The 56,696-nt window shown below is 66.2% G+C and carries 50 protein-coding genes; 21 read left to right on the forward strand and 29 right to left on the reverse strand.

The window, feature by feature from the left end; all coding sequences use genetic code 11:
- Together E3T24_RS00460 and E3T24_RS00465 are read right to left on the reverse strand one after the other, a co-directional pair.
- Positions 1 to 849: glycosyltransferase family 2 protein (locus tag E3T24_RS00460; RefSeq protein WP_134434159.1), on the reverse strand; the 849-nt coding region annotated here is incomplete at its 3' end.
- The gene (locus tag E3T24_RS00465) at positions 849 to 2,018 is read right to left on the reverse strand and encodes a glycosyltransferase family 2 protein (RefSeq protein WP_241976241.1); all 1,170 of its coding nucleotides are present in this window, start codon (positions 2,016 to 2,018) and stop codon (positions 849 to 851) included. The genes E3T24_RS00465 and E3T24_RS00460, both read right to left, overlap by 1 nt.
- 58 nt (positions 2,019 to 2,076) lie before the next feature.
- Between E3T24_RS00465 and E3T24_RS00470 the strand changes: the two genes are divergently transcribed.
- From E3T24_RS00470 to E3T24_RS00480, 3 genes are read left to right on the forward strand one after another with little or no spacing between them, the layout of a single operon-like run.
- Entirely contained in the window at positions 2,077 to 2,952 is an 876-nt protein-coding gene (locus E3T24_RS00470; protein ID WP_134365243.1) for a hypothetical protein, read from the forward strand.
- Positions 2,949 to 4,106 carry a hypothetical protein gene (locus tag E3T24_RS00475; RefSeq protein ID WP_134365242.1) on the forward strand — a complete coding sequence of 386 codons (1,158 nt, stop codon included), beginning with the start codon at positions 2,949 to 2,951 and terminating at the stop codon, positions 4,104 to 4,106. The genes E3T24_RS00470 and E3T24_RS00475 overlap by 4 nt, the downstream gene beginning before the upstream one ends.
- Entirely contained in the window at positions 4,103 to 5,206 is a 1,104-nt protein-coding gene (locus E3T24_RS00480) for a glycosyltransferase family 1 protein (protein ID WP_134365241.1), read from the forward strand. Before E3T24_RS00475 ends, E3T24_RS00480 begins: the two co-directional genes overlap by 4 nt.
- Here the strand turns inward: E3T24_RS00480 and E3T24_RS00485 are convergent.
- From E3T24_RS00485 to E3T24_RS17125, 4 genes are read right to left on the reverse strand one after another with little or no spacing between them, the layout of a single operon-like run.
- Positions 5,182 to 6,345: a glycosyltransferase family 4 protein gene (locus E3T24_RS00485; RefSeq protein WP_166789142.1), complete on the reverse strand. Its 1,164-nt coding sequence runs from the start codon at positions 6,343 to 6,345 to the stop codon at positions 5,182 to 5,184. The genes E3T24_RS00480 and E3T24_RS00485 overlap by 25 nt on opposite strands.
- Positions 6,338 to 7,933, reverse strand: a complete 1,596-nt coding sequence (locus E3T24_RS00490) for a DUF2142 domain-containing protein (RefSeq protein ID WP_166789143.1) — start codon at positions 7,931 to 7,933, stop codon at positions 6,338 to 6,340. Before E3T24_RS00490 ends, E3T24_RS00485 begins: the two co-directional genes overlap by 8 nt.
- Before the next feature lie 35 nt (positions 7,934 to 7,968).
- The gene (locus E3T24_RS17120) at positions 7,969 to 8,976 is read right to left on the reverse strand and encodes a glycosyltransferase family 2 protein (RefSeq protein WP_160141088.1); all 1,008 of its coding nucleotides are present in this window, start codon (positions 8,974 to 8,976) and stop codon (positions 7,969 to 7,971) included.
- On the reverse strand, positions 8,973 to 10,289 hold the full coding sequence (locus E3T24_RS17125; protein WP_160141089.1) for a polysaccharide biosynthesis protein: 1,317 nt from the start codon (positions 10,287 to 10,289) through the stop codon (positions 8,973 to 8,975). Before E3T24_RS17125 ends, E3T24_RS17120 begins: the two co-directional genes overlap by 4 nt.
- Before the next feature lie 169 nt (positions 10,290 to 10,458).
- Here E3T24_RS17125 and E3T24_RS00500 point away from each other — a divergent pair, with 169 nt between their 5' ends.
- The 3 genes from E3T24_RS00500 to E3T24_RS00510 all read left to right on the forward strand — a co-directional run bounded on the left by E3T24_RS00500 (position 10,459) and on the right by E3T24_RS00510 (position 12,532).
- On the forward strand, positions 10,459 to 11,343 hold the full coding sequence (locus tag E3T24_RS00500; RefSeq protein WP_198417487.1) for a glycosyltransferase family 2 protein: 885 nt from the start codon (positions 10,459 to 10,461) through the stop codon (positions 11,341 to 11,343).
- A 74-nt stretch (positions 11,344 to 11,417) separates the two neighbouring features.
- Positions 11,418 to 12,155 carry a glycosyltransferase family 2 protein gene (locus E3T24_RS00505; RefSeq protein ID WP_134403348.1) on the forward strand — a complete coding sequence of 246 codons (738 nt, stop codon included), beginning with the start codon at positions 11,418 to 11,420 and terminating at the stop codon, positions 12,153 to 12,155.
- On the forward strand, positions 12,152 to 12,532 hold the full coding sequence (locus tag E3T24_RS00510) for a DUF2304 domain-containing protein (protein WP_134403337.1): 381 nt from the start codon (positions 12,152 to 12,154) through the stop codon (positions 12,530 to 12,532). The genes E3T24_RS00505 and E3T24_RS00510 overlap by 4 nt, the downstream gene beginning before the upstream one ends.
- A 33-nt stretch (positions 12,533 to 12,565) precedes the next feature.
- Here the strand turns inward: E3T24_RS00510 and E3T24_RS00515 are convergent, their stop codons facing one another.
- From E3T24_RS00515 to E3T24_RS00525, 3 genes are all read right to left on the reverse strand, one after another.
- Complete coding sequence (locus E3T24_RS00515) at positions 12,566 to 14,233, reverse strand: hypothetical protein (RefSeq protein ID WP_134403336.1); 1,668 nt, start codon at positions 14,231 to 14,233, stop codon at positions 12,566 to 12,568.
- A gap of 260 nt (positions 14,234 to 14,493) precedes the next feature.
- Positions 14,494 to 16,983 carry a glycosyltransferase gene (locus tag E3T24_RS00520; protein ID WP_134410048.1) on the reverse strand — a complete coding sequence of 830 codons (2,490 nt, stop codon included), beginning with the start codon at positions 16,981 to 16,983 and terminating at the stop codon, positions 14,494 to 14,496.
- A gap of 62 nt (positions 16,984 to 17,045) precedes the next feature.
- Positions 17,046 to 20,156, reverse strand: coding sequence for a hypothetical protein (locus E3T24_RS00525; protein WP_134403334.1), 3,111 nt, complete (start codon positions 20,154 to 20,156; stop codon positions 17,046 to 17,048).
- 720 nt (positions 20,157 to 20,876) lie between these two features.
- Between E3T24_RS00525 and E3T24_RS00530 the strand changes: the two genes are divergently transcribed.
- Genes E3T24_RS00530 through E3T24_RS00545 form a run of 4 tightly spaced genes read left to right on the forward strand, consistent with a single transcriptional unit; the run spans position 20,877 to position 23,511 of the window.
- The gene (locus E3T24_RS00530; protein ID WP_134403333.1) at positions 20,877 to 21,110 is read left to right on the forward strand and encodes an acyl carrier protein; all 234 of its coding nucleotides are present in this window, start codon (positions 20,877 to 20,879) and stop codon (positions 21,108 to 21,110) included.
- Positions 21,053 to 21,871, forward strand: a complete 819-nt coding sequence (locus E3T24_RS00535) for an SDR family oxidoreductase (protein ID WP_241976239.1) — start codon at positions 21,053 to 21,055, stop codon at positions 21,869 to 21,871. Before E3T24_RS00530 ends, E3T24_RS00535 begins: the two co-directional genes overlap by 58 nt.
- Positions 21,868 to 22,509: a NeuD/PglB/VioB family sugar acetyltransferase gene (locus E3T24_RS00540; RefSeq protein ID WP_134403332.1), complete on the forward strand. Its 642-nt coding sequence runs from the start codon at positions 21,868 to 21,870 to the stop codon at positions 22,507 to 22,509. Before E3T24_RS00535 ends, E3T24_RS00540 begins: the two co-directional genes overlap by 4 nt.
- Positions 22,510 to 23,511: a ketoacyl-ACP synthase III gene (locus E3T24_RS00545; protein ID WP_134434162.1), complete on the forward strand. Its 1,002-nt coding sequence runs from the start codon at positions 22,510 to 22,512 to the stop codon at positions 23,509 to 23,511. It begins immediately after the preceding gene.
- A gap of 14 nt (positions 23,512 to 23,525) precedes the next feature.
- Here E3T24_RS00545 and E3T24_RS00550 read toward each other — a convergent pair whose 3' ends face one another.
- The 8 genes from E3T24_RS00550 to E3T24_RS00590 all read right to left on the reverse strand — a co-directional run bounded on the left by E3T24_RS00550 (position 23,526) and on the right by E3T24_RS00590 (position 32,204).
- Positions 23,526 to 24,503 (reverse strand): glycosyltransferase family A protein, encoded by a 978-nt coding sequence (locus E3T24_RS00550; protein WP_134434163.1) that lies wholly within the window; start codon positions 24,501 to 24,503, stop codon positions 23,526 to 23,528.
- Positions 24,500 to 25,843 carry a DegT/DnrJ/EryC1/StrS aminotransferase family protein gene (locus tag E3T24_RS00555; protein WP_347232629.1) on the reverse strand — a complete coding sequence of 448 codons (1,344 nt, stop codon included), beginning with the start codon at positions 25,841 to 25,843 and terminating at the stop codon, positions 24,500 to 24,502. Before E3T24_RS00555 ends, E3T24_RS00550 begins: the two co-directional genes overlap by 4 nt.
- Positions 25,844 to 26,308: 465 nt before the next feature.
- Positions 26,309 to 27,400, reverse strand: a complete 1,092-nt coding sequence (locus E3T24_RS00565) for a glycosyltransferase (RefSeq protein WP_134403327.1) — start codon at positions 27,398 to 27,400, stop codon at positions 26,309 to 26,311.
- Complete coding sequence (locus E3T24_RS00570) at positions 27,381 to 28,277, reverse strand: glycosyltransferase family 2 protein (protein ID WP_134403326.1); 897 nt, start codon at positions 28,275 to 28,277, stop codon at positions 27,381 to 27,383. Before E3T24_RS00570 ends, E3T24_RS00565 begins: the two co-directional genes overlap by 20 nt.
- Positions 28,270 to 29,364, reverse strand: a complete 1,095-nt coding sequence (locus tag E3T24_RS00575; protein WP_134403325.1) for an NAD-dependent epimerase/dehydratase family protein — start codon at positions 29,362 to 29,364, stop codon at positions 28,270 to 28,272. The genes E3T24_RS00570 and E3T24_RS00575 overlap by 8 nt, the downstream gene beginning before the upstream one ends.
- A 1-nt stretch (position 29,365) precedes the next feature.
- Complete coding sequence (locus tag E3T24_RS00580) at positions 29,366 to 30,598, reverse strand: acyltransferase (protein ID WP_160141092.1); 1,233 nt, start codon at positions 30,596 to 30,598, stop codon at positions 29,366 to 29,368.
- A 26-nt stretch (positions 30,599 to 30,624) separates the two neighbouring features.
- Positions 30,625 to 31,371: an ABC transporter ATP-binding protein gene (locus E3T24_RS00585; RefSeq protein WP_241976237.1), complete on the reverse strand. Its 747-nt coding sequence runs from the start codon at positions 31,369 to 31,371 to the stop codon at positions 30,625 to 30,627.
- A complete protein-coding gene (locus tag E3T24_RS00590) occupies positions 31,368 to 32,204 on the reverse strand; it encodes an ABC transporter permease (RefSeq protein ID WP_134403323.1) in 837 nt (278 codons plus the stop codon). The genes E3T24_RS00585 and E3T24_RS00590 overlap by 4 nt, the downstream gene beginning before the upstream one ends.
- 69 nt (positions 32,205 to 32,273) lie before the next feature.
- Between E3T24_RS00590 and E3T24_RS00595 the strand changes: the two genes are divergently transcribed.
- Positions 32,274 to 33,161: a glycosyltransferase family 2 protein gene (locus E3T24_RS00595; protein ID WP_134403322.1), complete on the forward strand. Its 888-nt coding sequence runs from the start codon at positions 32,274 to 32,276 to the stop codon at positions 33,159 to 33,161.
- Here the strand turns inward: E3T24_RS00595 and rfbA are convergent.
- Complete coding sequence (rfbA, locus tag E3T24_RS00600; RefSeq protein ID WP_134434165.1) at positions 33,158 to 34,021, reverse strand: glucose-1-phosphate thymidylyltransferase RfbA; 864 nt, start codon at positions 34,019 to 34,021, stop codon at positions 33,158 to 33,160. The two genes, E3T24_RS00595 and rfbA, sit on opposite strands and share 4 nt — an antisense overlap.
- Before the next feature lie 2 nt (positions 34,022 to 34,023).
- Positions 34,024 to 34,632, reverse strand: coding sequence for a dTDP-4-dehydrorhamnose 3,5-epimerase (gene rfbC, locus E3T24_RS00605; protein ID WP_134434166.1), 609 nt, complete (start codon positions 34,630 to 34,632; stop codon positions 34,024 to 34,026).
- 72 nt (positions 34,633 to 34,704) lie between these two features.
- Here rfbC and rfbB point away from each other — a divergent pair, with 72 nt between their 5' ends.
- The 3 genes from rfbB to E3T24_RS00620 are packed head-to-tail and all read left to right on the forward strand — an operon-like array spanning position 34,705 to position 37,687.
- Positions 34,705 to 35,691 carry a dTDP-glucose 4,6-dehydratase gene (rfbB, locus tag E3T24_RS00610; RefSeq protein ID WP_134434167.1) on the forward strand — a complete coding sequence of 329 codons (987 nt, stop codon included), beginning with the start codon at positions 34,705 to 34,707 and terminating at the stop codon, positions 35,689 to 35,691.
- The gene (rfbD, locus tag E3T24_RS00615; RefSeq protein WP_134364840.1) at positions 35,691 to 36,545 is read left to right on the forward strand and encodes a dTDP-4-dehydrorhamnose reductase; all 855 of its coding nucleotides are present in this window, start codon (positions 35,691 to 35,693) and stop codon (positions 36,543 to 36,545) included. The genes rfbB and rfbD overlap by 1 nt, the downstream gene beginning before the upstream one ends.
- Positions 36,542 to 37,687, forward strand: coding sequence for a glycosyltransferase family 1 protein (locus E3T24_RS00620; RefSeq protein ID WP_134364839.1), 1,146 nt, complete (start codon positions 36,542 to 36,544; stop codon positions 37,685 to 37,687). Before rfbD ends, E3T24_RS00620 begins: the two co-directional genes overlap by 4 nt.
- Positions 37,688 to 37,699: 12 nt before the next feature.
- Here the strand turns inward: E3T24_RS00620 and E3T24_RS00625 are convergent, their stop codons facing one another.
- From E3T24_RS00625 to E3T24_RS00635, 3 genes are all read right to left on the reverse strand, one after another.
- Positions 37,700 to 39,061: an LCP family protein gene (locus E3T24_RS00625; RefSeq protein ID WP_134403317.1), complete on the reverse strand. Its 1,362-nt coding sequence runs from the start codon at positions 39,059 to 39,061 to the stop codon at positions 37,700 to 37,702.
- On the reverse strand, positions 39,058 to 39,525 hold the full coding sequence (gene purE / locus E3T24_RS00630) for a 5-(carboxyamino)imidazole ribonucleotide mutase (RefSeq protein ID WP_134364860.1): 468 nt from the start codon (positions 39,523 to 39,525) through the stop codon (positions 39,058 to 39,060). The genes E3T24_RS00625 and purE overlap by 4 nt, the downstream gene beginning before the upstream one ends.
- Before the next feature lie 86 nt (positions 39,526 to 39,611).
- Positions 39,612 to 40,748 (reverse strand): 5-(carboxyamino)imidazole ribonucleotide synthase, encoded by a 1,137-nt coding sequence (locus E3T24_RS00635; protein WP_134434168.1) that lies wholly within the window; start codon positions 40,746 to 40,748, stop codon positions 39,612 to 39,614.
- A gap of 123 nt (positions 40,749 to 40,871) precedes the next feature.
- On the opposite strand from E3T24_RS00635, the gene E3T24_RS00640 reads away from it, so the two are divergent.
- Positions 40,872 to 41,438, forward strand: coding sequence for a GtrA family protein (locus tag E3T24_RS00640; RefSeq protein WP_134434169.1), 567 nt, complete (start codon positions 40,872 to 40,874; stop codon positions 41,436 to 41,438).
- Here the strand turns inward: E3T24_RS00640 and E3T24_RS00645 are convergent.
- Both E3T24_RS00645 and E3T24_RS00650 read right to left on the reverse strand, forming a co-directional pair.
- On the reverse strand, positions 41,415 to 41,972 hold the full coding sequence (locus tag E3T24_RS00645; RefSeq protein WP_241976233.1) for a PH domain-containing protein: 558 nt from the start codon (positions 41,970 to 41,972) through the stop codon (positions 41,415 to 41,417). The genes E3T24_RS00640 and E3T24_RS00645 overlap by 24 nt on opposite strands.
- Positions 41,973 to 41,978: 6 nt before the next feature.
- Complete coding sequence (locus E3T24_RS00650; protein ID WP_134434170.1) at positions 41,979 to 42,821, reverse strand: biotin--[acetyl-CoA-carboxylase] ligase; 843 nt, start codon at positions 42,819 to 42,821, stop codon at positions 41,979 to 41,981.
- Positions 42,822 to 43,022: 201 nt separating this feature from the next.
- Between E3T24_RS00650 and E3T24_RS00655 the strand changes: the two genes are divergently transcribed.
- Positions 43,023 to 44,627, forward strand: coding sequence for an acyl-CoA carboxylase subunit beta (locus E3T24_RS00655; RefSeq protein ID WP_134364834.1), 1,605 nt, complete (start codon positions 43,023 to 43,025; stop codon positions 44,625 to 44,627).
- Positions 44,628 to 44,636: 9 nt separating this feature from the next.
- Positions 44,637 to 44,873, forward strand: coding sequence for an acyl-CoA carboxylase epsilon subunit (locus tag E3T24_RS00660; RefSeq protein WP_134364833.1), 237 nt, complete (start codon positions 44,637 to 44,639; stop codon positions 44,871 to 44,873).
- A gap of 266 nt (positions 44,874 to 45,139) precedes the next feature.
- Here E3T24_RS00660 and E3T24_RS00665 read toward each other — a convergent pair whose 3' ends face one another.
- Genes E3T24_RS00665 through E3T24_RS00680 form a run of 4 tightly spaced genes read right to left on the reverse strand, consistent with a single transcriptional unit; the run spans position 45,140 to position 49,523 of the window.
- Entirely contained in the window at positions 45,140 to 46,150 is a 1,011-nt protein-coding gene (locus E3T24_RS00665; RefSeq protein ID WP_134364832.1) for a hypothetical protein, read from the reverse strand.
- Complete coding sequence (locus E3T24_RS00670; protein WP_160141093.1) at positions 46,147 to 47,400, reverse strand: ATP-binding protein; 1,254 nt, start codon at positions 47,398 to 47,400, stop codon at positions 46,147 to 46,149. Before E3T24_RS00670 ends, E3T24_RS00665 begins: the two co-directional genes overlap by 4 nt.
- 28 nt (positions 47,401 to 47,428) lie before the next feature.
- Positions 47,429 to 48,154: a response regulator transcription factor gene (locus tag E3T24_RS00675; RefSeq protein WP_134364830.1), complete on the reverse strand. Its 726-nt coding sequence runs from the start codon at positions 48,152 to 48,154 to the stop codon at positions 47,429 to 47,431.
- 55 nt (positions 48,155 to 48,209) lie between these two features.
- A complete protein-coding gene (locus E3T24_RS00680) occupies positions 48,210 to 49,523 on the reverse strand; it encodes a TRAM domain-containing protein (RefSeq protein WP_134403314.1) in 1,314 nt (437 codons plus the stop codon).
- Positions 49,524 to 49,587: 64 nt separating this feature from the next.
- On the opposite strand from E3T24_RS00680, the gene E3T24_RS00685 reads away from it, so the two are divergent.
- On the forward strand, positions 49,588 to 50,241 hold the full coding sequence (locus E3T24_RS00685; RefSeq protein ID WP_134434171.1) for a Maf family protein: 654 nt from the start codon (positions 49,588 to 49,590) through the stop codon (positions 50,239 to 50,241).
- A 110-nt stretch (positions 50,242 to 50,351) separates the two neighbouring features.
- Entirely contained in the window at positions 50,352 to 52,121 is a 1,770-nt protein-coding gene (locus E3T24_RS00690) for a biotin carboxylase N-terminal domain-containing protein (RefSeq protein WP_134434172.1), read from the forward strand.
- Positions 52,122 to 52,233: 112 nt separating this feature from the next.
- On the opposite strand, the gene E3T24_RS00695 is transcribed toward E3T24_RS00690, so the two are convergent.
- On the reverse strand, positions 52,234 to 53,670 hold the full coding sequence (locus E3T24_RS00695) for an NAD(P)H-quinone dehydrogenase (protein ID WP_134403313.1): 1,437 nt from the start codon (positions 53,668 to 53,670) through the stop codon (positions 52,234 to 52,236).
- 188 nt (positions 53,671 to 53,858) lie between these two features.
- On the opposite strand from E3T24_RS00695, the gene E3T24_RS00700 reads away from it, so the two are divergent.
- Complete coding sequence (locus tag E3T24_RS00700; RefSeq protein ID WP_134364858.1) at positions 53,859 to 54,686, forward strand: purine-nucleoside phosphorylase; 828 nt, start codon at positions 53,859 to 53,861, stop codon at positions 54,684 to 54,686.
- 206 nt (positions 54,687 to 54,892) lie between these two features.
- Positions 54,893 to 56,644 carry a phospho-sugar mutase gene (locus E3T24_RS00705; protein ID WP_134364857.1) on the forward strand — a complete coding sequence of 584 codons (1,752 nt, stop codon included), beginning with the start codon at positions 54,893 to 54,895 and terminating at the stop codon, positions 56,642 to 56,644.
- Positions 56,645 to 56,696 lie beyond the last annotated feature (52 nt).

The following is a 56,696-nucleotide window of genomic DNA, read 5'->3' on the forward strand; positions in this document are numbered from 1 at the left end:
CGGCTGCAGCAGCGCGGCCCGCTCCTGCAGGGCCTGGGCGCGGGCCAGCAGGCGGGCGTTGCGGGCCGTGCGCGGCGCCCGCAGCCGGCCCAGCTTGCCGGCGGCGTCGAGGCTGGAGGCGCCGATCTGGTTGCCCGCGTGCTGGCGGTAGTCCAGCAAAGGGATTTCGAGCAGGTCGACCTCCCCGGTCGCGGCGGCCACGATCGCGAGCCACTCGTCGTGCACCCAGGCGGCCGGGAACGGGCGCGCCTGCTGCACGAGGCCGCGGCGCAGCATCGCCGTGGCGCCGGTGACGATGTTGCGGCACAGCAGCAGGTCGAGGGCGTGCCCCCGATGTTCCGCGGCCTGGTCGGCGGCGGACACCCCCAGGGTGGCGAGCAGGGTGCGGCCCGTCGGCCGGCCGGCCTCGTCGACGAGGCGGGCATCCGTGTGCAGCAGCTGCAGCGGCGGCCGGGACGCGAACTCGGCGGCCAGCAGGGCCAGCCGTTCCGGGGGCCACACGTCGTCCTGGTCGCTGAGGGCGATCAACTCGCCCGTGCACGCGGCGAGCGCCTGCTCGAAGTTCCAGGTGACGCCGAGCGGCGCCGGGTTGCGGATCATGCGCAGCGTCACGGCCTGCCCCGGATGCTCGCCCTGCCAGGCGGCGAAGACGCGCTCCACCTCGGCCGGGGTGTCGTCGGTGGAGCCGTCGTCGGACACGACGATCTCATCGGCGGGCGCGCTCTGGTCCAGGATGCTGCGCAGCTGTTCCTCGATGAATTCGGAGCCGTTGTAGGTGCAGAGCGCCACTGACACGCGGGGCACGGATGCCGCGGGCGCACGCGAGGCGGAACCGGTCGGGCGGGCCATCAGCGTCGCTTCAGACCGACCGAGAGCACCCCGAGGAACAGGCCGGCCATCACCGTCTGCGAGCCCAGCATCATCAGCAGGGCCGAGGGGATGGCCACCCGCACGGTGGCGCCGGCCTCCAGCGCGCCGTAGCCGCCGGCCGCCCAGCCGACCAGCTGGGTCAGGGCGATGCCCAGGCCGATCAGGAAGAGCACGACGCCGAGGATGGCGCCGCTCTCGAGGCTGATGCGTTTCTCGAGTCGCTCGAAGTTGCGGCTGCGCGGGATACGAAACCCCTCGTGCTGGGCGTAGATCTTGGTCAGCAGGGCGAACAGGAAGGCCTGGTAGCCGACCACCGCCAGCGCGGCCAGGTAGATCTGGCTGGCATAGGTGAAGCCCACCTCCCCCACCACGACGGGTCCGAAGCCGAGCAGGATGGTGCCGAGGAAGCCGATCAGGAACGCGACGCTGCCGGGGATCAGGAACAGCCAGCGCGGGCTGAAGATGAGCAGGAAGCGCAGGTGGCGCCAGCCGTCACGCCAGCTGCGCAGGTGGGGCGGCCGGCTGCGGCCGTCTTTCTTGAGGGTGGTGGGCACTTCGCTCACCCGGGACCCGCCCAGGGTGGATTTGACGACCATCTCGCTGGCGAACTCCATCCCCGACGTCTGCAATTTCAGGGCGAGCATGGACTGGCGGTTGAAGCCGCGCAGCCCGCAGTGGAAGTCCTTGATCGGCGAGCGGAACAGGGAGCGCCCGATCCAGGACAGCACCGGGTTGCCGAGGTACTTGTGCAGCGGCGGCATGGCACCGGCTGCGATGCCCCCGCGGAAGCGGTTGCCCATGACCAGTTCGTCGCCCGCGCGGAGCCGCTCGACGAAGCCGTCGAGCTCGCTGAAGTCGTAGCTGTCGTCGGCGTCGCCCATGATCACGTACGTGCCACGGGCGGCCTCGATTCCGCCGATCAGGGCGCTGCCGTAGCCCTTCTCCGCGACGTCCACGACCCGGGCCCCGTGGGCCTCGGAAATCTGCTGCGACCCGTCGGTGCTGCCGTTGTCGGCGATCAGGACCTCGCCGGCGATGCCGCTCCGCCGCAGGTACCCCTGGGCCTTGTCAATGCAGACCGCGAGCGTTTCTGCCTCGTTGAGGCACGGCATCAGGATCGAGAGTTCAATTGTTTCGGTGATTGTCATGCTCGGTGCGAGTCCTGTCATTGTTGGTCTGGCCCCCTCATCGTACAGAATGTGCTGTGTGGACTTAGGACTGGTGGTGTCGACGCTCGGCCGTGTCGAGAGCCTGAAGCGACTCTTTGATTCCCTGTCCGGGCAGCTTTCAGCGGGTGACGCCCTCGTCGTGGTCGCCCAGCGCAACCTGCCCGCGGTGGAGGCACTCGCATCCGCCTACCGCTCGGACAGCATGCGGATCACCGTCACGACGTCGCCGCCCGGGGCGGCCCGCGGCCGGAACGCGGGCGTCGCCGCTCTGCCGGCGGGCCGCGACCTGCTGCTCAATTTTCCCAATGACACCACCTGGTACCCACCCGGCACGCTGCAACGGATGCGGCTCCTCCCCGAGGACTTCCGAGCGGGCGCCCTCACCGTGGTCGACGAGAACGGGCCCAAGTTCGTGCTGCCCGAGCCCGGTGCGACCCTGACCCGGTGGACGGTGTGGAGCGTGATCGAGATGGGCATCCTGATCCGGCGCACCGTGTTCGACCGGCTCGGCGGCTTCGACCCGGAGATCGGCACAGGAGCCCCGACACCCTGGCAGGCCGGGGAGGCCACGGACCTGCTCCTGAAGCTGATCCGCACCGGGCAGCACTCCGGGTTCGCGTGGCAGCCGGCCGCGCTCACCGTGGGCGGGGTCAGCGACCCGAGCGGGCTCAGCAGCGCGGAACGACGGCACAAGCTGCGCGGCTACGGCCGGGGGCTGGGTCGCCTCGTCACCCGCTGGCGGTATCCGCTCTGGTGGCGGTTCGCGTTCCTCGGCGGCGGCCTGTTCTTCGGACTGCGCAATCGCGGGACGAACGCCCTCATCGACGGCTGGTGGGTGTTCCTCGGCCGGCTCGAGGGAATGCTCGGTCACACCCTCGGCGCCGCCGGCACGCTCACCGCGGTGACCCGGTGACGGCCGACCTGCCCTCGCCGCTCCGACTGCGGCGGGCCACCCTGAGCCTGATCACCCTGCTCGGCGGCGTATCCCTGGCCGTCATCCCCGCGGCGACGGTCGCGATCTCGTCCCGGCTGTTCAGCCGGCCGGAGCAGGGCGTGATTGCCGTGGCGGTAATGGTGGCCACCTTCGCCGGCCAGCTGACCTTCGCGGTCGTGCTCGAGTCCCGGCTCAGTTCGGCGGCCACCGAACGCCGGGTGGTGTTCCCGCTCTGGTTGGCCGGTCTGGCATTGGTCGCCGCCTCGGTGATCGCGCTTAACGCGACGAACCCGGTCGTGCTCTGCCTCGGCCTGCCGCTGCTGATCGCCGCCCTGGAAGTCGGGCGGGGCGTCTCGGTCGCCGAGCGTCTGGACCTGCGGGAGATCTGGGCATCCGTCGCGGTGGGGCTCGGCGCCCTCGGCGGCGTGGCAGCCGCGTTCACCGGCCAGGACTGGGCGCTGATCCCCCTGGTGGCCGGCATCGCGCTGGCGACGCTGGTGCGCTGCCTGCCGGTGACCCATCGGGCCAGCCGTCCGGAGCCGGACGTGATGGGCTGGGTGGTGGCCGACACGGCGATCACCGGCGTGATCTACCCGCTCCTGAACGCCATGATCCTGACGCTGATCGGGCCCGGCGACGCGGTGCTGTTCACCGCGATCGCGACGGTGTCCGGCCTGCTCGCGATCCCCCTGAACTTCATGCGGCTGCGCCTGCTCAAGGAGCACTCCCGCCTCGACATCGTCGTGTCCGCCGGCGCGGTGCTCGCAGCGGTCGTGGTGCTGGTGGCGCTGGAGCGCACCGGGGTGCTCGGCTTTATCTTCGGCGGCGTCTGGACCAGCTCTGCCGCCATCCTGTCGCTCGTGCTCGCGTGCGGTTGGCGGGCCGCGTCACTCGCCACGACCATTCCGTTCGCCGCGCTGCGCCGGATGGGCGAGGTGCGACTACTCACCGGGCTGCGCGCAGCCGTCTCCGTGATGGCGTTCGCCCTCGCCGGGATCGGCCTGGCGCTGCACAGCCTGTCCGCCGTGTTCCTGGGTCTCCTCATCGCCGAGCTGGCGTCGGCCGTGCTCTACGAGCTCGCACGGCGCCGACGGGTGCGCGCCGCCGCACTGGTCGTGGCGGCCGCAGTATGAGCCGCGTCCTCGTTGACCTGCTCTTCTTCACCGGCCGCAAGGGCGGCATGGAGTCGTACGTGCGGGAGGTGTACAGCCGGATCGAGCCCGGTGCCGACGGGATCGAATTCGTCGGCCTCGCGTCGAGCGAGTTGGCGGTCGCGGGTGCCCCCTGGTTTCCGGGCGAGATCGTCGACTCGGGCATCAGCGGCGAGAACCGGATCGCCTGGGCCCGCGGCGAGCTCTTCTCCGTCGGCCGCGCGGCCCGGCGGCAGCGCGCCGATCTGGTGCACTGTCCGGCCAACCTCGGTCCGGCCTGGTCGCGGGTGCCCGTGGTGCTGACCGTGCACGACCTGCTGCCGTTCCGGCATCCGGAATACGTGCCCGGCGCGTACTCGCGCATTCTCCGCACCATGATCCGGGTGGCGGCGCACGGCGCACGCCGCGTTCTCACCGTCAGCGTCGCCTCGGCGGATGACATCGTCCGCTACCTCCGGGTGCCGCCCGCCCGCATCGACGTGGTGCCGCTCGCGGGCCAGGACGCGGACGCGGATTCCGGCACGGCAGCGGCGCCACTCCCCCGGCTGCCGCGCCGGTTGCTGGCCGTGGGCAACCGCATGCCGCACAAAAACTTCCCCCTGCTGCTGGAGGCCCTCGCCCTGGTGCCCGCCGAATCGCGGCCGCACCTCGTCGTCACCGGCAGCCACGGCGACGACCCCCTGGCCCCCGTCGTGGCCCGGCTCGGCCTGGCCCCCTGGGTGACACTGCGGGGCTGGCTGAGCGCGGAGGAACTCGACCGGCTCTACGCCGAGTCGAGCCTGATCGTGTTCCCGACCCTGTTCGAGGGCTTCGGCCTGCCGGTGCTGGAGGCCATGTCCCGGGGCTGTCCGGTGGTCTGCTCCGACATCCCGGTGCTGCACGAAGTCGCCGGCGACGCGGCCGTCTACGTGGCGCCACAGGACGCCCCGGCCCTCGCCGCGACGCTGTCCGGCCTGCTCGACGACCCGGCCGAGCTGGCCCGCATGTCAGAACGAGGCCGGGACCGGGCCCGCACCTTTTCGTGGGGCCGGACCGCCCGGGACACCGTGGCGTCGCTTCAGCGGGTTCTCGCCGAGCGGTAGCGCGCCAGGATTTCGTCGACCGAGGCGCCCAGACCGTGGCTGACCCGCTCGCGCTGGAACCAGTCGAGGGTGGAGCGGCGCAGCGGCTCTCCGGCCTCGACCGCCCGCACGATGGCCGCGCCGAGTTCGACGGGGGCCACGGATGCGGCGACGTATCCGTTCACGCCGTCGACGACCAGTTCGGCGGCCGCGTTGTCGGGGCCGGCCACCACCACGCTGGGCGTGCCGAACGTGGCCGCCTCCACCACGACCAGGCCGAAGCCTTCGCGTCGGGATGGGTTGACCAGCACCCGGGCACCCTGCACGAGGCTTCTGAGGTCTTCGTCGCTGACCCGGCCTCGCACGTCGACCGCGGAGTCGAGGCCGAGTGCGCCGACCCGCGCGACCACCCGGGACGTTTCGGGTCCCGTGCCCACGATGACCGCGCGCAGGGCCGGAATCCGGCTGCGAGCCTCCCGCAGGGCCGGCACCAGGTCGATCAGACGTTTGTCGGCGATGTGGCGGCCCACGAAGAGCAGGTACGGGTCGGCCGGTCGTTCGGTCGTGGCCCCGGGCTCGTCGCCGACGAGATCGACCAGGCCCAGAGTGACCGGCTGCGCGCGCCGCCGGTAGCGGCGCAGGCGGGCTCCGGTGAACTCGCTGTTGACGGTGTGCAGGTCACCGAGACGGATGCCCACCGACTGCAGCAGGAAGGCGATCGCTCCGGACATCGCGCCGGCGTACTGCCGCCATTTGGGCCACGGCCAGACCTCGAGCCAGTCGGCGACCACGAACGCGTGCGTGCCGAGGAGGGCCAGCCGCACCGCGAACAGGTTCAGCACCGGCAGCGTGCTCACGACGACGACGTCGTAGCTTCCGCGCTGGCGGAGGAAGTGGCGAAACAGTGCCCAGGCGAACGCGACCGCGCTCCGCGGGGTGCGGGTGCCGCCGGCGTCGTAGATGTCGCCCCGCCACACCGGAACGAGGGAGAAGGACGCCGCCGGGGGCGCCTCCGCCGCCCACTGCCGGCGGGTGACATAGTCGACGGGGCATCCTCGCTCCACGAAGAGTTCCGCCAGGCGGCGGTACACGCGTTCGCCGCCGCCAGTGTTGACCGGGAACAGGCAGTCGAACGCGACCGCGACTCGCGGTTCAGCCACGGACGGTCTCGGTCTCCGGTTCGGGGACCGCGGCCTCGTTGGCCTCGTTGGCCTCGTAGGCCTCGTAGGCCTCGTAGGCCTCGGCTTCATCGTCGGCCCGGGCGGACCTCATGGCCAGCCGGCCCGACCACATCAGGAAGAGGAGTGAGACGAGGCCGTAGAGCACCACGAGCGTCGGCCAGCCGAGCGGCGGCTGCCAGGCAGGTTCCCTCCACATGGCGCTGACCGGCAGCTCCGTCCCAACGACGTAACGCTGCAGAACAATAAAGTAGGCCACCGTGCCATACAGCACGATGGAACCAAGCGCCACCCAGATGACCCGGGTCGACAGGAAGGCCAACCCGGCGCCCTCAGATCCGGAGAGAACCACGGCCGCGACGATGACCACCCCGAGATACAGGAAGAGTCCGTACCGGCCCTGCCAGATGATGCCGGTCTGGGAGACGCTGTACCCCTGCAGAAACGCCGGCACCAAGATAGAAGCGGCCGTAACCGAAGCCAAAGTGATCAGGTTCCTCCGCCGTGCCACCGCGAATGCCAGGACCACGAGAAGACTGATCGCGGAGACGAGCAGCCAATAGGCGTAGGCGGGAAGTGGCGCGTCGAACCAGCCGAAGTACCCCATTGCCTGCTTGACGAAATTCGGGGTGTTGCGCAGGACGTAGACGAACCCCTGCACGAACGACGCCCCCACGAGAGGGGCATCGGACTTGTCGGCTTGACTGGACAGACTTCCGCCGCCAAGGGTCCAAAGAATTGAGAACAGGGAACCCGCCGCAACCAGGGTGAGCCAAAGATAGCTGGACCCCGTCGTGAAGAGTCTTTTCACGGGCAGCCACCCACCCGCGAGGAAGCAGAGCCCGACGACGACGACCAGCCAGAGCGGTCCAAGGGCACGCGCCGTAGCAAGGACGATTGCGGAAATCGTCACGATGAACCACAGATATCCGCGACTCAAGGTGGATACCGTCCCCAGATTTCGCCCATCGAGCTGTTGAAGCAGCCTCAAAAGGGATACCCACAGGGCCAGCGTCGCAGCGATCTCGATCCCGTTTGGGTTTACGGCGCCAAAGAGATACACAACCATCGGCGCAGCGGCAAAGGCCAATCCGAGCGGCATCCACCGCGCGCGTCGGACCGACATGGCGGTCTGGAAGGCCCACGCGACGAACACAGAACAGAGCAGCCCGCTGACAATGCGCATCGCGTAGATTCCGGTTGAGCCGTCGAAGATCAGGCTGGGCCAGCCGACAGCGTAGTAATACAGCGGGTTGTAGGCACCCACCCAAGTGTTGAACCACAAGGCCCCACCCGGATCCCCGAGTTCCACCCCGCAATCCGCCGGCTGTGCAGACTGAAACACGAAGCACTGAATCTGCGGGTCGTACGAATACTCGGCCGGCAAATCCACGACTGTGTGTTTGATGCCCGGAACGTGATAGCCGATGACCTGCCCGCGAACCTGGGCGATTGCCTTCGTAGCATGAGCATTCTCGTCGGGAACAGAGAAAATTGGGCTGGCAAGCGCCCACAGGATCGAGAGGGCTGACATGATCACGAAGGCAAACCAGAAGACAGATCTGGGCATCAGGACACGGGGTGCGCCGGGAGCCATTGGACGCATCAGGCGGTCATTCCGAAGGCTCGTTTGACATGACGGCGGTAGGCCGCCGTGTACACGCTGGGCGCCGTCTTGAAGAGCAGCGCAGCAATTCCCAGTCGCGGTTCGGCCCGAAGGGTTGCCCACACGTCCGGAACTCGAACGGCACGTCGGCACTGTCGCACGGAATTGCGCGCCTCGGCAGAGGTGTGTCCCCTTGAGATGGCTGTCTGCGCGACCAGCAGCGAAATCAGCGTGCGCATCGAGCGCAAGGGATTCGCGTACATGCCGACGGTGAACTCGTGTCGAAGGTGGGTCGCCAGGTAGTCAAGTGCCACGGTTGTGTCGGCGAGGGTCGGCACTCTCCCCCAGGTGAGCGATTGACCGCTGATGAAATAGCGGTAGGTAGGTGTGGCAACCGCCTTGACCATTCGGGCGTGTGAATAGAGAACGATATTCGTGACCATATCCTCGAAGCGGGCGGCTCCTTCTGGAAAACGCACCGTGTCAAAGAGGCTGCGTCGAAACACCTTGTCCCACGGGAAGGGGGTGAGGCGGTCCAGCATGGCCTGGCGGACCGCTTCCCTGCCGGACCAGACTCCGATACCCCGGGACGCGGCATGGTCCACGGAACCGTCAGTCCTGACGATCTCGCGTCCACCGATAACGATGTCGATCTCCGGCGTAAGCTCCGCAGCAAAGATGGCGAGATGGTCATGCAAATACTCGTCATCGCTGTCGAGGAACGTGACATAGTCCCCCGTCGCGTGCGCGAGGCCCGCGTTGCGCGCCGCCGCCACCCCCCGGTTTTCCGTCTGAACGATGAGTCGGATTTGAGCCTCCGGTGAGGCGATCATCAGTTCACGCACCGCGTCGACCGTTCGATCCGTCGACGAGTCGTCGACGATCAGCAACTCCCAATCCATCTCGGTCTGTGCCAAGACGCTCCGAATCGCGCGGCCAATGGTCGCCACGGAGTTGAATGCGGGCATGACCACGCTGAATCGCACGGGGCGGGGTGCGTCGCTCACGTTACGTCCTCGATCCGAGGTGGTTGCCGCCTGCCGCCTGCGACGGGAATCCCAAGACCATGCACGAGAATCCCGATCAGAGGAGACACGCACAGGCTCAGGGTGACCCGAACATCCGACGAGGCCGGAATCATAAGAAGGACGAAGCTTGCGAACGTCGCCGCGATCCATCCGAGCGTGTAGACACGGTGGAGTCCTGAGGCCAGCGCGGCCGCTCCGGTCAGGGTAAGAACCGCCATGCCCCCGGCGCCGAGGGTCAACAGCGCGAGTACGGCACCTCCCACGACGTAGCCGGGACCAAAGATCAACATCAGCCACGGGCCAATCCACCACGCCAGAACCGCCCCTACGACGGAGATCCCGATGATGAGCCCAACCGGCCGCCCAAGGGCACGGAGGCCCCGGTCGCGCTGATTCACGAAGGACGCAATTGCCACCCCCTGAAAAGCTTGGAGGGGGATCATAATCGGAGCACGGGTGAGCTGAACGGCAAGCAGTAAACCGGCCGACGACGCGACGGCCGCTGGTGAGGACGTGAGGCTGAACATGATGGGAAATCCGACGATCAGCGCGGCTGTTGCCGCCGCGGAAACCAGCGCGTAGGAGTGCTGGCGAAGCAATGCGGGGAGCGCGACGTCCGATCTCGCTCGGATGGCCCCACGGGCTTCGCGGGAAATCACAAGGAAGACGATCCAGACGAGGGACGCCAAGGTGCAGGCCACTTCGACGCCCACGACAGTTGCGGTCGTGAGGGCCACAGCGACGACGCAGAGGAAGCGCACAAGCGACTCGCTGCCCATCAGCCAGGAGTAGAGGCGCCAATTCTGGCTTCCCGCCGCCGCGCCGGCCAGGGTGGCGTGGCCGGAGTACGCGAAGCCGGCCAGCGCCACCGCCATGATCACCCATGGGGATCCTGCGGGGAAGAGCTTCTCGGCCCACAGCGCGGATGAGGCGAGGAGTGCTGCGGACACCACCGCGCCGACGATGAGACCAGCGGGCAACACCCTCGTCGAGGTCCGGCCCCGTCCGACACGATCCGCGAGAACGGCACTGCGCACGGCACGCGTGGTCTCGCTCTGAATACCCGAAAGCGTGCCGAAGAGGCCGAAAAGGAGGCCCCAGAAGATCAGGAATTGCGCAGTGTCAGCTGGGGAAAGGGTGCGCGCGACGACCAGCGAGATGAGGAAACCGGCCGCAGCCGCAATCGCGGATGCCACACCGATCCCCGAGGCACCGCGGGCACCAATGGTTGTTTCGCTCGCTGGCATGGCCGTCTTCTCCTCGTCTGAGGTGCGCCATGGTTGCTTCATCATCCTGCTTTCACTGCGCTACCAAACCCGCCCGATTCTACTCTGGAGCGACCTGACCGGGATGACTCGAAGCCGCCCCGGGTCTTCTGGTCCCTGCCGGGGACCCCTTTCGTCCAGTGAACTGTGACACGATTGATGAACCACCGCCCGAGTCCAGCCGATAGAGACCCCCGTGAAATTCGACATCATGATGCCCTTCTATGGGCGCTTCGACCACTTCCAGCAAGCGGTCGAAAGCGTGCGCGCGCAGTCGGATCCGGACTGGAGGATGGTGATCGTGGACGACGTCTACCCGGACCTCGCCCCGGGCGAATGGGCCTGCGGTCTGGGCGACGATCGCATCACCTACATCCGCAATCAAGAGAACCTCGGGCCAAGCCGAAACTACCGCAAATGCGTATCGCTGATGCAGAGCGAATTCGCCGTCATCATGGGCTGCGACGACATCATGCTGCCGAACTTCGTCCGCCGCACCAAGGAGTTGATCGACGAATTCCCGGATTCGTCCATCATTCAGTGCGGTGTGTCCGTCATCGATACCGACGGCCGGCCGATCCTCCCGCTCGCGGACCGCGCCAAATCCTGGTATCAGTTCCGCGGCCGCGGCGCCCGCGAGTATTCGGGTCCAGCTTTGGCCACGAGCCTGATGCGTGGTAACTGGACTTATTTCCCCTCCTTGGTCTGGCGAGCCTCCGAGCTGCGGAAACATGGTTTCCGGGTTGATTTGGACGTCGTCCAGGACCTCGCCATGCTCGCCGAAATCGTAAAGGGAGGGGGCAGCCTGGTGCTCGACGACGAGGTCACCTTCAATTACCGGAGGCATTCGGCGAGCGTTTCGGCGATGACCGGCCCGGACGGGTCGAAATTCGCCCAGGAACGCACGCTCTTCACCGAATCGTCCCGCGATTTCAGCACGATGGGTTGGACCGGCGCTTCCCTCGCCGCGCGGATCCACTTCACTTCCCGGATGAACGCGCTCAGCGAGTTGCCGGCTGCGGTCCGCTCGGGGAACGCCCAGGGGCGCCAAGCACTCCTCCGTCACGTCTTCGGCAAGTAATCCGTGGCTCCGCCTCGAGCCGTTGACCACCGCGGGGACCGCCACCACCCGGCCTGTTGGATAGGATTTTGCTCATGACGACCCTTCTGAAGCACACGTTGATCGTGATGCCGGCCCTCAACGAAGAGGAGTCCGTGGCGGCCGTCGTCGACGAGGTCTATTCGAAACTCCCCGGCATCAGCGTTCTCGTCGTTGACGATGGCTCAACCGATCGAACAGCAGAGCGTGCCAGACTCGCCGGTGCCACGGTGATCAGTTTGCCCTTCAACCTTGGCGTGGGCGGCGCGATGCGGGTCGGCTTTAAGTACGCCTTGGCCCACGACTTCCAAAACGTCGTCCAGGTTGATTCGGACGGTCAGCACGACCCGTCCGGGGTAGCAATGCTCGTGGACGCTCTCGATTCCGCTGATGTGGTCGTCGGCGCGCGTTTCGCCGGTGAGGGCGACTATTCAGTCAAGGGTCCAAGAAGATGGGCGATGATCGTCCTGGCCACAATTATCAGTTCACTCGCGGCGACCAAACTCACCGACACAACGTCCGGTTTCCGCGCGACGGGTCCTCGGGCAGTGCGGCTTTTCGCCGAGCACTACCCGGCGGAGTATCTGGGCGACACCATCGAGTCGCTGGTGATCGCGGCCCGGGCGGGATGCACAATCCGCCAATTGCCCGTTTCGATGCGCCCTCGCGCCGGTGGCGTCCCCTCCCACAACCCGTTCAAGGCGGCGGCATACCTCGGTCGAGCCGGCATGGCCCTGATGATCGCTCTGATGCGACCGCGCGTCCCCCTAGCCACCGAGGTGACCAGTTCATGACCATTGCCAGTTACATCCTTGGAATCGCAGCTGCAATGCTCGCCCTCGGCGTGGTCACCGAGATGCTCCGCCGCCGTCGGTTGCGCGAGCGTCACGCTATCTGGTGGATCATCGCCGGTGTGCTTGCCCTCGTCATTGGGGTTTTTCCTCAGGTCCTCATTTGGACGGCAGCCGCTGTCGGGGTCGAGGTTCCGACAAACCTGGTCTTCTTCGTGAGTCTCTTCATTCTGTTCCTCGTGTGCATCCAGCAGAGTGCTGAGTTGACCGAGCTGGAGGGAAAGACCCGCGCGCTGGCCGAGTATTCCGCCCTATTAGCGAACCGGGTCACCCAACTGGAAACCGCCACCCATCGCGCCGATGCAGGTGACACGCCGTAACGACGGTTGCCGTCCGGGTGGCAGGCCAGGCATCTAATCCATTTTGACGACAACCTTCTTGGCATCCGCGGGGCAAGCCGCACCGAGATCCGCGGCGAGAGAGCTCTCTGCAGTGAGCACGACGGTGCCGGGCCCGGTCAGTTTGATGATCGAGCAGAGGGAGCCGATGTCCTTCTGATCGGCGGTGTAGGCCAGGTAACGCAAGGGGAATCCGTCTTCCGGCTGATCCTCGGACAGGATTTGAAGGAGCCAGAAATTAATCTGTCCCTCATTGTCGTCTCCCGAATGCCAGAGCACGGTCGGAGCAGGCTCGCCCGCGAGCTTGAGGAACCGCTCAGTAGCCGCGTCGCCCTGCCCGAATGAATCGCCCGTGAGGACTCGGGCGACAACGTTTTTGGCGTCGTAGCCCGAAACGAAGTTCGTGAGACTCAATGTGCTTGCAAATGCTCCGGCCAGGGCGGCAAATGCGATCCAACGCAAGGGTCCTGGACCCGTCGCGCGACCCATGAGATCTCCGGCGAATCCGGCCACCAGGATGAGCACCACCACGGCGAACAACCAGAGAAATTTCTGCGGGTAGTAGCCCCACAAAGTAGCCTGACTACGGTTCGAAAACAGGAGAACTCCCAAGCCTGCTCCCAGCCCGGCAATGAGGGCCATCGTCCCCCAGAATATATCTTGGCCGCCTCGAACTGCGGCTAGGCAGATGATCAGCAAGACGAGGGCCCCGAGGAGCGCCGGCGGGAAGGGGTAGATCCCGCCGACGGCAGCGAGGGATCCGCGTTCGCCAAGGAAAGTCGGCAAGGTCAGTGTGATGCCGTACACGGCCAACTGGAAAAAGGCCGCGACGAGGAGGACCAGCGCAATCCCACGCGTCGCGAGGATCGCCTTCCACTTCAGAATCACAACCATAAGCGCCAGTGCTGCCGGAACAACAACGAGGGGGCTCCACACCGCCAACACCAGCGTCCCTGCCACACACAGCAGCCCGAGAACCCAGTCAGGGTGTTCCCGGACATTGGAATAGGCAATCCACGCCGCTAGGACAACCGGCAGAAGGACGTTGACGTTGACGAAACCATACTCGAGGGAGATTCCGGAAATGAACCAGGACAAAGGAAGCAGTGAGGCTCCCGCGCCGACCAGGGCCACGATGACCGTACGTTGACGTTCAACGAGCGAAGCAGCGGCGATACCCGCCAGGAGACAGGACAGCGCGATCAGGAGCATCCACACCTGAGCGAAGGCCCCGACGTCGCTGCGAACCGTTGCCGCAAGAGAGACCCCATGACGGTTCGAAGCCATGACAAGCGCGAGGAGCCCAGCTGGCAGCGGCACGGGGTTCTCGGCAGCCCCCGTCGTGATGCCGTTATTCTCGACGATAAGGCGTGCGAATAGAAGATTGTTCGCGGAATCACCACGTGTGATCCAAGCGAGGGCTGAGGCCCCCGAAATTAGGTGACTCGCAATCAACGTCCCGAACCAGACTGCAGCACCGAGCCAGGGAGCCGCCCAGACCCCGAGGGTGGCACCTGATGGGAGCGTCAGCCGGCCACCCGTTCGGAGTATTCCACCAACTGCAAGGAAACCGCCTACCGCAAACACCGCTGCCAAAGTCAGGTCGAGCGGCAGCCCAAGAACGCGGGTAACCATCATCTCGTAAAGTGCGCAGAGGAGCGGCACCAGCACCAGGGTTGCCATCGTCAGAGCGCCCCCGACGCGGGCCCGCAGCACGATGGCCCATGGGAGAGCGCACGCAATCGCCTGGACCCAGATGGGGAGTCCGAATGCGATGGCCACGCTGGTGGCCAGGATGACCGCAGCCAGGACACCGGCAACGAGAACACCAGGAACTTGCCCAGATCTACGGCCGGACGTGAGGTCGGTTGGTGAGTGACCGTTCATACGAGATGTGGCTCCAGGTGCTTTGGGGTGATTCGTTTCGACTTCCGCCCTGTTTATCACGCGCGGCGCTTGAGTCGATTGACGATCTTTGTCGCGACCGCGCGTGGCCCGCTGTGCCTGAGGTGGTGAAGTGCCAGCTCCACATCGTGCCGGATACCGTAGGGCTTCCTCCGCATCGGAGCCCTTCCCGAAGCCCTCATCAGGCTCGTTTTCGGCACCTCCAACGCACGCCGGTCCGCTGCGTGACTGGGGTTACGAGCGAAGTCCACGAGAGGGGACAATGTCCGTTCCCAGAAGAACCGTTCCCGAACCCGTCGAATATTGGACACGGCCTCAGCGATGAATTCTTCATCGAAAAGGATGCGCTCCAGCGCGACAGAAAGGGCATCCGTGTCTGTCGCCGGAACCACAATTCCTAAGCCTTCTGCTGCGATCAGCTCAGCGAAGCTGTCCCCTTCAGTAACGACCATGGGCAGTTCCGCCCAGAGATAGTCCAGAATACGAGTCCGGAAAGAGAAGGTCGTCTCTACGTGGGAGAAATGAGTGCTCACTCCCGCGTCTGCTTCCAGGAGGAAATTCTGCCGAACCGAATATTCGACCCAGGACTCGTTGAAGAACACGGAGTGGTCGAGGGCACCCAAACTTCGGGCGAGCTCTCTGGACTGGCTCACGATTTCCATCTCGGGCACGCCCGGGTGAGGGTGCTTGGTCCCTTGGAAGAACAGTCGCACGTTCGGCCGGCGACCAGACAGGTCGGCGACAGCTTTGATCAGCGTCTTGGGATCGAACCAGTTGTAGAGTCCCCCGGCCCAGAGGAGCACCTTGTCATCGGCGCCGATGCCTGGCCTAACCCCCTTAAGCACCGAAACGACGTGTTCGGGAGGTGTGCTGCTCAGTCCGAACGGAGCGACGGCGATCAGGGACTCGAGATCGGGATCCGAGGCATAGGTGGCCGGGTTGATGCGACCCAGTGCGGCCAACTGCCCCAGGTAGAAGTGCCTCTGGCGCTCAGAGGCACAAAGGAAGAAATCCCCTTTGGTCATTTGCTCGTTCAGGACCGCCGTGGCGTCTGCAACCTGCTTCTGCCAGGTCGCGGGAGGCAGTTCTCTCCCCTGCTCGAGCTGCTCGAGATGCATCGGGTCATAGATGTCGACTACGACAATCTTGTCCGTGTGCTGGAGCGCGTCAAAGATCGCCATGGCGTGACCCTGGAAGACGATGATATCCGCCCAGCGTTCGAGCGTCTCGAAATTGCGGTTGTCACCGGGGCGCAGCTTCTTCAATGTGAAAGGTGCGTCCAGTTCCTCCAGTGTCGACAGGGTCACCAGTGTCACGTCGTGCTCCGAGGACAGCGCGAGCGCCATATTCCATGCACGGATCGCCGGGCCGGCCAGTTTCACACCCAGGGGATCGCCGGTCAAAATCAGGATGCGGGTCGCGCGGGGTGCGTCCAGCACTCCGAAAGCATGAATGAGACTCTCATAGCCCTCCAGGAAGCCGGGTCCACTGAAGCTCGGTGCATCGGTCTTGCGAAACAGTGGCAGCATGGATGCGTCAGATCGCACCCGGGAACCTTGAATCTCGTCTCGGGAGGCGGTCAGCGATGCGAGGTGTTCGACGAACTGGTCGAGCGCGAACAGACCCGCGAGGCTATCCTTTCCGATCGAAGCGGCACCTTCAGCGTCACCACCAGGGTTGCGGAAGTCGAACTCGCTCGATTCCAATCCTCCCCGGGACACCGCCCGGCGGGCCGCCAGCAACAACGCGGCCGGAAGCGCTTTGTCGAGCTGTTCCTGGCCCAGATTCTTGTACATCGCGAAGAGGGCATTGCGTTCGAGGAAGTAGGTTTCCTTGAACGAACCGAATTTACTGACGGACCCATGGTGCTTGTGAAAAGCAATGGAGGCCGGCGAGAAACGGTATCGCCATCCCCGCAGGTTCAAACGCCACCCCAGGTCCACGTCTTCGAAGAACATGAAGAAGCGTTCGTCGAACCCGCTGATTTCGTCAAATACGCTGCGGCGCACGAACATAGCCGACCCCGTGCCGAAGAGCACATCCTTGGCATCGGTTCCCTCGCCGTGCGCGGGCCAGCCGACCAATGGCTTATAGCCCATGCCGAACCAGGTGAGTCCCGCGTCAATGTAATCGACGAGGTCACCATCCCAATCGAGAACTTTGCTCGCCACGGCGCCGATCCGACTGTCTTCACCGAAAGTGTCGATGGCGGCGCGGATCCACTGGGAATCAGGTTTCGCATCACTATTGAGGAAGGCCACGAATTCACCCGAGGACGCGTTGACGCCAAAATTGCAGCCGCCGGCGAACCCCCGATTTTCGCTGGACTCCACCACGATGGCCCAGGGGGCCGCTTCGCGAATTCGCGCCGCGCTCCCGTCAGCGGAGCCGTTTTCCACGACAATGACTTCGAGACGTTCAGCGGGCCAGTCGACTTGTCGGAGGTGCTCAAGTGCCTCGATCGTGTCGTCTGCGCCTCGGAAGTTGACGAGAACGACGGAGACAACGCCCGTTCGGATGATCGGCATTTGGATCCTCTTTCATGTCACACGGTCCAGAGAAGCCTAACAACTGGCGCTACGAGTCTCGGCTACGAGGTGGCGATCGCCCGGCACCCGAGGGATGTCGCCGAACCCGCGCCAACGTTCTGCAGATAAACGCACACGGTGTGATTTCCAGCCTTTGCCGGAATGGTGCTGGCAAACCCATGGTTCGTACCAGATCCGGGTACCTGTGATTCTGCGGCGGGATTGGCCTGATCGGCCGTGAGCAGAACCCACTGGCTATCGATCTGAACATCCACCTTGACGGCCTGCGTCAGAATGTCGGGGTCAACGGCCCAGCCGGTCAGGCTGACACCACCTACGCCACCAGTCACCGATTGCAGGGCACCCTGCGGTGAACCTGCCATCCCTGCGGCAGCGGTCGTCGAGACCGACCGGCATCCGAGCGAAACCGCCGAACCCTGACCAACGTTCTGGAGGTAGACGCAAATCGTATGATTTCCGGCAGGGACAGGGATTGTGCCGCCGAACCCGTGGGCGGCTCCCGCGCCGGGAAACGCCGTGTCGGCTGTCGGGTAGTTCTGATCCGCGTTCCACATGAGCCATTGGCTGTCGACCTGGATATCGACCTTGACCGCCTGAGTCAGAACGTCCGGGTCAACCGCCCAGCCCGTGAGAGCAATCCCACCGGCACCACCCGAGGCTCCGAGAATCGCCCCCTTTGGCGGGCCACCCGCTACCGCAGCAGCCGTGCTTGCGACCGCCCGGCATCCAAGCGATATCGACGAGCCCTGGCCCACGTTCTGGACGTAGACGCAGACCGTGTGGTTGCCAGCCGGCACGGGAATGCTCCCCGTGAAACCGTGGTTAGGCCCCGCGCCCGGAACGGCAGCCTCGGCGGCCGCTGACGGCTGGTCGGCGGCCCACAGCAGCCACTGGCCGTCCAACTGCACATCGATCTTTGCCGGCTGCGTGAGAATATCGGGGTCGACCGCCCACCCGGTCAGCGTTACCGAACCTGGTCCGCCAGTGGCGGTAACGAGATCACCCTGGGGTGGTCCGCCAACAGTGCCTGGTGTTCCCGTCGTCGCAGTCTGCTTGCATCCGAGAGAGGCGGCGCTTCCCTGGCCGACGTTCTGCAGGTACACGCAGACGGTGTGAGTGCCGGCGGAGACGGGAATCGAACCGCTGAAGCCGTGGTTCAGGCCAACGCCCGCGAACTTGGACTGAGCCGTCGGATCGCTCTTATCGGCATTCCACAGGAGCCATTTACCATCCACCTGTATGTCGACTTTGACCGGCGCCGTTGGAGCGTCGCCGTCAATGGCCCAACCCGTGAGAGCCAGCGCGCCGGCTTCACCGGTGAGACTGGACACGGCTCCCTGCGGAGACCCCGGCCCGATGCTGAGCCCTCCGTCGACGGTCAACACCCGACAGCCCAGGGACGCATCCGGGCCTCCGCTGATCGCGTTCTTGACATAGACGCAGACGGTATTCGTTCCCGTGGCCGCCACGACGGTTCCGGCGAAGCCGTGGTTGGTCCCCGAGCCGGGGAACGCCGCCTCCGCGCCAGGGTTCGCTGACGATGCGGGCAACCGGTACCAGGCGGAGTTGACCTGCACGTCAACGTTCAGCGGCGCCGTGATGGCATCAGGATCGACGGCCCATCCCTTGAGGCTGATGCCTCCGGCCACCGCGGTGGCAGTTTCGAGCTTGCCCTGGGCAGCGGTGTCGGGCACATCGATCGTCCGGCATCCCAGCCCCGAGGACGAACCCAGGTTCAGATTGCGCATATAGATGCACACGGTGTGCGCACCGATGGTAGCCGGCACGCTCTGACTGAACCCGTGGCTGGTTCCAGCGCCCGGATAGGCGTCGGCACCTGCCTGTGAGCCTCGGTTGGCGGTCCAGGTGAACCATCGCGAGTCGACTTGCGCATCGAGGACAACGGGCTGGTCGAGCGCGTCGGGGTCCACGGCCCAACCGGATACGGTGAGCCCAGCGGCGATCGGGTCCAGGGACGTGATGGCTCCGGCCGGGGATTCATCCGGCACTACGATCGTGCGGCAGCCCAAACTAAGAGCCGACCCGAGTCCGACGTTCTGCACGTAGACGCACACCGTGTGCGCGCCCTTGGTCGCCACAATGCTTCCGCTAAAGCCGTGGTTTTGACCTGCTTGGGGAAACTGGACCGCCACGCTGGCAAGACTTTCATTAGCGGTGAGCCGGGTCCAGGATGAATCCACCTGAACGTCGACAACAAGCGCGGTTCCCCAAGCGTCCGGGTCAACGGCCCACCCTGAGAGCGTGATCCGCTTCGATACCGCGGACATTTTCGAGATTTGCCCAGCCGGAGTGCCCTGTGCGCTGGTTGGGTTCCCAAACCAGTCGTAGTACATTCGCCAGAAATTCCGATTGCCGTAGGCGCTGCAACCGTCCCCCGTGCCATACAGGTTCCCGAGGGCAGCGGCATTGGGGACATAAGGCGTGTAGAGGTACAAGTTCGCCGTGGCCTGGTTCAGGATGTTGACGTTCACGCCACCGCACGCCGAGTTCGGGTGGTACTGAATGTAGACGTTTCCGACGCGGTACTGCCTTGTGCCGCCCCCCGGGATACTCACGGGATAAAGGGTGTACTGACGAAATTGCCATGCGGACTTGTAGACCTGGTTGAACAACCCAAAGTAGTTTGCATCGCAGCTCGCACTGTAATTCGGGCCGCTGTCAGGGCAGCCCCAGCCCATAGCGCGCTCGTACCCGTAGGCACTGGGATTCGTCAGGAGCGACTGTTCCTTCTGCATAAGCACGATGAGAACGGCCGGGCTGATTCCGCAGGCCTGCGCCACCTTCCAAACGATTCGTGCTGCCGACTCCGCGGTCCCGCCGGTGTACTGCGCGCAGTGCCCCTGTTCAGGAGAGGCGATGGTTCGCGTCGTCGCGGAGTAGTCCTTGAGGCAGGGAACGCCGTCTCTGGGCGAGCAGCTCTTGGACGTGAAGAATGCCTGGACGTCTGCTTCGGACATGGAGCCAGCGTTATAGAAGTTCTGGTCGCTGATGATGTTCCCGGGCTGGAACTCTGAGCCGCTCATGGCGGCAGCACTATCAGTCGTCCGAACGACCGATAGTGCAGTCAGCAGGCTGCTGAGGAGGATGACGGCGGCAGCGCCGGTCAGGATACGAAACAGGCGTGTTTTCATCGACTGACCTCAAGGGAGTTGGACTCTCCTACGTATGCAGGAGAAGAGTAAGTTACGACCGCGGTCCACGATTCCCCGGAGAGTTCATCACCGGGAATTCTGAGCAGATCACAGTAGGTCAGCGTCGCATCCGGGTAGGCAGCAGCGACGGCCACGACCTTCTCGCCGGACGGTGACGTCAATGTCAGGGTGCATGTGCCGTCGTTATCGATCACATACGGGAGTAAAGCCCAGCCGTCGAACGATCCAGAATCCGGATTCCACGTCACTGAAGAGAGATCAACAGTGGTCGGCTGCGACGATCCCGGGGCCGTGTCCGCCGACGTCGGGAGGGGCAGCGGAGTTGGCGAGACCAACGGAACCCGGGTGACCGGGGGCATCGTGAACTCACTGGGCGGTGTCGAACCTTCGCCCCCTGAGGCGTTGATTGCGAGCGTCGTGATGCCGCCGATTGCGGCGATCCCCAAGGCTGTGCCACCCACCCAGAGAAGTACTTTGGTTCTTGTAGCCACACCTATCCCCGATTCGCCAGCCTACGCCCTCCAAAGTTACCGTACGGCGCAACAAGTCGCCGTGCATACCGGGCGTGTTGCTCGACATTCGGCCAGGCGGGGCCGCACACAGCCTAAGCAGACACCGAGTGCGGCCAAAGGGCGACTGGTAGTCTTACCTGATTGATACTCGACCGGCGCGCGAGCGCAGCATGAAGACGGAGCCCCCGTGGACCAGCCCAGTTTGATGCAGATCGTTGAAGACACCCTCGAGGTACCTGCCGGGACGGTCTCTCCCGAACAGAAGCTGTCTGAGCTCGATTGGGATTCCCTTGCCAACCTCAGTTTCATCGCGGCGGTCGATTCTCACTTCAACGTGCCCCTCGACGCCGAGGGGCTGGCTCGTTGCGAGACCGTACAGGACTTGCTAGCGCTGGTCGCCGACGCACAAACGGTGATGTAAACATCCGCTACCTTCTCGGAATCGAGGGCAAGCGCGTCCTGGTAACAGGCGCGAGCAGTGGCATCGGGCTCGCGACAGCGATCGAGATTGCCAATCATGGCGGCCGCGTGGTTGCTCTGGCCCGGGACTCCGCCCGTCTCGCGGACGCCATGGCCCGGCTTCGAGGGACAGGCCATTCGTCCGTGGAGTACGACCTTTCCGATCTGGAAGGAATCCCCGTCCTTGTGCAGGGAATCGCCCGGTCGATGGAAGGCCTCGACGCAATCGTGCACTGCGCCGGTCTCCACAGCGCACGGCCTTTGGCGTCAGTTGAACCCACGGATATTCGTCGAGTCATGGACGTCAATGTGAATGCCGCCATCATGTTGGCCAAGGGGTTCAGGCATCGGCAGGTTCAGAAGGTGGCCCCGAGCATCGTCCTACTCTCCTCAAGCCTCGGCCTTGTCGGTCAGGCCGGGACGAGCGTCTATTCGGCGTCCAAGGGCGCCTTGGTCTCATTGGCCAAATCCCTTGCTCTCGAACTGGCCCGGCAGGACATTCGCGTGAACGCGGTGTGCCCCGGAATCGTTGAGACCGAGATGACCGAGAACCTCGCGCGCACCATCGGGCCGCAGGCCTTTGAGAGCATCCGTCTGGCTCATCCCCTCGGTCTGGGTACGCCACAGGACGTTGCCGCCACGATTTTGTTCCTGCTTTCCGATGCCTCCCGGTGGATCACCGGATCGGTCATCGCTGTCGACGGAGGTTACACGGCGCAATGAGTACGCGATTGGTTATTGTCGGTGCCGGCGGCTTCGGCCGCGAGGTGCACACGTGGGTCGATTCGTCGCCCGCCTACCGCGAGCAGGAGGACATCGGCTCGATTGTCTTCCTAAACGACTACGAACCGGAGGTGCCGGTGCGCGCGCCCATCATCGCGACCTTCGACGGGTATGAGCCTGGCCAGGGCGACCTCGTCCTGTGCGCCATCGGAGATCCAGCGGCCCGCCGCGTCGTGGTTGAGCGGCTCGCTGCCCGGGGGGCACGATTCGCCACCTTCGTCCACGATCGGACCATCATTGGGGCTAACGTCACCGTGGGTCCGGGCTCAATCCTGTGCCCGGGGTCGATCTTTAGCAGTGACATCCGCCTGGGGTCCCACGTTCACGTGAACCTGAACTGCGTTGTCGGACACGATGTCACCATCGGCGATTTCGCAACGATCAGCCCGGCGTGCAACCTTCTCGGAGCCGCGACAGTCGAGAATTCGGCATTCCTGGGCACCGCGGTCACGATCCTCCCCGGAAAGCAGGTCGGTGCCGGCGCCGTCGTCGGCGCCGGATCACTGGTTCTCAAAAATGTTGCGACCGGATCGACGGTCTTCGGCAACCCCGCCCGGCCCATTGGGGAGCGCAGATAGATGCCAGCCAAAATTTCATGCGTCTCTTACTTCCTGCCGACGGGTACGCTGACCAATGAAGATCTGACCCGGGATTTCCCCGAGTGGAGCGTTGACAAGATCGCCAAGAAGACGGGAATCAACACCCGCCACATTGCCGCCGCAGACGAATTCGCCTCGGATCTCGCTGTCGGAGCAGGAGCAGCCCTCTTCGACGAACACGCCATCGACCGGGCAAGCGTTGACTATCTGATCGTCTGCACGCAAAGCCCTGACTATTTCCTGCCCACGACGGCCTGCGTCGTCCAGGATCGACTCGGTCTGGACACCAGAGTCGGCGCGATCGATGTCAATCTTGGCTGTTCGGGGTATATTTACTCGCTTGGGCTCGCGAAGGGACTGATCGAGTCCGGTCAGGCGGACCGGGTCATGATCATCACCGCCGACACGTACAGCAAGTTCATCAATGCGGACAATAAGTCCGTTCGGACCATTTTCGGGGACGGCGCCTCCGCCACCCTCGTAAGTAGCGACGGAGTGCCTGCGTCGCTCCAGGCGATTACCTACGGCACCGACGGTTCGGGAGCACGACACCTTATGGTTCCCCATGGAGGGCTCCGGACCGGCGCCGTGGGCCACGACGCTGCCCTCAGAGGTGACCAGACGAGCAACGGCTACGACCTGTTCATGGATGGCCCCGAAATCTTCAACTTCACTATCCGCGTCGTTCCGTCGTCCGTCGATCGGATCCTCGACAAGGCGGGTCTCGCGAAGGGCGATATCGACCTGTTCGTTTTCCATCAGGCGAATTCGTTCATGCTCGAACACCTGCGGAAGAAGCTCGAGATCGATGAAAACCGGTTCTTCGTGTCCATGGAAACGACGGGCAACACTGTGTCATCTTCGATCCCCATCGCCCTGGCCGAAGCCGTGCGGCAGGGCGCTCTCCGCGATGGCATGCGGGTCCTGCTGCTGGGCTTCGGCGTGGGATTGTCCTGGGGCGGCTTGATCCTGGAGTGGTAGGAGATTGCCGTCGCCTAGGTCTGGTCCGTCGGCTCCAAAGGCAGATCCTTGTGCGTGTACGGGATCATGTTCATTGTTGCCACGACGTCAGACGTCGCTGCCATCGAAACACCGGCCTGGGTCATCCGCCGGATGAGGTTCCAGTCCCCCGGCTCGTCCAGGAGCCAGGCATCAATGCTGTACTCAAAGACATCCGCTAGTTGGCGCAAGTAAAGCGCCCCCTGGAAACTGAACTGGCTGATCATCGGAGGCTCGCTCCAGATCCGCACCTCGTCACCGGTGACCAGGTTCTTCTGGACGAGGGCTCCGTACGCCAATTCGGCGTGCTGGGATCGCGCGAGAGACACCAGCTTCTCGATGTGGTCGGGAGTGAACTCGTCGTCGTCGTCCAACGGCGCAATCCACGACCCGGTCGACAATCGGGCCGCACGGTTAGCGGCAGGAGTCCCCGCCACCATCCAGCGACTGCGCGAATCTTCCGGGTACGAACCACGTTGCTCCAATTCGTGGAAGCTGATCCGGGAATCGCCGAGAGCCGCGATTGCACGGCGCGTGCGCTCGTTGGGGCCGTCATTGACCACGACGATCTCGAATCTCTCGTAGGTCTGCGCGAGGACTGAGGCCAACGCGACATCGATCAGTTCTTCGGTCTTGCTGTACGAAGCGATTCGGACGGAAACCAGGGGCTCCGGGTCCTGGAAAACCATTGCGTACTGCGGAGTCCGCCGAATTTGCGCCAGTTCGCTGCGAAGGCGCTCCAGGTCGTCCAGCTGCCGACGAAGAACCTCGGTCTGGGCAACCATGCGGCGCCGGAGATATTCGAATTCCTCGTGGGTTGCAGCCTTCATGTGCTCCAAGGGGGCACGCCATTCGCCGCGATGGAGTTCCTCGTACTCCAAATACTCGTGAAAAGCCGCCGTGGTCGTCCGCACGTTCACGCCGACCAGCTGGTTGACGATGGCGTCACGAATTTTGCCGATCCGCCGACTCATGACAGGCCTGCCAGAGCGCGAAGGGTCGAGATCACTAGGTCGACGTCAGCGGGATCCATGTCCTGGTGCACGGGCAGAGAAATACCCGTCGCCACAGCGTGCTCGGTGGCGGGCAGGGATCCGATGCGTGCTGAAGTCTTGAAGTAGTCCTGCCGGTGCACGGCCGGGGAATAGTAGCTCCTGGCCTCTACACCCGCGCTCTGGAGCAGGGCGAGCGCTCGCTTCTGGCTGGCAGTATCCGGCAGGCCAACCGTCGCGAAACACACCGACGAAAACTCGATCTGCTGGGGAAAGCGGAAAAAGGGCCGCGGCAACTCGTCACGGTATCGATTCACGACGGTTCGTCGCGTTGTCAGCGCGCGGTCGAGCGTGGACAATTGTCGCAGCCCGATCGCAGCGTTGATCTCCTGCAATTTGGCGTTCAGTCCAAGCGACGTCGCCCCACCCCCGGAAGCGTTGAAACCGAAGTTCTGGAACGAGCGTAGGCGGGACACCAGATCAACATCTGAAGAGACCACCGCGCCGCCCTCCCCCACTGCCAGGGGCTTCGTAGCGTGGAACGAGAACACCTCGCACACGCCCGCGCGCCCGACCTTCGAGCCGTCGGCATAGTCAGAACCGAATCCGGCCGCCGAATCGATGACCAGCGGAAGTCCAGTTTCCCGCGCCCAGCGGTCCCATTCGTCGACCCGGGAATTGCCGATCCCGAACGTGTTGCACAAGAGGATGCCCGCGACTTGATTCCCGAACTCGGCGTGCGCCGTCTGGGCAGCCACCAAGTCAGGCTGGAGCGTGTCCGCCTCGACGTCGATGAACAGTGGCTGGTAACCGCACCAGTCGATTGCCTGAGGACCTGCCGCGAAGGTGAAGGACGGCACGATGATGAACTTCGAGCCGTCGCCACGTCCGATGACCTCGGATAGGGCCGCCATAAGCCCCAATGTGGCATTGGCGAAGGTGGCCGCTTTGAATCCCGGGCCGACATAGGACGCGAGGGCCTCCGAGAATTCCCGTTCGTAGGGACCGAAGTTCGTGTACCAATTCGCCTCGACGATCCGGCCCATGTCGGCCGCGATGTCCTCTGCCCGAGGGAACGACGGCCGAATGAATGGAACCTTATATGACACGTAACCAGTCCTCACTGGCACGCACCCTGCGTGCCGGAATCCCCAGATAAACGGAATCGGGCTCGGCGTCTGTGAGCAATACCGCGCCCGCCCCGAGAATTGTCCCGGAGCCGACGGATACTCCGCTGGACACGACTGCCCCGATCCCCAGGAACACTCCATGCCCCAAGACACATCTCCCCGCAACGTGCACCCCCGGAGAGATGGTGACATAGTCACCGATGTCCGTACCGTGGCCGATCGTCGAGGCCGGATTGACAACGACGTGCCGGCCCAGCCGGACGAATGACGAGACAACAGAATGCGGCGCCACGATACAACCCCCCGCGAGCGAAGCGCTGGAAGCAACGTATGCGCTGGGGGCGATGATCGTGGTGTACTGGGTTCCCGCCCAAGCGTGGACCAGCTCCCGACGGAGGCCGGGGGCACCCACGGCCGCCGTCACCGGCAACACGTACAGGTCCGGACTCGATGCCTCGACGTCGACCTGCCATGGACGTGCGTCGTCGAGGTAGTGGCCAGTGACGGCCCGGTAGGCGGAGCTCACTGAGCCGCCGTATTCCAGAACCTCGGCCGCGAGTCCCCCATCACCGAGAAGTACCCGGGTCGGCCGGGCCGTGGCTTGAGCGTGACCACGTGGGACGTCAGCGCCCGGCCGTGTGGTGGGCGCGAGGCCGTCTACCACCTCACACGTCGCCGGGCCTTGCCGGCAAGGGCGCGTCCATATCGGACCGCACGTACGAAGCCCCGGAGGGGTCTCGCGAGCCTCCATGCCGGACTGTGGACCAATGCATTGAGCTCGTTGCGGGCTCCTCGACCCGCCAGAAGCCACCGCACATCCGTGACACTTCCAGACGGTAGCACCAGCGTCGACCCGTCGAGCTTCTCCCAGACCCGAGCCTCAGACCAGGCCCACGAGTCCTTCGAATGGTCGGTATAAGAGGACGCTCCGCCTTCCCAACGACGGTAAATGGCGGTGAGAGCATTGACGTCATCCACGCCGCACATGGTGGACCCTCGCAGAATCATGTCCCAGTCCTCACACACTGTGAGGTCCTCATCGAATTCCAGCCCGTAGGTGACGAAAAGGCTCCGGGGGAAGGCCCACGACATGAATGGGGAGTAGTTGACCTCAAAGTGAGCGAGCTGGTCAAACTCCCGCGGGTAGGCGGCCTTGGGCCAGGAGATGGTTCGAAAACCTTCCTGTGCCTGGGGCCATTTCTCAGGAGCGACGTTTTGGACGGCGACCACCCCACGCAGCAACCGGCCGCTGCTCGTCTCCGCAACACGCTCAAATTCGGCAACCCAATTCCCGAATAGGAGGTCGTCATCGTCAAAGACGGCGATGTAGCGTCCCGTCGCAGCGTGAATGCCCGCGTTGAGCGGCCGCGCGCGGTTCCCGCCTTTGACCTCCAGAATGCGGATCCGTCCGCCGAAGGACGCCGGCTGCGAGGCAATGATCTTCCGCACCGCTGCGGCGCCGACCGGGTCGGAGTCGTGGTCGATGACGATGACCTCGAAGTCCTGGCTCGTTTGCCCGGCAAGGCAGAGAAGGGCATCCTTGATGGGCTCCAGCCGGCGCCCCTGAGTTCTGAGCAGGACGCTCAGGAACGGCCCGTCGGCGACCGGCTCAGCGATCGCTTCCTGGACTGCGTGCAAGGCGCTCGCAAGGCGGGGGTCAATCGCAGGCTCGGAGAGCAGGTGATCTACCAGCCCGGAGATCGATGACGTGCGCACGGTGGCGACTGCCTCAGAAACGGTGGACGGCATAGTTGCCTCCGATAAATTGTGCAACTGTGTGGGAGGAATCCACCGGGAGCGGCAGTGTCCCCTCTGATCGTCTGCGTTCGAAGCTCTCGACCACTTTCCGAGCGACTTCGGTCCCCTCCGCGCGGAATTGGCGTACGAGCTTTGACACCAGATCTGGGCGCGAGTACTTGTGTGCCAGAAAGATAGCCGCCTCTGCCGAGAAGTAGACTTCCGCACTGCTGGCAGGCCAGTCGGCGGTCACTGTCAGGCGCTTGTCATGGAAGACCCGTGCCGCCGGTTCGTACACGACCCGATAGCCCGCGAGCCTCAGCTGCCACGAGTAGTCGACGTCGTCGCAATACAGGAAGAAGGTCTTCGAGTCGAAGCCGTGCACACGGTCGAACGCGAGCCGCGGCGTCAGAGCGCAGGCTGTCGAGGCCCAACTTGTGTTGCCTGTCGCCACCTCGTAATCCTTGGGGTGTTCCAGGGGGACCTGGCGAGCCTCGGCTATACCGACTGAGCCGACAACCACGCGCGCCAGAGCTTCAACGGCGTCGGGTGCGACCACAGCGTCCGGATTGAGGATAAGTATGAGATCTGAGACGGCCTTTGGCGCAAGCGCGTTGTGACCGGCGGCGGAACCCAGGTTCGCCCCAAAAACGTGGTACTCGAACGACCCACCCTGGTCGAGGACCAGAGACCGGATGTCCGCCTGGTGAGACGCGTCGAGAACTTCGACGTCACTGCAATCTCCGAGCAGCAGGGACCATTCGCCGATCAAACCCTCTGCCCGAGCCCACTTGACGGACGTTGCCACGGCCTCCGCCGCTCGCACGATTTCCCGAGGCGCGTTCCCGAAAAGAACGGACTGTACAACGAGACTGCGCACGTCAGGCACGAGCGATGCCCACCTTGGATTCCAGCTCTGACCCAATCCACGCCTGAAGTGCAGCGAGTCCGCGTTCCACGCTCCAACGTGGGGTCCACTCAAGTTCACGAAGCGTGTCATCGATGACGCAGGCAGCGAAACGCACGTCTCCATCTCGGTACGCGCCATTCACCACAGGAGCAGGGGCACCGTAGTAGTCCGCGATCGCCTGCGCCAGCTGCTCAATCGTCGTCGCAACTCCTGACCCGACATCGAGCACCGGCAGGGGGGCACCGGACTGGCGCTTGAGGACCGCGACGAAGGCATCAGCCACGTCCTCGATGTAGACCAGGTCGCGAACGATCTGACCGTCTTCGTACAGTGGGATCGTTTTGCCTTCCCGAGCCCACTGGGAGAACAGGGACACAATGCCCGTGTACGAGTTTATGAGGGACTGACCCGGTCCATATACGTTCTGGAGGCGAAGAATGGAGATGCGCACGTCGTGCGATCCGCCCCACGCAGAGAGGATGTTCTCCTGGGCGAGCTTCGTTGCTCCGTACACGCTCGTCGGAGCCGGAACGCTCTCTGCCGCAAGGCTCGCTAATCCCGTAGCGTCAGGGAAATCCCATTGTCCGGCCTCGAACTGGGCGTGAGAGCGCTGACCCGGACGGAAAACCGTTCCGTCGCTTTTCTCCCATCGGCCCTCCCCATAGACGGCGCGACTGCTGCTCAGAACGATGTGGGTCGGAAGGTGGTCCGTGCGACCCAGTGCGTCCAGCATCTCGGTCGTCCCGACCACGTTGACCAAGGCGTGTCGGCTGGCTTCATGCAGGGATTGAGCAGTCCCTGTTTCGGCGGCGAGGTGGATGATGATGTCCGGCTTCACGCCGGCCAGAGCCGAATCCCAGACCGCAGGGTCCGTCACGTCCCCCACGATCAGTTCGGCGGACTCATGGAGGTCGGCCGGCCGCGAACCGCTCGCGTGAACCTGAGGGTGCAGGGAATCGAGGACCACCCACCGGTCATATTGCTGTGCCAGTTTCTGAGACAAAGCGCTGCCGATAAAGCCCGCGCCGCCCGTCACCAATACTGTCGAGGAATTCTTTGCAGTCACTTTAATCTTCCTTCATTTGCGAAACAACGGGCACGGGGGCCACGGTAGACGTTACCGGTACTGGCTGTGCGGTACGGAGGGGCCGCAAGCTTCTCGCCTTGTCGAACCAGTGGCTCCAGCCTCTGCCGGGGCCCCAGTCTTTGAGAGCCATCGCGCGTTTCTCCACAAGATGCCAACTCAACCAGGCGCAGCCAAAGGTGAGTACCAGGGCGATCAGCGCATAGGGAAAGTATCCGAACTTGTACCATCCGAGATGGGCCGTGACTTGCTGTACCAAGAATCCGTAAATGTAGACCCCGTAGGAATAGTCGTTCTTCGATCCAACCCACTGCACCTGACGCGGGAGGCTGGCGGCGAGGTACAGCACGAAATACGTTCCCGCGATGACGCCGATCGTCATGAAACCGCCATAGCGAAGGCTCAGAAGCAGGACCAGGCCAGAAAGTATCCCGAGACCGTTTCCGTACACGATCTTTTTGGAGTAGACGGCGATGGAGGCGCCGAGCATGAATGTGAAGGTCAGCGTGATCCGCTGCGTGTCCGATAGGTAAGGCGCAATCGCCGCCAGACCGCTGGGGTTCGTCACGTTCACGATTTGGATCACGAAGAGAAGCATCGTCACGATCGGCACCAGGATCTTCGCTTTGTAGAAGACACCGAATGCCACTCCCGCGCCGATGAGCAGGTAGCACTGCCACTCGTAGATCAGCGTCCAGATTGAACCGTTGAAGACGCTCGCTCCCACCTCGCGTCCGTACGGAGTCGTCGTCGCAAAGATGTCATAGATGCCGTAGGTGCCAATGTTCAGCGTCCAGTTCGCCGTGAAATAGTTCAGCGGGTTGTTCGGGGCGAGGGTGAAGTAGTTCGAGATGGCGTGGCCCGTGGTGACCCAGACGATGGGTGCGATCACGAGGGCGGTCAGGAGGAGAACAGTCCAATACGCAGGAAAGATCCGGAGGACACGTCGCCACAGGAACTGAACGACGTCCGAGGACATCCCGCTCTTCGCGATCAGGTATCCGCTGATGGCAAAGAAGCCGGCGACCGCCAGGCTACCCAGCGACGCTTGGTCTCGGGTGAGCCGAAAAAAGGGGTCCGCGCCGTAGCCGCCGAGTGGGAAAGCATGGTCGAAGATCACCACCGACGCGAGGATCAGGCGGATCAGCCCCAGGGAGTTCCTGTGGCCGCCCAGAGCCTCGGAAATCGAGATCTGCACTTTTTCCTTCTCGCTCACTGGAGCCGCGGTGCCAGGAAGGGACGTCACAGGTTTCCTCCAAAGGAAAGCGAGTCGAGATAAGCGCTGATGGTGGGGGTGGCCTCGCCCGCCGTAACGAGTTCACCGTGATTGAGCCAAGCTGCGTGGTCACACATGTCCTGAACAGTCGACATGGAGTGACTGACGAGAATGACGGTCTTACCCGCCTCTTTGAAGTCGACGAACTTGAGCCTGCACTTCTCCTGGAATTCCGCGTCTCCGACGGCGAGAACCTCGTCCACGACCAAAACGTCCGGGTCGACGTTGATCGCGATCGCGAAGCCCAGGCGCACATACATCCCTGACGAGTAGTTCTTGACCGGCTGGTCAATGAACTGCTCGACCCCGGAGAAGTCGACGATCTCATCGAACTTACGGGTGATCTCCTTCTTGGACATGCCCAGAATCGAACCGTTAAGGAAAACATTGTCCCTTCCGGAAAGCTCGGGATGGAACCCGGAACCCACCTCCAGAAGTGCGGCGAGACGGCCTCTCGACGTGATCGTCCCCTTTTCCGGGTAGTAGATCTTCGCAAGGCACTTCAACAGCGTGGATTTGCCTGAACCGTTGCTTCCGATTAGTCCGAATGTCGAACCGGTGGGTACTTCAAATGAAATATCCTTCAGCGCCCAGAAATCCTCGTGGACGGAGCGTCGACCACGCATGATGGTCGACTTCAGGGACTGGTTTCGCTCGTGATACAGGCGGAAGCTCTTGCTCAGCCCATCCACCTTCACAGCTATGTCACTCACAGTGCCTCAGCCAAACCTTTCTCATTGCGCCGGAATACCCAGAGGCCGACAGCCAAGGCGGCAACCGCGGATACGGCACAGAACAAGACATCGTTCACCTCTGGCCAACGATTGTCATAGAGCAGGTTCCGGAAGACCGCCACGAACCGCTCCATGGGATTCAATCGGTAGATATCAAGAACCGTGACGTTTGTGCCCATAAGGGGCCCAATACGCGCGGACTGCGCCTCCACCAGCGAGATGGGATAGATGATGGGCGTCATGTAGATCCATATCTGCATGAGAATACCGACGAAATATTGAGTATCCCTGAAATACACATTCGCGATCACCAGGACGAGCACCAGGCCTGCAGCGAAAACCGCCAGGATCACCATCATCAGCAGGACGAACGGCAACCAGGGCAGAACCCATGCACCGCAAATCAGAAGAACGGCGACCAGGACACCCATTTCGAACAGCCAGTTGAATCCAATCGAACCAACAGTCGAAAGCGGTAGAACGATTCTCGAGAAATGGACCTTCTGCACCAGGCCTGCATTAGCAAGGATGGAACCCATACCGGTTTGTACCGAGGCCGAGAAGAACGTGAAAGGGAGGAGCCCACACAAGAGCCAGACGGGAAAGATATTGAGCCCGGACGGGTCACCGGGGGGCGGCGTAACCCTCAGGATGAATGCAAAGACAATCGTGTAGACGAGCATCGTCGCAAGCGGGTTGACGAGAGACCACAGCTGCCCGAAGACAGTGCGCTTGTACTGGCCTCTGATCTCACGAAGAGTCAAGTTGGCCAGAAGTTCTCGCGAAGCGAGAACTTCCTTCAGGTATCGCATGTAACCTCACTGGGCGGCCGGTCGGTATGGCCGCAGATCAATCTAGCCTAGAACTATGATTGAGTCCCTATGGCCACCGAACCCCACACTCCCCTAGATTCCTCCCGTGTCGCAGTCGTAACCGTGAGCTATGGGTCGGAAGAAGTTCTCGGCCCGTTCCTCGCGTCTCTGGAAGCGGCAGCCGATGTCCCTCTGCGCGTGATCGTGGCGGATAACAAACCGTCCCAGGGTTCGAATGCCATCGCAACGATGACCGCTCTCGCCGGCGCTGAGTACCTGCCGCTGGCTTCGAATCGAGGTTATGGCCAGGCGATCAACGAGGCCGTCAAGGGACTTCCTGCGGAGATCGAATGGGTCGTGGTCAGCAATCCCGACGTCACGGCTGAACCAGGATCGATCGACGTGCTCCTCGCCGCGGTAACCGGCGATTCATCAATCGGTGCAGTGGGCCCGCGCATCCTCTCCGCGGCCGGCGACGTCTACCCGTCGGCGCGCACGATTCCCTCACTGAGGTCCGGAGTCGGGCACGCCCTCTTCGCGAATCTGTGGCAGGGGAACCCGTGGACGCGTCGCTACCGACGGGAAACGGGTGCCGAGCTGGTTCGGAGGGACGCCGGGTGGCTGTCTGGCGCATTCCTACTGGTGCGGCGATCCGTTTTCGATCAGTTGAACGGATTCGATGAGAGTTACTTCATGTACTTCGAAGACGTCGATCTCGGCTATCGGATCGGGAAGCTCGGTTTTCACAATGTCTACGAGCCGTCCGCTGTTGTCGTCCATACCGGCGCACACTCCACTCAGGGCGAGTCCGCACGCATGATCCGGGCTCATCACGACAGCGCGAAGAGGTTCCTCTTCAAGAAGTACCCCGGACCCGTGCTTTTCCCCCTGCGATTGGTGCTTTCCACCGGGCTATCCATCCGCGCCCGGATCGAAGAGCGACGAGTGCTCCGTTAGTTGCCCAGCAAACCCAAGAGGTAGCGTCCGTAACCGCTCTTGACGAGCGGGGCGGCCAACTCAGCGAGTCGAGCCTTGTCAATCCAGCCTGCCCGAAAGGCGATCTCCTCGATGCAGCCGACCTTGAAGCCCTGACGGTCTTCGATCACGCGCACGTACTCCGACGCCTGCATCATCGATTCGAACGTGCCCGTGTCGAGCCATGCGGTTCCGCGGTCGAGAACCTGCACATGCAGGTTGCCCTGGGCGAGGTAGCGCTCGTTGACGGTGCTGATCTCGAGCTCGCCGCGCGCGCTGGGCTCGATGGTCTTCGCGATCTCGACGACCGAGTTGTCGTAGAAGTAGAGGCCGGGCACCGCGTAATTGCTCTTCGGCTTCGTCGGCTTCTCCTCGATCGACAGCGCGGTCATGCTCTCGTCGAACTCCACCACGCCATAGGCGCTGGGGTTGCTCACGTGGTACGCGAAGATCCGCGCGCCCACCAGGTCCGCGTTGCCTCGCAGGGCTGAACCCAGGCCTGCGCCGTGGAAGATGTTGTCGCCGAGCACGAGAGCGACGCTCTCGTCCCCGATGAACTCCTCGCCGATGATGAACGCCTGGGCGAGCCCGTCCGGTGACGGCTGCGAGGCGTATTCGATCCGCAGGCCGAGGTGGGATCCGTCGCCGAGCAGTGCCCGGAACTGGTCGTTGTACTCGGGCGTGGTGATGATGAGGATCTCATTGATGTCCGCCATCATCAGCGTCGACAAGGGGTAGTAGACCATCGGCTTGTCATAGATGGGCATCAGCTGCTTGGAGATGGCCTTGGTGATCGGCCACAGCCGGGTGCCGGAGCCGCCGGCGAGGATGATTCCGCGCATTGTCACTTTCCTTCGTTCAGGGAGTCGTAGAACGCACGCGCGTCGGCCCAGGTGGGCAGCAGGCCGCTGGCGGCCACTTCGGCCAGGCTCGGCGCATCCGTGTCTTTCGGGGACAGCAGCAGTTCGCCGGCTTCGGGCGGGAAGACGAGGCCGATGTCGGCGTCGAGCGGGTTGATGCCGTGCTCGCGGCCCGGGTTGAAGGGCGCGGTGACGAGGTAGCTGACCGTGGCGTTGTCGGTGAGCGCGACGAAGCAGTGACCGAGGCCCTCGGCGATGTAGATCGCGCGCCGGTCGGTGTCGTCGAGCAGCACGCTGTCCCACTGGCCGAAGGTCGGGGAGCCCACGCGAATGTCGATGACGAAGTCGAGGACGGCGCCGTGCGTGGCCGTGACGTACTTGGCCTGGCTCGGCGGGATGTCGGCGAAGTGAATGCCGCGCACGGACCCGCGCTTGGACACCGACGTGTTGGCCTGAGCGATGTCGAGGCGGTGCCCGATCGTCTCTTCGAGGCGGTCGAAGCGGTACCACTCGAGGAAAACCCCCCGGTCGTCGCCGAACTGCTTCGGAGTGATTTCGTAGGAATCGGGGATGGAGAGTTCGCGGATCTTCACCGGGGAAGTCTACCAAGCGCTGTCCGGTAGAATCGCGGGGGCACTTTCATCAAACGGAACGGTTACCTCCATATGAAGATCCTCGTCACCGGCGGAGCCGGTTTCATCGGCTCGAACTTCGTTCGGCGCACCCTCGAAGACGCCTACCCCGGTCTGGAAGGCGCGGAGGTCGTCGTGCTCGACGCCCTCACCTACTCGGGCAACCTGGAGAATCTGGCCCCGTTCGCCGCGTCCCCGCGGTACTCGTTCGTGCACGGGGACATCCGTGACGCAGCGCTGCTCGACGAACTCTTCCCCTCCCTCGACGCCGTCGTGCACTTCGCCGCGGAGTCGCACGTGGACCGCTCGGTGCGCGACGCGTCGATCTTCGTCGAGACGAACGTGCTCGGCACGCAGCAGCTACTCGACGCGGCCCTGCGCCACGACCTGGGGCGTTTCGTGCACGTTTCCACCGACGAGGTCTACGGCTCCATCGCCGAGGGCTCGTGGAACGAAGAGCGCGCGCTCGAGCCGAACTCCCCCTACTCGGCCTCCAAGGCCGGCAGCGACCTGCTCGCCCGCAGCTACCACCGCACGCACGGTCTGAACATCTCGATCACGCGCTGCTCGAACAACTACGGGCCGTACCACTTCCCGGAAAAGGTCATCCCGCTGTTCGTGACGAACCTGATCGACGACAAGCACGTTCCTCTCTACGGCGAGGGCAACAACATCCGTGACTGGCTGCACGTGGACGACCACACCCGCGCCATCGCCATGGTGCTCGTCGGCGGCCGCGCCGGTGAGATCTACAACATCGGCGGCGGCACAGAGCTCACCAACAAGGAGCTCACCGAGATGCTGCTCGAGTCGACCGGCAAGGACTGGTCCTACGTCGACCGGGTCGCCGACCGTCTCGGCCACGACCTGCGCTACTCCGTGGACATCTCGAAGATCCAGGCCGAACTCGGCTACGCGCCCCTCGTTCCGTTCGAGCAGGGCCTCGCGGATGTCGTGCAGTGGTACCGGGACAACCGCACCTGGTGGGAGCCGCTCAAGGCCCGTGCGGCATTGAGCTGATGACGCGGTACCTGATCACCGGCGCGGCCGGAATGCTCGGCCGCGACCTGCAGGCCGCCCTCGCGGGCCGCGACGTGACGGCCCTCGACCGCGCCGAGCTGGACATCACCGACCAGGACGCGGTCCTGGCTGCGGCCACCGGCTTCGACGTCATCATCAACGCCGCCGCGTACACCAAGGTGGACGATGCCGAGACCAACGAGGATGCCGCGTACGCCATCAACGCGACCGGCCCGCGCAACCTGGCGCTGGCCGCGGCCGCCACCGGGGCCAAGCTCGTGCAGGTGTCGACCGACTACGTGTTCGACGGCAGGGCCACCTCCCCATACCCGGAGGACACCTCGATCGACCCGATCTCCGCCTACGGCCGCACCAAGGCCGCCGGCGAAGCCTTCGTGCTGCAGGGACACCCGACGGGCAGCTACATCGTGCGCACCGCCTGGCTCTACGGCCAGCACGGCCCGAACTTCCCCAAGACCATGCTGAAGCTCGCCGCCGCGCGCGACACCCTCAGCGTCGTCGACGACCAGGTCGGCCAGCCCACCTGGACGGCCGACCTGGCCGCGCAGATCGTTGCCCTGCTCGACTCCGGCGCGCCCGCCGGCATCTACCACGGCACCAGCTCCGGCGTGACGAGCTGGTTCGGCTTCGCCCAGGCGGTCTTCGCCTCGGCCGGCCTCGACCCGGCGCGGGTCACCCCCACCGACAGCTCGCAGTTCGTGCGGCCGGCCCCCCGGCCGTCGTACTCGGTGCTCGGGCACGACGCCTGGGCCTCTGCCGGCCTGGCCCCCATCCGCGACTGGCGCGAGGCGCTCACCGCGGCGGCCCAGCAGGGGATCTTCGAAGACAAATGACCACCCTGCGTGTTGTCCTGGACCAGATGATCGCACCGGTCCCGGGCGGAATCGGACGCTACACCGAAGAACTGACCCGGGCCCTGATCGCCGCGGCCCCGGCCGAGTGCGACGTCGAGGGAATCGTGTCGTCCTCCCCGGCCGAGCACTACGCCCTGATCGAGGCTGCCCTGCCCGGCCTGGCCGGCCTGCACAAGACCACGCTTCCCCGCCGGGAGCTCGCCGCGGCCTGGCAGCTGGGCATCGCCAACACGTCCGGGTCCGGCATGATCCACGCCCCGTCGCTGCTGGCCCCATTGCGCCGCCACAGCATGGTCAAGGACGGCAGCCAGGTCGCGGTGACCATCCACGACGTGCTGGCGTGGACGCATCCGGAAGCCCTCACCCCCACCACCGTGGCCTGGACCAAGGCCATGGTGCGGCGCGCCCGCAAGCACGCGGATGCGGTCGTGGTGCCCAGCCACGCCGTGGCCCAGCAGCTGGCAGAGATCGCTGACTTCGGCGACCGGGTGCGCGTGATCGGCGGCGGGGTGGGAAGCGGCCTCCGGCTGCCGTCGAACTCCTCCGCGACCGAGATCATCGCGGAACGCCTGGGCCTGCCGGCCGAGTACATCGTCACCGTCGGCACGCTGGAACCGCGCAAGGCGATCACGGCCCTGATCGCCGGCCTCGGTTTGCCGGGATCCCCGGATCTTCCCCTGATCGTGCTCGGACCCGACACCTGGGGCGAACTCGACCTGGCCTCCGTCGCGGACGAGGCCGGCCTGCCCTGGGGCCGGGTGCGTGCGATGAACGGCCTGACCGACGAGGAACTCGCCGTGGTCATCTCCCGGGCCGCCGTGTTCGTCTACCCGAGCCTGGAGGAAGGCTTCGCCGGACCGATGATCCAGGCGTTCCACCTGGGCATCCCGGTCATCCACTCCGACGCGCCCGCCCTGCTCGAGGCCGCCGGCGACGCCGGACTGGCCGTGGAGCGTGAGGATGCCGCCGGTTACCCCGAGCGGCTCGCGGCGGCCCTGACCCGGGTGCTGACCGACACCGCGCTGGCCAACCGGCTGAGCATTTTCGGCAGCGACCGGGGCCGCGCGTTCAGCTGGCGCGACTCCGCCGAGCGGGTCTGGCTGCTGCACGCCGACCTGTAGGCCGGCGGCCCCTTACTGGGCCGGGGCGTCGGTCGCGGGCGGGGCCAGGGCTTCCTGGATCAGGCTGCGGATGACGTCGTAGTCGGGATTCTCCGGGTCGACGTTGTTGTCGGGAACCAGTTCGACCGACTTGATCGGCAGCTTCTTGGTCTTGGACGCGAGGTTCGTGAAGTAGCCGAGCATGCCCTGCGGGATGTCGGTCTTCACGACCTGGGACCCGGCCGATGCCACGGCCTGGAACTTCGACAGCACGTTGGCCGGGTTGGCCTGCGCGAGGATCGCCTCTTGCACCTGCCGCTGCCGCACCATCCGGTCATAGTCGCTCGTGTCGTGGCGTGAGCGGGCGTACCAGAGGGCGTGGTAGCCGTCCATGTGCTGCCTGCCGGGCTCGAACCAGAACGCGACCTCGGTGAAGGTTTCGTCGGTGTGCACCGGGACCCGGTGGTCGACGGTGATGTCGACCCCGCCGAGCGCGTCCACGAGGTCGGAGAAGCCCTGCATGTCGATCAGAACGTAGTACTGGATCGTCAGCCCGGTGACGCCCTGGGCGGCGTCGCGCATGCCTTCGATTCCGGGCTCGCTGCCCTGGTCGACCGCTTTGGGGTACATCTCCGGGCTCTTCAGCTCGACCTCGGTGAAAATGGAGTTCAGCATGCAGGCGTCGACCTCGCAGCCGTCGATGGCGCCGTACCCTTCCGGGTACAGGTCGGCCAGCGGCCCGGGCGAGAACGGGACGTCCTCGAGGTTGCGGGGCAAGCCGATCATGCTGGCCTGGCCGGTCTCGGCGTCGATGCTGACCACGGAGATGCTGTCGGGGCGCAGACCGTCGCGGTCGGGTCCGGCATCGCCGCCGAGCAGCAGGATGTTGTAACGGCCGTCGACGGGGGGTTCGGTCGGGCCGGCCATGAAGACCGACGACAGGAACCCGCTGGCCGTCGTCGCCAGGTAGGCGCCGTAGCCCGCCGTGCCGACCACGGCCACCATCAGCACGGTCGTGAGGGCCGCGATCACCGGGCGGGAACGGGGGACGGCCCGCACCAGCCGAACCAGCCGGAGGGTGTCGAGGGTGAGGACCAGCCAGACCACGGCGTAGACCGCGAGCAGCAACGCCGCCGCCCACAGGCCGATCGAGTTCGTGAAGACCGTGAGGACGACCGTCGGCCAGAGCACGTACACCACGCCGGCGATGACGGCGAGGGTGATCAGCGTGAACGTCATCCGCAGGCCGAACCGGCCCAGGCGGCGGCTGCCGGCCAACACCTGAACGGAGCCGGGCAGCACGAAATTGAGTACCACGAGCCACCAGGCCCGCTTGGTCATCACCTGGGGGGAACCGAGGTCCGGTCTCCGGATCGGGCTGCTGGCGCTCGTCATAGTCTCGCTTGGAGGGCCGCGTTCTTCTGCTCGACCTGGGCGGCGAGGGCCTCCGCGTAGTCGAGCAGTTTGACTCGGAGCGAGTCGTCTGCGGTGGCGAGCACCTTGACGGCGATCAGGCCCGCGTTGCGGGCGCCGCCGATGGAGACGGTGGCCACCGGAACGCCGGCCGGCATCTGAACGATGGACAGGAGCGAGTCGAGCCCGTCGAGGCGGCCGAGCGGCACGGGCACGCCGACGACCGGGAGGGTGGTCACGGCCGCGAGCATTCCGGGCAGGTGGGCGGCGCCGCCCGCGCCGGCGATGATCACCCGGAGACCGCGCGCGTGGGCGGTCTTGCCGTAGTCGATCATCTTCTCCGGGGTGCGGTGCGCCGAGACGACCTGCACCTCGAAGGGCACGCCGAAGTCGCGCAGCAGCTGCGCGGCGTCGCTCATCACGGGCCAATCGGAATCGGATCCCATGACCACGCCGACAAGGGGCGTCACGGATTCGTCCGACGAAGCGGTTTCGGGCACGGAAGTCTCAGGCACGGAGTCGATCTTATGGCTCAGTCCTGAAAGATCGCCGCAGTGGCACGCGTCTGGTAGACCACATCGTCCAGATCGGAGCCTCCCGCGGTGACGTGGCCGACCTTGCGGCCCGGGCGCGGGGCCTTGCCGTAAGTGTGCACTTTGACCGACGGATGCGCCGCGAACGCCGCCGGGAACCGCTCCGAGAGCGCCCCGACCCCCGGCCCGCCGATGATGTTGACCATGACCGTCCAGGGGTCGCGGGCATCCGTCGCCCCCAGCGGCAGGTCGAGCACGGCCCGGAGGTGCTGCTCGAACTGACTCGTCGTGGACCCCTCGATGGACCAGTGGCCGCTGTTGTGGGGGCGCATCGCCAGTTCGTTGACCAGGAGCCGTCCGTCCGAGGTCTCGAAGAGCTCGACGGCCAGCATCCCGGTCACGCCGACACCCTCGGCGACCCGCACGGCGATGTCGGCCGCGAGCTGCTCCAGCCGGCCCTCCGACCCCGGCGCGGGGGCGATGACCTCCGCGCAGACGCCGCCCTTCTGCACGGTCTCCACGACCGGCCAGACCGCGATCTGGCCCGAGGGCCGCCGGGCGACGAGCTGGGCCAGCTCGCGCCGGAAGTCGACGAGTTCCTCGACCAGGAGGGCGCCCGCGTTGCCGTCCTCGGCGAGCGCGGCGAACCAGTCATCGGCCTCGTGCTCGTGGCTGACCAGCCGCACGCCCTTGCCGTCGTAACCGCCGCGGGCCGTCTTGACCACCGCGCGGCCACCGTGGCCGGCCAAAAACTCGCCCAGCTCGGCGGCGGTCTCCACCCGGGCCCAGTCGGGCACCGGCAGGCCGAGTTCGGTCAGTCGCTGCCGCATCAGTAGCTTGTCCTGGGCGTAGAGGAGCGCGTCCGGCCCCGGGTGCACGGCCACCCCGCGGGAGACGAGTTCGCGCAGGATCTCCTGCGGGACATGCTCGTGGTCGAACGTGATCACGTCGACGGACTCGGCGAAGGCCAGCACGACGTCGCGGTCGCGGTAGTCGCCGACCTGCACGGCGGCCAGGCCGGCGCTCATCCCCTCGCCCTCGGCCAGCACCCGGAGCTCGATGCCGAGATTCACCGCGGCCGGAATCATCATCCGGGCCAACTGACCGCCGCCGATCACGCCAACAGTGGTATTCATCCGTGCCCCAATTCCTCCGCGACCGTTCACTGCCCGGTAAGTGTTTTCTCAGGCAACAGACTGGACCGCGCCGTAGACTGCGAGTTTCGCACCTCTATCTTTGCCCATCGACTGGACGGATGCATGCCCAGAGCAACGGGGACAAGATCGCGGCTGCTGGCCTTCGCCAGCCAGGTCGCCAAGTTCGGCGCGGTCGGGCTCGTCGGCTTCGTCGTGGACATCACGGTGTTCAATCTGCTCCGCGCGAGCATTTTCAGCCCCGACCTGGTGCACGCCGGGCCGCTCTACGCGAAGATCGTGTCGACCATGCTCGCCATCGTCGCGAACTGGATCGGCAACCGGTACTGGACCTTCGGCGCGTCGCGCCAGTCGAAGACCATGCGCGAGGGGGCCGAGTTCTTCGCCGTCAGCCTGGCCGGCATGGGGATCGGCCTGGCCTGCCTCTGGGTCAGTCACTACCTGCTCGGGTATACCAGCGTGCTCGCCGACAACATCTCCTCGAACGTGGTGGGGCTGTTCCTGGGCTCGGTGTTCCGCTTCGTGCTCTACCGCTACTGGGTCTTCTCCCCCGTCCGCCAGGCGGGCCGGGGCGCCGCGACGGCCCTGAACGACGGCTCACGAACCGACGGCTCACGAACCGGCACCGCCCGTACCGACACCGGGAGCCTAGCGACGGCCCCACAGAGGTGACGGGTCGGCGGTGATCGACTGGTCATGACCGACGGTGCCGACCCGGGCGCGGGACTGTTCCATCAGATCGTGCAGCACCTGCTGCACCAGCACGGGGTTAGGCACGTCCTTGAGCACGAGCGGATGCTCCGGGCCGGTTTTGATCACCACGTCGCCCGAGCGCACCAGCGACTGCAGCCAGGTCGTGCGCACGGTCACGTCATAGCCGCGGCTGTGCAGCAGCTCCTGGCGGGTGCGCACGAAGACCCCCCGGCGGAAGATGATGCGCCGGGTGGTGATCGTGTACCGATGGTTCAGCCAGGAGACGAGCGGGAGCAGCCAGAACAGCAGCACGACGGCCACCGCCCCGGCCAGCAGGGCAGTGTTCTGCCAGGGCTCAGGCAGCGAGCCGTAGTAGTAGCCGGTGGCACCGCAGGCGGCCAGCAGGAACAGGGTCGGCCAGAACAGCACGCGGGCGTGCGGACGCAACCGGGCCACGACCGATTCGGCCGGAGGCGTCACGCTGGCTGTGCCGGTCCCCGCTGACTTTGTCATAACCCATTAATACCGCAGGTGGGTGACATCTCCGGCGGCGACGGCCTGCAGCTCGCCATCCGCCTGGTCCTCGACGATCAGGCGGCCGCTGCGGTCGAGGGCGATCGCGGTGCCGACCAGGTCGGTGCCGCCCGGGAGCTGCACCCGCACGACGGAGCCGAGGGTGCCGCACAGCTCGGTGACCGCCTGCAGCAGCCCGCTTCGCACCGGGTCGCCATTCGCGGCGACGAACGCGGCCGTCAGGACCCGCAGTTCGGTCAGGTAGTGCGCAAGGACGGCGTCCGGGTCGGGCGGAGTGCCCGTGACCAGCTGCAACGAGGTGGAGGTGAGGGTGGGGAGGTCGTGTTCGTCGAGGGACACGTTCAGGCCGGTCCCGATCACCAGCCCGCGCGCATCCGGCAGGAGCTCGGAGAGGATGCCGGACACTTTGTACCCGTCGATCAATACGTCGTTGGGCCACTTCAGGGTGACCTCGTGCCGGGGGCTGTCCTCGTCCGGCGGCGCGGCCCGGGCGGCGAGCCCGGCTTCCACGGCCGCCCGCACGGCGCGCGTCATCGCCGCCCCCGCCAGCAGCGGGAACCAGCCGAAGTGGTCGACGGGCAGCGGGGCTCCCCCGACCCGGGGGCGGAGCAGCACGGAGACGGCCAGGGATTTGCCGGTGGGGGCCAGCCAGGTGCGACCCAATCGGCCGCGACCGCGAGTCTGGTTGTCGGTGACGACCGTCGACAGGTCGGGCCAGGCGGCGGCATCCGTGCCCGCCGCGTGGCCGACGAGCACGTCGTTCGTCGACCCGGTCTCGGCCAGGTACTCGAAACGCGGTACGACCTCGCGGCTGAGCGGAAACTCCATGCGGCCCTCTTCTCGTGGCTAACTCAGGCTATTCTCCCGAATCCGGGCCTAATCATCCTCTTTTGGCCGCCCAGTGGGCGTTTCTCCTGAGTTGGCCGCGGGGAGAACACGGGGAGAAGGGCAAGCGACCAGCAAACCGACCGGTTTTTGTAGACAATCGTCAACGATCGGGGGCAGGGGCTGGCCGGTAGAGTGAACGGCGTGACTGAGAACTCGCCCGCTGCGGGCCCCGACCTGTACACCACGGCTGGAAAGCTCGCCGACCTCAAGCTGCGCTACCACGAAGCCGTGACGGCCAGCGGTGAGGCCGCGATCGAGAAACAGCATGCCAAGGGCAAGATGACCGCCCGGGAGCGCATCGCCATGCTGCTCGACCAGGGTTCCTTCGTCGAGCTGGACGAGTTCGTGCGCCACCGCACGCACGCGTTCGGGATGGAGAAGAAGCGACCGTACGGCGACGCCGTCGTCACCGGCACCGGAACCATCCACGGCCGCCAGGTGGCCGTGTACTCGCAGGACTTCACCATCTTCGGCGGATCGCTCGGCGAGGTCGCCGGCGAGAAGATCATCAAGGTGATGGACCTCGCCCTCAAGACCGGGGTGCCCATCATCGGCATCCTCGACTCCGGCGGAGCGCGCATCCAGGAGGGCGTCGTCGCCCTGGGCAAGTACGGCGAGATCTTCCGCCGCAACACGGCCGCGTCCGGCGTCATCCCCCAGATCTCCATCATCTGCGGCCCCGCGGCCGGCGGCGCCGTGTACTCCCCCGCCCTGACCGACTTCGTGATCATGGTCGACAAGACCAGCCAGATGTTCGTCACCGGCCCCGACGTGATCAAGACCGTCACCGGTGAAGACGTCGGCATGGAAGAACTCGGCGGCGCGCTCACCCACAACACGGTCTCCGGGGTGGCGCACTACCTGGCAAGCGACGAACCCGACGCCCTCGATTACGCCCGCACCCTGCTCAGCTTCCTGCCGGACAACAACCTGGCCGACCTGCCCGTGTACGACAGCGACATCGAGCTGGAGACGACGGATGCCGACCTCAAGCTGAACACGATCATCCCCGACTCCCCGAATCAGCCCTACGACGTGAAGACCGTGATCGAGCACATCGTCGACCACGGCGACTTCCTCGAGACGCAGCCGCTGTTCGCCCCGAACATCGTGGTCGGCTTCGCCCGGGTCGAGGGACGCTCGATCGGCATCGTCGCCAACCAGCCCAGCGCCATGGCCGGCACGCTCAACATCCCGGCCGGCGAGAAGGCCGCCCGGTTCGTGCGGTTCTGCGACGCGTTCTCGATCCCGATCCTCACCCTGGTCGACGTGCCCGGCTTCCTGCCCGGCACCGACCAGGAGTGGACCGGGATCATCCGCCGCGGCGCCAAGCTGCTCTACGCCTACGCGGAGGCGACCGTGCCGCTGGTCACGGTCATCCTGCGCAAGGCCTACGGCGGCGCGTACATCGTGATGGGTTCCAAGCAGCTCGGCGCGGACATCAACCTGGCCTGGCCGACCGCGGAGATCGCCGTCATGGGCGGCCAAGGTGCGGTGAACATCCTCTACCGGGCCGAGATCAAGAAGGCCGAGGCAGCCGATGAGGACGTCGCCGCCGTGCGCACCCGCCTGGCCAACGAGTACACCTACAACGTGGCGAGCCCGTTCCTGGCCGCCGAACGCGGCGAGCTGGACGGCATCATCGAGCCGGCCACAACCCGCGTCGCGATCACCAAGGCTTTGCGCGCCCTGCGGACCAAGCGCGCGAGCCTGCCGCCCAAGAAGCACGGGAACATTCCGCTGTAGGCGGGCACCATGACCGATCCAGCGAATTCCCCCGACCCGGCCGCCGAGATGCGCTTCCTGACCCGCGGCGTCACCCCGCACGAGGCCGCGGCCCTGTCGGCGGTGCTGCACGGCCTGATGCGGGAAGAGAACGACAGCCTGCGCCAGGCGCCGGCACGAGGCCAGAGCGCCTGGCAGCGCAGCCAGCGCGGCATCCGCACGCCGATGGTGCCCGGCGACGGCCGGTGGCGCGGCTTCTCCGCCTGAGAACGGATGCCGGCCCAGCCGGTCCCCCTAAATGCCGACTTTTTTCGTGGTTCCGGTTCAAGCATGATTGAACTTGCCGGTGAGGTTCTCAGAACTTCACAGCCAGATCTCGCCGACTAGGGTAAGCAGGCGAGTTGTGGGGGCGAGTCAGGGTGACATTCGGGTTGTCGCCCTGACACGGAATGTCGAAAGGGGATCAACCTCACGGTTGGTCCCCTTTCGCTTTGACCGGCCCTGCTTGAACCGGGCCCGCGGGCCGCTCGCTGTCAGCGCGGGATCTCCAGCCACAGGTCGACCTCGGGTTCGGGCGATTCCTGTCCGAGCGCGCTGAGTCGGGCATCCGCGCTGCTGAGTCCGACGACGGTGACCGCGGTGGCGGATCCGTCACCGGCGGTGCGCGCGATGATCGAGTCGGCCGTGGTGCCGCCGATCGCGGCCGCCAGCGTGTTGAGGACGGTTTCGAGCTCGGGGCCGCGGATGTCGTCGATGTTGCCCTCGTCGAGCAGGGTGACGATCGCACCCCGGCGGCGGGCGGCCATGACCTGGTCGCGCACGGCGTCGTTGAGCAGCTTGCGACCGCGGATCTCGTCGCGCACGGCGGCCTCGAGGTAGCGGCATTCCTGGCGCTGCTCGGCGGTCAGGTCGCCGCCCCGGTCGATGATGCGGCGCAGCATCGGCGCGGCCAGGCGGATGGTCTGGGCCAGGCGCACCTGGCGCTCGTAGAGGTGGGCCTCCTGGGCGGCCTGCCACTCGGTCGCCTCCCGTTCGGCCAGGGCGTACTGCCGGGCGTCCCGGCCCGCTTTGGCCAGCGCGCGGGCGAGAATGACGGCGACCGCGACCCAGACGACGCTTCCGATCACGCCCATCGACCCCAGGGCCGCCGGACCGGCCCAGACGACCGTGTGCACCACCAACGCCCCGGCGCCGACCCAGGCGAGCGCCGGCTGCCGCCGGGTGGCCGTGATGGTCATCAGGGTTCCGACCGCCGCGACGTACCAGGTGGCGTAACCGTTGTCCACGGACCCGTCCAGCTGGCTGACCACGAGCAGCGGGATCATGGCGCAGACCGCGACGTTGAAGAAGGCCAGCCACAGCGGCATCCGCATGGGGCTCGTGGGCCACAGGCTCAGCACGGTCGCGACGAAGTAGACGACGATCGCCAGGACTGCCGGCCCCGGCGTGCGCGGCTGGTTCAGAGAATAGATGCCGAGCAGGACATGGTAGGTGGAGAAGAGGGCGGCCAGGGAGAGCACGAGGCCGCGCGGCACGGTGATCATGACGCGTGCCTCGCGGGCGCGGGCGGCCATTCGATGGTGATGGTGGTGCCCCGGCCGATCTCGGAGCACACCGCAACCGACCCGCCGGCGCTGGCGACACGGTCCTGGATCGAGATGCGCAGGCCCAGCCGTTCGGCCGGCACCGCGGCCGGGTCGAAGCCCACGCCGGAATCCGCGATTGTGACGGTGCAGCCGCCCTGGGCGTTCGCGCTCAGGGTCAGCGTGCGATCGGGTGTGAACTCGGCCGTCCCCGCGTGCTGCACGCTGTTCACCATGGCCTGCACGCTCGCTGCGAGGATCGCTTCGCTCGCGTGCACCGGGAGGCGGAGCGACTCGATCTGGCACTCGGTGACGGCAAACGGGACAGGGAAACGCTCGGCCGCCGCACGGATCTGCGCTGCCAGCTCGCCGAACGGCACCAGACTGTCGTCACCGGCCGGCACCAGGGCCGCTTCATTGAGCCGGTTCAGGGCATCCGCCGCCATCCCGGAGGCCAGTTCCGACGCCTTCGGGCCGCCCGCCGCCGCGGCGGCGAGGAACGTGGCGAGCACGCTGTCGTGCACGATCGAGTCCACCTGCACGCGTTCGACTTCGGTGGCGTGCTGCCGCACAGCGTTCGCGTACTGGTGCAATGCGTTCGTCTGCGCCGCGTCCACGGCGCCCGCCGTCTGCCTGAGCATGAAGATGATGATCAGGATGACCTCGCCAAGGAGGATCGCGTACACGGCGTCGAGGGAGGACAGGAGCACGTCGGCGCCGCCGCCGGACGGCTGGGACCGGATGACTCCGTAGACGACCGGCACCGCGAGGGTGTACACGGCGGCCCAGGCCAGTGGGAACGCGACCGCCGCACAGGCGGTCGCGATGGTGCACATGTACCAGAGCCACGGCTTGCCGTCGAGCACCTGGTTCGGGTTGATCATGAGCAGGGGCCACGCGATGAGCGCGCCCAGGTAGAACACCGCGACGGTGCCGGTGGCCGCCCGGACCGCCGTCTTCGTGACGGCCGCCACGACGACGGCGGCGAGGGACAGGCCGAGCAGCACCGGCGCGAGGAAGCCCATGATCGGCAGCCGTTCGGGGGCCTGCGCGAACATGATGGGCATCGCCTGAAGCGCGAAAACCACCCCCACGCCGGCGAGGGCGCGGGAGACGACCACCTCGATCCGGGTGCGACTGATCGGGTTGCGCGGCTGACGGGGGCCGGCGATCAGGTCGGAGCCGTGGGGGTCGAGTTCTGTGGGAGGCACGGGAGCGTGCCCGAGCCCGCCCGCAGTGTCAGCCGCGAGCATCCCCGCCGTCCGGGTCGAGGCCCGGCAGGATTCCGTCTTCGACGGCTCGGCGGAGCAGGTCCACCTTCGTGGGCGCCGGCCGGCCGACCTCGATGTACTTCACGCGGATGCGGTCGAGGTATTCGCGGGCGGTCGAGTGCGCGATGCCGAGTTGCATCGCGACCATCTTCAGCGGCAGGCCGGAGGCGTAGAGGTGCAGCACGTCGCGCTCCCGTCGACCCAACTGCGCCTTCGCGAAGTCACGGTCTGCGTCGATGGCCGTGGCCCATTCGAGGTTGTTGAGCACGTCGCCGCGGGCGACGGATGCCACCGCCGCCATCACGGTCGTCGTGGGCGAGGATTTGGGGATCACCCCGGCCGCTCCGGCCGCGAGCGCCTCCCTGACCAGTGCGACCCGGTCCGCGATGCTGTGCACCAGCACGGATGCCCCGGTGCTCTGGGCCCGATGCACATTGTCGGTGACGCGCGAGCCGTCGCCCAGCGACAGGTCGAGCACGATGACGTCGACCGGGCGGCCGTTGATCCCGTCGATGAGTTCCTGCACGGTGGGAGCGGTGAAGATGACCTCGAAGCCGACGTTCTCGCAGGCGGCCTTGATGCCCAGGCGCACCGACTCGTGGTCGTCGGCGATCCCGACCCGCACGGGGTGGTCGAGGACGATGCCGCCCTCGGGCAGGGTGGCCGCGGTCACGGGTGTGGTCGGGTCGGTCATGGGTCCTACATCCTCACGTTGTCGTACAGGTCAACGTCATACAGGTCAACGATAGCTATCTGGACAGCAGCGCGATGCTCTCAACATGGTGGGTGTTGGGAAACAGGTCGAAGGCGCGCAGGGTGCGCAGGGTGTATCCGTGCCCGGCGAGGAGCGCGATGTCTCGGGCCAGCGCGACCGGGTCGCAGGCCACGTAGACGATCTGACGCGGGCCGAGCGCCCCGAGCTGGTCGATGATCTCCTTGCCCGCACCGGCGCGCGGCGGGTCGAGGATGACCGTGGCCGCGTTCTGCCTGGCCCGTTCGGCGGCGCTGGAATCGCGCACCAGGCCGCTGAGGAACCGGTCGACCCGGGAGGTCTGCACACTGGCGCCGACCCATTCGGCCAGGTTCTCGGCGGCGAAGTCGGTGGCCTGGGCGTCGCTCTCGACCGAGGTGATGCGCAAGTCGTGGCCGAACCGGTCGCCGACCGCGGCGGCGAGCAGGCCGACCCCGCCGTAGAGGTCGAGGTTCGCGGCCCGCGGGTCGAACTCGTCGGGGTCGATGGTGTCCTGCACCGCCCGGTAGAGGGTCTCGGCCGCGCTGGTGTGCACCTGCCAGAAGCCGGCGGCGTCGAGTCGGAACTCGCGCTCCCCGACGACCTCGCGAATGAGCGTGCGTGGGGTGGGGCGGCGCTTGCCCGCCGCGTCCTGCTCGGCCACGAGCACCTGCACGGAACCCAGGCTGGGCGCGACGACATCGACGGATGCGGCGCCCTTGAAACGCTGGTCGAGCGGCGCGGCCGCCTCCAGCAGCCGGTCGGCGAGCGGCAGGTCCCCGACCGGGATCACCCGGTGGGAGCGGGCGGCGTAGGGGCCGACGAAGCCGTCCTCGTCGACGTGCAGGCGCACGCGCGTGCGCCAGCCCGTGCCGTCGGCGGCGTCGCCGGGGGACGCGTTGCGGCCCACCTGGACGGGCTCGACCGTGACCTCGGACTCGATGCCGGCCATCCGTTTGAGGGCGTCGGCCAGCACCTGGCGCTTGAGCTCGCGCTGGTGGCCGAGCTCGATGTGGCCGAACTCCGCGCCGCCGGCACGGTCGTCCGGGTCGCGCTCGAGCGCGGCGGACGCCCAGATGTGCGGCTGGCGCTCGGGCGCCTCGGTCAGGACCTCGACCGTTTCGGCCCGCCAAAAGCTCTTGTGGCTGGCCGAGGTCAGCCGGGCGCGCACACGCTCCCCCGGCATGGTGTCGCTGACGAAGACCACGCGACCCTCATGCCGGGCGATGAAGATGCCGCCGTGAGCTACGTTTGTGACGTCGAGTTCGAGTTCCGCGCCCACTTCTGCGGAGTGCCCGCTCTGGTCTGCCTGGTTGTCGTTGCTGGTGCCCATTCATCGATGATCCCACACCGCTTATCCCCTGCACGAGCCTCACCCCCACGCACGAAGGGAAACCATGCGCCTCTACCTGGCGTCCACGTCTCCGGCACGGCTCATGCTGCTGCGCTCGGCGGGCGTCGAACCCGTAACCCTGGCCCCCGACGTGGACGAGGCTGCCGTGGCGGCCGAAGCCGCCCGGCACAGCGGCGCGCCCCTCACCCCGCACAGGGTGGTGGAGCTGCTGTCCCGGGCGAAGGCGGAGGCCGTGTCCCTCGCGCTGACCCGGGCGGGCGACATCGGGGACGGCCTCGTGCTCGGCGGCGATTCGGTTTTCGTGATCGACGACGTCATCTACGGCAAGCCGCACACGAGCGAGAAGGCCCGTGAACGCTGGCAGCTGCAGCGCGGCCGCACCGGGCAGCTGTTTTCCGGCCACTGGCTGATCGACCACACGAACGGCGTGGCCGGGCAGGCCGTCGGGGCCGTCGCGGTCGCCGACGTCACCTTCGCCGACGATATCGGGGATGCCGAGCTCGACGCCTACATCGCGACCGGCGAGCCCCTGTTCGTGGCCGGCGCGTTCACGATCGACAGCCTCGGCGCGCCCTTCATCACCCACATCGACGGGGACCCCTCCACCGTCGTGGGGCTTTCCCTCCCGACGCTGCGGCGGCTCGTGAACCGGCTCGGTCACTCCTGGCCGAGCCTGTGGAACCGCCCCTCGAACTGACCTGCGGCACCCGTTTGGCACCCGATTGTAGGCATCCGCACTTTTATCGCCCCTCTTTTTGTGGGAGAGAACCAAAACCGAGGGGGCCGAGCGCCATAAGCTAGGGCACTGTGCCCCCAATAACGAAGGTCCTCATCGCAAACCGGGGCGAAATCGCCGTCCGGGTGATCCGCGCCGCCAAGGACAGCGGGATCCTCTCGGTCGCCGTCTATGCCGACCAGGATCGCGACTCGATGCATTCGCACCTCGCCGACGAGGCCTACGGGCTCGACGGCACCACGAGCGCGGAAACGTACCTCGTGATCGAGAAGCTCCTCTCGGTGGCCAGGCGGTCCGGCGCCGACGCCGTGCACCCCGGCTACGGGTTCCTCGCCGAGAACGCCGACTTCGCCCGCGCCGTCATCGGCGCCGGCCTGATCTGGATCGGCCCCTCCCCCGAGGCGATCGAGAAGCTCGGCGACAAGGTGTCCGCCCGGCGCGTCGCCGAGAGGGTGCACGCACCGATGGCGCCCGGCACCCTCAACCCGGTCGTGGATGCCTCCGAGGTCCTCGACTTCGTTGACCTGCACGGCCTGCCGGTCGCGATCAAGGCCGCCTTCGGCGGCGGCGGCCGCGGCCTGAAGGTCGCCCGCACCCGGGAAGAGGTTCCCGAACTCTTCGACTCCGCCACCCGCGAGGCCGTCGCCGCGTTCGGCCGCGGCGAATGCTTCGTCGAGAAATACCTGGACAAGCCCCGCCACGTCGAGACCCAGTGCCTCGCCGACGCCCACGGCACCGTCGTGGTGGTCTCCACCCGCGACTGCTCACTGCAGCGCCGCCACCAGAAGCTGGTCGAGGAGGCGCCCGCGCCGTTCCTCACCGACGCGCAACGCGACGAGATGTACCGCGCCTCCAAGGCGATCCTCGCCGAGGTCGGCTACGTCGGCGCCGGCACCTGCGAATTCCTGATCGGCCAGGACGGGACGGTGTCCTTCCTCGAGGTCAACACCCGGCTGCAGGTCGAGCACCCCGTGTCGGAGGAAGTGACCGGCATCGACCTGGTGCGCGAGCAGTTCCGTCTCGCCGAGGGCGGGCACCTCACCTACGGCGACCCGGAACCGATCGGGCACTCCTTCGAATTCCGGATCAACGGCGAGGATGCCGGCCGCGGCTTCATGCCCGCCCCCGGCCCCGTGCACGTGTTCAAGCCATCCGGCGGCCCCGGCGTGCGCGTCGACAGCGGCGTGCAGGCCGGAGACGTCATCTCCGGGTCGTTCGACTCCCTGCTGGCGAAGCTGATCGTGACCGGAGCCACCCGGGAAGAGGCCCTCGAGCGCTCCCGCCGGGCCCTGGACGAGTTCGAAGTGGCCGGCCTGCCGACCGTGCTGCCCTTCCATCGCCGCATCGTGCGCGACCCCGCCTTCGCACCGGCCGACGGAGCGCCGTTCTCGATCTACACCCGCTGGATCGAAACCGAGTTCCAGAACGACATTGAGCCGTGGAACGGGTCCCCGGAAGAACTCACCGGTCCCCAGAAACGCCACAACGTGGTCGTGGAGGTGGAGGGCCGCCGGATCGAGGTCAGCCTACCCGTGCGGCTGCTCCCCGGCACGGGCTCCGAGAACACGGCCGGCCCCGCGCCCCGGCGCCGTGGAGGCTCCCACTCGATCCAGACGGCGACGGGCGATGCGGTGCACGCCCCGATGCAGGCGACCATCGTGAAGCTGGCCGTCGCCGAGGGTGACAGCGTCGTCAAGGGCGACCTGCTGCTCGTACTCGAGGCCATGAAGATGGAGCAGCCGCTGACCGCCCACAAGGACGGCGTGGTCGGCACCGTCGGCGCCGTCATCGGCGCCACCGTGGCATCCGGTTTCCTGCTGATGGCCGTGCTCGACGCCTGACGCCCGGCCTCAGGTCTCGGCTCCATTCCGCTCAGTCGCACCAAAAAAACCCTCGTTCCGGGAACGAGGGTTTTTTGGTGTGACTGAGCGAAGATCTCGCCGCGGCCCGGGGCTACTGCACGATGTGCATGGCGCGGGCGGCATCCGAAATCGAGTGCGTCAGCGACGGGTAGACCGGGAACGCCATCGCGACCTCGTCGACGGTGAGCCGGTGCTCCACGGCCAGCGCCAGCGGGAAGATCAGCTCGCTCGCCTTGGGCGCCACGATCACGCCGCCGATAACGGTGCCGGTGGTCGTGGTCGCGAACAGCTTGACGAAGCCGTCCTTGATGCCCATCATCTTGGCCCGCGGGTTGGACGAGAGCGGCAGCTTGTGGATGATGCCGCGGGTGAGGCCGTCCTCGATCTGCTTCTGGGTCCAGCCCACGGTGGCGATCTCCGGCTGGGTGAAGATGTTGGCCGAGACGTTGCGAATCTCGATCGGCTTGACCGCGTCGCCCATGGCGTGGAACACGGCGGTGCGCCCCATCATCGAGGCGACGGATGCCAGCGGCAGCTCCGTCGTGCAATCGCCGGCCGCGTAGACGTTCGGGATGGACGTGCGCGCGACCCGGTTCACCCGGATGTGCCCGGATTCGGTGAGCTGCACGCCCGCCTCCTCGAGCCCGATCCCGGCCGTGTTCGGAATGGACCCCACCGCGATCAGGCAGTGGCTGCCCTCGACCGTGCGACCGTCGGAGAGCGTGGCCAGCACGCCGGTCTCCGTGCGCACGACCGAGGCGGCGCGGGACTTGCTGAGCACGACCATGCCGTTGCGTTTGAAGACGTTCTCGATCACGGCGGCCGCGTCCGCGTCCTCGCCGGGCAGAACCTGGTCGCGGCTGGAGATCAGCGTGACCCGGGCGCCGAGGGCGCGATAGGCGGACGCGAACTCGGCGCCGGTCACGCCGGAGCCGACCACGATGAGGTGCTCGGGCACCGCGCGCAGGTTGTAGAGCTCGGTCCAGCTGAGGATGCGTTCGCCGTCGGGGATCGCGGTCGGCAGGATGCGCGGGGTCGCGCCGACGGAGACGACGATCGTGTCCGCCTCGATCCGGTCGAAGTCGATGCCGGAGCCGTCCTCGGCCGTCGAGACGATCAGACCGCTGGTGCCGTCGAGGCGGCCGTGGCCGCTGACGAGGTTCACGCCGGCGCGCATCAGCGTCGCCTTCATGTCCTCGGACTGTTGGCGGGCCAGGGCCAGGAGCCGCTTGTTGACCGCGGCGAGGTTGATGGCCACTTCCGGGCGGGCCGGCTTGCCCAGCTCGTTGCGCACGAACAGCTGCACGCCGAGGTCGGTGGCCTCGCCGATGGAGTTGGTGGCCTCGGCGGTGGAGATGAGGGACTTGGAGGGGACGACATCCGTGATCACGGCGGAACCGCCGACACCGACGCGCTCGACGAGGGTGACCTCGGCCCCCTGCTGGGCGCCGGCGAGGGCGGCTTCGTACCCGCCAGGCCCTCCGCCGAGGATAGCGATGCGCTGCTTGCGTTCGAACTCGTAGGCCATGCTCATATTCTCCCGTCTCGCGGCGGCCCCCGCCAACCGAGCCCCTCCCCGGCCGAACCAATTCGACGGAGATATGCACGGAATCTGACGCTCAGGCCCGTTTTCGGCCCGAAAATCGCAGAATCTCCGTCGAATCAGTCACGGGCACGCCGCCGAAAACGAGGGGCAATTAGAATGACGGGATGCTGATGACCGACATTAATCCGCTCGACGTTCCCGAAACCGATCCGTTCGACGTCGCACGGACCGCCGCGCGGGAGATCGCCGAGGCCACGGGCATCGCCCGCCACGACATCGCCCTGACCCTGGGCAGCGGCTGGGGCCGCGCCGCCGACCTGATCGGCGAGACCACCCACACCCTCGACGCCGAGGAGATCACGGGCTTCAGCGCTCCCGCCCTCGCCGGGCACGCCGGCAAGCTCCGCTCGGTGCTGCTGCCCGGCGGCAAGCGCGCGCTCCTGATCGGCGCCCGCACGCACTATTACGAGGGCCACGGCGTGCGCCGGGTGGTGCACAGTGTGCGCACCGCTGCCGCCACCGGCGCGACGACCATGATCCTCACCAACGGGGCCGGCGGCATCCGTGAGACCTGGACGCCCGGCACGCCCGTGCTGATCAGCGACCACATCAACCTCACCGCTGACTCACCGCTCGAGGGTGCGACGTTCGTCGACCTGACCGACCTGTACTCCCGCCGGCTGCGCGACCTGGCCCGCACCATCGACCCGACGCTCGACGAGGGCGTCTACTGCCAGTTCCGCGGGCCGCACTATGAGACACCGGCCGAGGTGCAGATGGCCAGGGTCATCGGCGGCCACATCGTCGGCATGTCCACGGCGCTGGAGGCCATCGCGGCCCGCCAAGCCGGGATGGAGGTCCTCGGCCTCTCCCTGATCACCAACCTCGCGGCCGGGATCCAGACGGAGCCGCTCAGCCATGCCGAGGTGCTCGACGCCGGCAAGTCTGCCGAACCGGTCATCAGCGCGCTGCTCGCCCGGATCGTGGCCGCACTGTGAGCCTCGCCGACATGAGCGCCGACGGCATCAACCCGGACGGCGTCAACAACCCGGATGCCCTGAACACGGATGCTCTGAACACGGATGCCCGCAACCCCGGCGAGACCGACGCGACGGCCCGGGGCCGGCACTCCACCCCCTCGGAGAGCACCGCAGACGCAGACGCCGGCACCGACGCGGCGAACGACGCGCTCCTGCCGAACACGATGGTGCTGGACACCATTCAGCCGGCTGACCCGTCCGGCAACGCCGGCACGGGCGCAACGGATGCAACCTCGACCCTGGTCGCCACGGCCGGCGCCTGGCTGAACCAGGACCCCGACCCGGAGACCCAGGCCGAACTGCGCGCCCTCCTCCGCGGGGTCGCCGACGGCGACGCCGGCGCCCTGGCCGAGCTGCACTCCCGCTTCGACGACCGCCTCGCCTTCGGCACGGCCGGCCTGCGCGGCGCGATCGCCGCCGGCTCCAATCGGATGAACCGCGTGCTCGTCTGCCAGGCCGCCGCCGGTCTGGCCGCCTTCCTGATCAAGACCACGCCGCCGGACCGGGTCCCCTCGGTCGTCATCGGTTATGACGGCCGCAAGAACTCCCAGGTGTTCGCCACCGATTCGGCCGCCGTGATGGCCGGGGCCGGGGTGCGCGCCATCCTGCTCCCCCGCCTGCTCCCTACGCCCGTTCTCGCCTTCGCGGTGCGCCACCTCGACGTCGGCGCCGGCGTCATGGTCACCGCCTCGCACAATCCCCCGAACGACAACGGTTACAAGGTCTATCTGGGCGGCGCCAACCAGGGTTCCCAGATCGTGTCACCCGACGACGCGGCCATCGCGGCCGAGATCCTGCGCGTCGCCGCCGAGCAGCAGGTTCCGCAGCTGCCCCGGGCCCCCTACGAGACGGCCCCCGAGTCGGTCGTGCAGGCCTACATCGACGAGACCGCGAGCATCGCCCACCCGCCGCGCGCGCAGGTGACCACGGTTTACACGGCGCTGCACGGCGTCGGCTGGGACACCACCCGGCGCGTGCTCGAGGCGGCCGGTTTCGACCTGCCGACCCTGGTCGACGCCCAGATCGCTCCGGATGGCGCATTCCCCACCGTCGCATTCCCCAACCCGGAGGAACCCGGCGCGATGGACCTCTCCTACGAGACGGCCAGGGAGGTCGGCGCGGAACTGATCATCGCCAACGACCCCGACGCCGACCGGCTCGCGATCGCCATCCCGCAGGAGGGAACCGCGAGCGGCTACCGCCGGCTCAGCGGCAACGAGGTCGGGGCCCTCCTTGGCTGGCGGGCCGCGGAGATCGCGTCCGGTGCGCCCGGCCACGGCGGGGCCACGGGCACGCTCGCCTGCTCCATCGTCTCCACCCCCGCCCTGCAGGCCGTCGCTCAGGCCTACGGGCTGCGGTTCACCGACACCCTCACCGGCTTCAAATGGGTGTCCCGCGCCCCCGGCCTCATCTTCGGTTTCGAAGAGGCGCTGGGATACCTCGTGAACCCGCGCACCGTGCGGGACAAGGACGGCATCTCCGCGGCAGTCGCGCTGCTGTCCCTGGTCAGCGACCTCAAGGCCGAGGGTGTCACCCTGGCCGAGCACCTCGACCGGTTCAGCGAACGGTTCGGCCACTTCGCATCCGGTCAGATCTCGGTGCGGGTCACCGACCTGACCGAGATCGAACGAGTCATGGCCCGGCTGCGGGAGAGCCCCCCGGCCTTCGTCGGACGGATCGCGGTGGACCACATCGACGACCTCGCCGCCGGTTTCAACGGCCTGCCGCCCAGCGACGTGCTGCGGATCCGGCTCGCCGACGGCTCCCGCGTGATGGTGCGCCCGAGCGGCACCGAGCCCAAGCTCAAGGTCTACCTCGACACCAGCAGCACCAACGGATCCGTCGCCGAGCGCAAGGCCGCCGCCGAGGAGACCCTCGCCGAACTCGACCGGGGCATGCGCGAACTGATCAAGTAGCCCGCCACTGTGGCCGTTCCGGTCGAGAGTGCCCGTTGGAACGGGCACTCTC

The sequence above is a fragment of the Cryobacterium sp. TmT2-59 genome, assembly GCF_004403545.1.
In the GTDB taxonomy this organism is placed as follows: Bacteria; Actinomycetota; Actinomycetes; order Actinomycetales; family Microbacteriaceae; genus Cryobacterium; species Cryobacterium shii.

Bases quoted from the DNA above. Each gene is read 5' to 3' on its own strand.
- E3T24_RS00465 (WP_241976241.1), bottom strand. From the start codon at position 2,018: ATGACAATCACCGAAACAATTGAACTCTCGATCCTGATGCCGTGCCTC.
- E3T24_RS00525 (WP_134403334.1), bottom strand. From the start codon at position 20,156: ATGAAAACACGCCTGTTTCGTATCCTGACCGGCGCTGCCGCCGTCATC.
- E3T24_RS00515 (WP_134403336.1), bottom strand. From the start codon at position 14,233: ATGGCAACCCTGGTGCTGGTGCCGCTCCTCTGCGCACTTTACGAGATG.
- E3T24_RS00635 (WP_134434168.1), bottom strand. From the start codon at position 40,748: ATGAATACCACTGTTGGCGTGATCGGCGGCGGTCAGTTGGCCCGGATG.
- E3T24_RS00705 (WP_134364857.1), top strand. From the start codon at position 54,893: ATGGTGCTGGACACCATTCAGCCGGCTGACCCGTCCGGCAACGCCGGC.
- rfbD (WP_134364840.1), top strand. From the start codon at position 35,691: ATGACGCGGTACCTGATCACCGGCGCGGCCGGAATGCTCGGCCGCGAC.
- purE (WP_134364860.1), bottom strand. From the start codon at position 39,525: ATGGGATCCGATTCCGATTGGCCCGTGATGAGCGACGCCGCGCAGCTG.
- E3T24_RS00665 (WP_134364832.1), bottom strand. From the start codon at position 46,150: ATGATCACCGTGCCGCGCGGCCTCGTGCTCTCCCTGGCCGCCCTCTTC.
- E3T24_RS00640 (WP_134434169.1), top strand. From the start codon at position 40,872: ATGCCCAGAGCAACGGGGACAAGATCGCGGCTGCTGGCCTTCGCCAGC.
- rfbA (WP_134434165.1), bottom strand. From the start codon at position 34,021: ATGCGCGGAATCATCCTCGCCGGCGGCTCCGGCACCCGGCTGTGGCCG.
- E3T24_RS00625 (WP_134403317.1), bottom strand. From the start codon at position 39,061: ATGACGAGCGCCAGCAGCCCGATCCGGAGACCGGACCTCGGTTCCCCC.
- E3T24_RS00510 (WP_134403337.1), top strand. From the start codon at position 12,152: ATGACCATTGCCAGTTACATCCTTGGAATCGCAGCTGCAATGCTCGCC.
- E3T24_RS00595 (WP_134403322.1), top strand. From the start codon at position 32,274: ATGGCCACCGAACCCCACACTCCCCTAGATTCCTCCCGTGTCGCAGTC.
- E3T24_RS17125 (WP_160141089.1), bottom strand. From the start codon at position 10,289: ATGATGAAGCAACCATGGCGCACCTCAGACGAGGAGAAGACGGCCATG.
- E3T24_RS00550 (WP_134434163.1), bottom strand. From the start codon at position 24,503: ATGAGTCGGCGGATCGGCAAAATTCGTGACGCCATCGTCAACCAGCTG.
- E3T24_RS00545 (WP_134434162.1), top strand. From the start codon at position 22,510: ATGCCAGCCAAAATTTCATGCGTCTCTTACTTCCTGCCGACGGGTACG.
- E3T24_RS00695 (WP_134403313.1), bottom strand. From the start codon at position 53,670: ATGGCCTACGAGTTCGAACGCAAGCAGCGCATCGCTATCCTCGGCGGA.
- E3T24_RS00650 (WP_134434170.1), bottom strand. From the start codon at position 42,821: ATGGAGTTTCCGCTCAGCCGCGAGGTCGTACCGCGTTTCGAGTACCTG.
- E3T24_RS00675 (WP_134364830.1), bottom strand. From the start codon at position 48,154: ATGACCGACCCGACCACACCCGTGACCGCGGCCACCCTGCCCGAGGGC.
- E3T24_RS00620 (WP_134364839.1), top strand. From the start codon at position 36,542: ATGACCACCCTGCGTGTTGTCCTGGACCAGATGATCGCACCGGTCCCG.
- E3T24_RS00680 (WP_134403314.1), bottom strand. From the start codon at position 49,523: ATGGGCACCAGCAACGACAACCAGGCAGACCAGAGCGGGCACTCCGCA.
- E3T24_RS00520 (WP_134410048.1), bottom strand. From the start codon at position 16,983: ATGCCGATCATCCGAACGGGCGTTGTCTCCGTCGTTCTCGTCAACTTC.
- E3T24_RS00685 (WP_134434171.1), top strand. From the start codon at position 49,588: ATGCGCCTCTACCTGGCGTCCACGTCTCCGGCACGGCTCATGCTGCTG.
- E3T24_RS00660 (WP_134364833.1), top strand. From the start codon at position 44,637: ATGACCGATCCAGCGAATTCCCCCGACCCGGCCGCCGAGATGCGCTTC.
- E3T24_RS00490 (WP_166789143.1), bottom strand. From the start codon at position 7,933: ATGCCCAGATCTGTCTTCTGGTTTGCCTTCGTGATCATGTCAGCCCTC.
- E3T24_RS00480 (WP_134365241.1), top strand. From the start codon at position 4,103: ATGAGCCGCGTCCTCGTTGACCTGCTCTTCTTCACCGGCCGCAAGGGC.
- E3T24_RS00590 (WP_134403323.1), bottom strand. From the start codon at position 32,204: ATGCGATACCTGAAGGAAGTTCTCGCTTCGCGAGAACTTCTGGCCAAC.
- E3T24_RS00645 (WP_241976233.1), bottom strand. From the start codon at position 41,972: ATGACAAAGTCAGCGGGGACCGGCACAGCCAGCGTGACGCCTCCGGCC.
- E3T24_RS00505 (WP_134403348.1), top strand. From the start codon at position 11,418: ATGACGACCCTTCTGAAGCACACGTTGATCGTGATGCCGGCCCTCAAC.
- E3T24_RS00700 (WP_134364858.1), top strand. From the start codon at position 53,859: ATGACCGACATTAATCCGCTCGACGTTCCCGAAACCGATCCGTTCGAC.
- E3T24_RS00540 (WP_134403332.1), top strand. From the start codon at position 21,868: ATGAGTACGCGATTGGTTATTGTCGGTGCCGGCGGCTTCGGCCGCGAG.
- rfbB (WP_134434167.1), top strand. From the start codon at position 34,705: ATGAAGATCCTCGTCACCGGCGGAGCCGGTTTCATCGGCTCGAACTTC.
- E3T24_RS00555 (WP_347232629.1), bottom strand. From the start codon at position 25,843: ATGTCACCATCTCTCCGGGGGTGCACGTTGCGGGGAGATGTGTCTTGG.
- E3T24_RS00565 (WP_134403327.1), bottom strand. From the start codon at position 27,400: ATGCCGTCCACCGTTTCTGAGGCAGTCGCCACCGTGCGCACGTCATCG.